The organism is Acidovorax sp. Root402 (genome assembly GCF_001425125.1).
GTDB classification, from domain to species: Bacteria; Pseudomonadota; Gammaproteobacteria; order Burkholderiales; family Burkholderiaceae_C; genus Acidovorax; species Acidovorax delafieldii.
Window position 1 is genome coordinate 110,233 of the sequence record NZ_LMDQ01000015.1, and the last position, 53,688, is coordinate 163,920.

The 53,688-nt window shown below is 66.7% G+C and carries 58 protein-coding genes, 1 tRNA gene and 1 riboswitch (2 of these 60 cut by a window edge); of the genes, 35 read left to right on the forward strand and 24 right to left on the reverse strand.

Annotation, left to right across the window (positions count from 1 at the left end; all coding sequences use genetic code 11):
* From rpoA to ASC83_RS17470, 3 genes are all read left to right on the forward strand, one after another.
* Positions 1–549, forward strand: the 3' portion of a protein-coding gene (gene rpoA / locus ASC83_RS17460) for a DNA-directed RNA polymerase subunit alpha (protein WP_005793666.1). The gene continues 444 nt to the left of window position 1, outside the view; only the last 549 of its 993 coding nucleotides appear in the window; its start codon lies beyond the left edge, outside the window; the stop codon is at positions 547–549.
* Between the two features lie 154 nt (positions 550–703).
* Positions 704–1,096: a 50S ribosomal protein L17 gene (gene rplQ / locus ASC83_RS17465; protein ID WP_008906513.1), complete on the forward strand. Its 393-nt coding sequence runs from the start codon at positions 704–706 to the stop codon at positions 1,094–1,096.
* A 22-nt stretch (positions 1,097–1,118) separates the two neighbouring features.
* Positions 1,119–1,195 (forward strand) — tRNA-Met (locus ASC83_RS17470).
* A gap of 158 nt (positions 1,196–1,353) precedes the next feature.
* On the opposite strand, the gene nhaR is transcribed toward ASC83_RS17470, so the two are convergent.
* A complete protein-coding gene (nhaR, locus tag ASC83_RS17475) occupies positions 1,354–2,250 on the reverse strand; it encodes a transcriptional activator NhaR (RefSeq protein WP_056065394.1) in 897 nt (298 codons plus the stop codon).
* Between the two features lie 150 nt (positions 2,251–2,400).
* Between nhaR and ASC83_RS17480 the strand changes: the two genes are divergently transcribed.
* Positions 2,401–2,949 (forward strand): Rrf2 family transcriptional regulator, encoded by a 549-nt coding sequence (locus tag ASC83_RS17480; protein WP_056065396.1) that lies wholly within the window; start codon positions 2,401–2,403, stop codon positions 2,947–2,949.
* Positions 2,950–3,032: 83 nt separating this feature from the next.
* Here ASC83_RS17480 and ASC83_RS17485 read toward each other — a convergent pair whose 3' ends face one another.
* The 5 genes from ASC83_RS17485 to ASC83_RS17505 all read right to left on the reverse strand — a co-directional run bounded on the left by ASC83_RS17485 (position 3,033) and on the right by ASC83_RS17505 (position 5,669).
* Positions 3,033–3,626, reverse strand: coding sequence for a MarC family protein (locus tag ASC83_RS17485; RefSeq protein ID WP_015016008.1), 594 nt, complete (start codon positions 3,624–3,626; stop codon positions 3,033–3,035).
* Complete coding sequence (locus ASC83_RS17490) at positions 3,623–4,036, reverse strand: VOC family protein (RefSeq protein ID WP_056065399.1); 414 nt, start codon at positions 4,034–4,036, stop codon at positions 3,623–3,625. The genes ASC83_RS17485 and ASC83_RS17490 overlap by 4 nt, the downstream gene beginning before the upstream one ends.
* A gap of 51 nt (positions 4,037–4,087) precedes the next feature.
* On the reverse strand, positions 4,088–4,462 hold the full coding sequence (locus ASC83_RS17495; RefSeq protein ID WP_056065403.1) for a hypothetical protein: 375 nt from the start codon (positions 4,460–4,462) through the stop codon (positions 4,088–4,090).
* Between the two features lie 64 nt (positions 4,463–4,526).
* Positions 4,527–4,898: a TraR/DksA family transcriptional regulator gene (locus ASC83_RS17500; RefSeq protein ID WP_056065406.1), complete on the reverse strand. Its 372-nt coding sequence runs from the start codon at positions 4,896–4,898 to the stop codon at positions 4,527–4,529.
* Positions 4,899–5,021: 123 nt separating this feature from the next.
* Complete coding sequence (locus ASC83_RS17505; protein WP_056065408.1) at positions 5,022–5,669, reverse strand: glutathione S-transferase; 648 nt, start codon at positions 5,667–5,669, stop codon at positions 5,022–5,024.
* A gap of 122 nt (positions 5,670–5,791) precedes the next feature.
* Here ASC83_RS17505 and ASC83_RS17510 point away from each other — a divergent pair, with 122 nt between their 5' ends.
* From ASC83_RS17510 to ASC83_RS17535, 6 genes are all read left to right on the forward strand, one after another.
* The gene (locus ASC83_RS17510; protein ID WP_200938971.1) at positions 5,792–6,163 is read left to right on the forward strand and encodes a DUF2946 family protein; all 372 of its coding nucleotides are present in this window, start codon (positions 5,792–5,794) and stop codon (positions 6,161–6,163) included.
* An 80-nt stretch (positions 6,164–6,243) separates the two neighbouring features.
* Positions 6,244–8,574, forward strand: coding sequence for a TonB-dependent receptor (locus ASC83_RS17515; RefSeq protein ID WP_056065411.1), 2,331 nt, complete (start codon positions 6,244–6,246; stop codon positions 8,572–8,574).
* Positions 8,575–8,588: 14 nt separating this feature from the next.
* Positions 8,589–9,149, forward strand: a complete 561-nt coding sequence (locus ASC83_RS17520) for a YcnI family protein (protein WP_056065414.1) — start codon at positions 8,589–8,591, stop codon at positions 9,147–9,149.
* 63 nt (positions 9,150–9,212) lie between these two features.
* Positions 9,213–9,698 (forward strand): copper chaperone PCu(A)C, encoded by a 486-nt coding sequence (locus ASC83_RS17525; protein WP_056065416.1) that lies wholly within the window; start codon positions 9,213–9,215, stop codon positions 9,696–9,698.
* A 105-nt stretch (positions 9,699–9,803) separates the two neighbouring features.
* On the forward strand, positions 9,804–10,673 hold the full coding sequence (locus ASC83_RS17530) for a PhaM family polyhydroxyalkanoate granule multifunctional regulatory protein (protein ID WP_056065419.1): 870 nt from the start codon (positions 9,804–9,806) through the stop codon (positions 10,671–10,673).
* Between the two features lie 78 nt (positions 10,674–10,751).
* Complete coding sequence (locus ASC83_RS17535) at positions 10,752–12,086, forward strand: FIST N-terminal domain-containing protein (RefSeq protein ID WP_056065809.1); 1,335 nt, start codon at positions 10,752–10,754, stop codon at positions 12,084–12,086.
* A gap of 57 nt (positions 12,087–12,143) precedes the next feature.
* Here ASC83_RS17535 and ASC83_RS17540 read toward each other — a convergent pair whose 3' ends face one another.
* Together ASC83_RS17540 and ASC83_RS17545 are read right to left on the reverse strand one after the other, a co-directional pair.
* The gene (locus ASC83_RS17540; RefSeq protein ID WP_056065422.1) at positions 12,144–13,469 is read right to left on the reverse strand and encodes a hemolysin family protein; all 1,326 of its coding nucleotides are present in this window, start codon (positions 13,467–13,469) and stop codon (positions 12,144–12,146) included.
* Between the two features lie 80 nt (positions 13,470–13,549).
* Positions 13,550–14,725: a rhodanese-like domain-containing protein gene (locus ASC83_RS17545; protein WP_056065425.1), complete on the reverse strand. Its 1,176-nt coding sequence runs from the start codon at positions 14,723–14,725 to the stop codon at positions 13,550–13,552.
* Between the two features lie 221 nt (positions 14,726–14,946).
* On the opposite strand from ASC83_RS17545, the gene ASC83_RS17550 reads away from it, so the two are divergent.
* A complete protein-coding gene (locus tag ASC83_RS17550) occupies positions 14,947–16,161 on the forward strand; it encodes a sulfite oxidase (protein WP_056065427.1) in 1,215 nt (404 codons plus the stop codon).
* Between the two features lies 1 nt (position 16,162).
* A complete protein-coding gene (locus ASC83_RS17555) occupies positions 16,163–16,501 on the forward strand; it encodes a cytochrome c (RefSeq protein WP_056065430.1) in 339 nt (112 codons plus the stop codon).
* Positions 16,502–16,554: 53 nt separating this feature from the next.
* On the opposite strand, the gene ASC83_RS17560 is transcribed toward ASC83_RS17555, so the two are convergent.
* Positions 16,555–17,874 (reverse strand): D-amino acid dehydrogenase, encoded by a 1,320-nt coding sequence (locus ASC83_RS17560; RefSeq protein ID WP_056065433.1) that lies wholly within the window; start codon positions 17,872–17,874, stop codon positions 16,555–16,557.
* A 95-nt stretch (positions 17,875–17,969) separates the two neighbouring features.
* A riboswitch (glycine riboswitch) is annotated at positions 17,970–18,081 on the reverse strand.
* A 228-nt stretch (positions 18,082–18,309) separates the two neighbouring features.
* On the opposite strand from ASC83_RS17560, the gene ASC83_RS17565 reads away from it, so the two are divergent.
* Positions 18,310–19,092, forward strand: a complete 783-nt coding sequence (locus tag ASC83_RS17565; RefSeq protein WP_056065435.1) for a 2-keto-4-pentenoate hydratase — start codon at positions 18,310–18,312, stop codon at positions 19,090–19,092.
* A gap of 66 nt (positions 19,093–19,158) precedes the next feature.
* Here ASC83_RS17565 and ASC83_RS17570 read toward each other — a convergent pair whose 3' ends face one another.
* From ASC83_RS17570 to ASC83_RS17600, 7 genes are all read right to left on the reverse strand, one after another.
* On the reverse strand, positions 19,159–19,614 hold the full coding sequence (locus ASC83_RS17570) for a YXWGXW repeat-containing protein (protein ID WP_056065438.1): 456 nt from the start codon (positions 19,612–19,614) through the stop codon (positions 19,159–19,161).
* 156 nt (positions 19,615–19,770) lie between these two features.
* Positions 19,771–20,223, reverse strand: a complete 453-nt coding sequence (locus ASC83_RS17575; protein WP_056065441.1) for a YXWGXW repeat-containing protein — start codon at positions 20,221–20,223, stop codon at positions 19,771–19,773.
* Between the two features lie 203 nt (positions 20,224–20,426).
* The gene (locus ASC83_RS17580; RefSeq protein WP_056065444.1) at positions 20,427–20,828 is read right to left on the reverse strand and encodes a hypothetical protein; all 402 of its coding nucleotides are present in this window, start codon (positions 20,826–20,828) and stop codon (positions 20,427–20,429) included.
* Positions 20,825–22,156 carry an AarF/ABC1/UbiB kinase family protein gene (locus ASC83_RS17585; protein ID WP_056065447.1) on the reverse strand — a complete coding sequence of 444 codons (1,332 nt, stop codon included), beginning with the start codon at positions 22,154–22,156 and terminating at the stop codon, positions 20,825–20,827. Before ASC83_RS17585 ends, ASC83_RS17580 begins: the two co-directional genes overlap by 4 nt.
* Complete coding sequence (locus ASC83_RS17590; RefSeq protein WP_056065450.1) at positions 22,143–22,718, reverse strand: DUF2867 domain-containing protein; 576 nt, start codon at positions 22,716–22,718, stop codon at positions 22,143–22,145. The genes ASC83_RS17585 and ASC83_RS17590 overlap by 14 nt, the downstream gene beginning before the upstream one ends.
* Entirely contained in the window at positions 22,715–23,569 is an 855-nt protein-coding gene (locus ASC83_RS17595; protein WP_056065453.1) for a TetR/AcrR family transcriptional regulator, read from the reverse strand. Before ASC83_RS17595 ends, ASC83_RS17590 begins: the two co-directional genes overlap by 4 nt.
* 288 nt (positions 23,570–23,857) lie before the next feature.
* Positions 23,858–24,589: a helix-turn-helix transcriptional regulator gene (locus tag ASC83_RS17600; RefSeq protein ID WP_056065456.1), complete on the reverse strand. Its 732-nt coding sequence runs from the start codon at positions 24,587–24,589 to the stop codon at positions 23,858–23,860.
* Between the two features lie 133 nt (positions 24,590–24,722).
* On the opposite strand from ASC83_RS17600, the gene ASC83_RS17605 reads away from it, so the two are divergent.
* Together ASC83_RS17605 and ASC83_RS17610 are read left to right on the forward strand one after the other, a co-directional pair.
* Positions 24,723–25,610, forward strand: coding sequence for a hypothetical protein (locus tag ASC83_RS17605; protein ID WP_235509407.1), 888 nt, complete (start codon positions 24,723–24,725; stop codon positions 25,608–25,610).
* Positions 25,611–25,665: 55 nt separating this feature from the next.
* Positions 25,666–27,606: an MFS transporter gene (locus ASC83_RS17610; protein WP_056065459.1), complete on the forward strand. Its 1,941-nt coding sequence runs from the start codon at positions 25,666–25,668 to the stop codon at positions 27,604–27,606.
* Between the two features lie 36 nt (positions 27,607–27,642).
* Here ASC83_RS17610 and ASC83_RS17615 read toward each other — a convergent pair whose 3' ends face one another.
* Positions 27,643–28,641, reverse strand: coding sequence for a tripartite tricarboxylate transporter substrate binding protein (locus ASC83_RS17615; protein WP_156379550.1), 999 nt, complete (start codon positions 28,639–28,641; stop codon positions 27,643–27,645).
* A 124-nt stretch (positions 28,642–28,765) separates the two neighbouring features.
* Complete coding sequence (locus tag ASC83_RS17620) at positions 28,766–29,782, reverse strand: 1-aminocyclopropane-1-carboxylate deaminase (RefSeq protein WP_056065818.1); 1,017 nt, start codon at positions 29,780–29,782, stop codon at positions 28,766–28,768.
* Positions 29,783–29,943: 161 nt separating this feature from the next.
* Between ASC83_RS17620 and ASC83_RS17625 the strand changes: the two genes are divergently transcribed.
* The gene (locus ASC83_RS17625; RefSeq protein WP_056065461.1) at positions 29,944–30,459 is read left to right on the forward strand and encodes an Lrp/AsnC family transcriptional regulator; all 516 of its coding nucleotides are present in this window, start codon (positions 29,944–29,946) and stop codon (positions 30,457–30,459) included.
* A gap of 18 nt (positions 30,460–30,477) precedes the next feature.
* Here ASC83_RS17625 and ASC83_RS17630 read toward each other — a convergent pair whose 3' ends face one another.
* The gene (locus ASC83_RS17630; RefSeq protein ID WP_056065464.1) at positions 30,478–31,392 is read right to left on the reverse strand and encodes an EamA family transporter; all 915 of its coding nucleotides are present in this window, start codon (positions 31,390–31,392) and stop codon (positions 30,478–30,480) included.
* Positions 31,393–31,541: 149 nt separating this feature from the next.
* Positions 31,542–32,453, reverse strand: a complete 912-nt coding sequence (locus tag ASC83_RS17635; RefSeq protein WP_056065468.1) for a LysR family transcriptional regulator — start codon at positions 32,451–32,453, stop codon at positions 31,542–31,544.
* 266 nt (positions 32,454–32,719) lie between these two features.
* Here ASC83_RS17635 and ASC83_RS17640 point away from each other — a divergent pair, with 266 nt between their 5' ends.
* Genes ASC83_RS17640 through ASC83_RS17710 form a run of 15 tightly spaced genes read left to right on the forward strand, consistent with a single transcriptional unit; the run spans position 32,720 to position 46,096 of the window.
* Positions 32,720–33,631: a transporter gene (locus tag ASC83_RS17640; RefSeq protein ID WP_082522512.1), complete on the forward strand. Its 912-nt coding sequence runs from the start codon at positions 32,720–32,722 to the stop codon at positions 33,629–33,631.
* Between the two features lie 25 nt (positions 33,632–33,656).
* The gene (locus ASC83_RS17645) at positions 33,657–34,145 is read left to right on the forward strand and encodes a hypothetical protein (RefSeq protein ID WP_056065470.1); all 489 of its coding nucleotides are present in this window, start codon (positions 33,657–33,659) and stop codon (positions 34,143–34,145) included.
* Between the two features lie 11 nt (positions 34,146–34,156).
* Positions 34,157–35,329, forward strand: coding sequence for a S9 family peptidase (locus ASC83_RS17650; RefSeq protein ID WP_056065473.1), 1,173 nt, complete (start codon positions 34,157–34,159; stop codon positions 35,327–35,329).
* A 38-nt stretch (positions 35,330–35,367) separates the two neighbouring features.
* Positions 35,368–36,309 (forward strand): VOC family protein, encoded by a 942-nt coding sequence (locus ASC83_RS17655; protein ID WP_056065477.1) that lies wholly within the window; start codon positions 35,368–35,370, stop codon positions 36,307–36,309.
* A gap of 9 nt (positions 36,310–36,318) precedes the next feature.
* Positions 36,319–36,654, forward strand: coding sequence for a Rieske (2Fe-2S) protein (locus ASC83_RS17660; protein ID WP_056065480.1), 336 nt, complete (start codon positions 36,319–36,321; stop codon positions 36,652–36,654).
* Positions 36,655–36,670: 16 nt separating this feature from the next.
* Positions 36,671–37,804, forward strand: a complete 1,134-nt coding sequence (locus ASC83_RS17665; protein WP_056065483.1) for an FAD-dependent oxidoreductase — start codon at positions 36,671–36,673, stop codon at positions 37,802–37,804.
* Positions 37,805–37,816: 12 nt separating this feature from the next.
* On the forward strand, positions 37,817–38,977 hold the full coding sequence (locus ASC83_RS17670) for an MFS transporter (RefSeq protein WP_156379551.1): 1,161 nt from the start codon (positions 37,817–37,819) through the stop codon (positions 38,975–38,977).
* Entirely contained in the window at positions 38,974–39,993 is a 1,020-nt protein-coding gene (locus ASC83_RS17675; RefSeq protein WP_082522513.1) for a tripartite tricarboxylate transporter substrate binding protein, read from the forward strand. The genes ASC83_RS17670 and ASC83_RS17675 overlap by 4 nt, the downstream gene beginning before the upstream one ends.
* Positions 39,994–40,009: 16 nt before the next feature.
* Positions 40,010–40,807: a cyclase family protein gene (locus ASC83_RS17680; protein WP_056065486.1), complete on the forward strand. Its 798-nt coding sequence runs from the start codon at positions 40,010–40,012 to the stop codon at positions 40,805–40,807.
* Positions 40,808–40,822: 15 nt separating this feature from the next.
* Positions 40,823–41,404, forward strand: coding sequence for a cupin domain-containing protein (locus tag ASC83_RS17685; RefSeq protein WP_056065490.1), 582 nt, complete (start codon positions 40,823–40,825; stop codon positions 41,402–41,404).
* A complete protein-coding gene (locus tag ASC83_RS17690; protein WP_056065493.1) occupies positions 41,401–42,372 on the forward strand; it encodes a tripartite tricarboxylate transporter substrate binding protein in 972 nt (323 codons plus the stop codon). Before ASC83_RS17685 ends, ASC83_RS17690 begins: the two co-directional genes overlap by 4 nt.
* Entirely contained in the window at positions 42,369–43,115 is a 747-nt protein-coding gene (locus tag ASC83_RS17695; RefSeq protein WP_056065496.1) for an SDR family NAD(P)-dependent oxidoreductase, read from the forward strand. Before ASC83_RS17690 ends, ASC83_RS17695 begins: the two co-directional genes overlap by 4 nt.
* Positions 43,116–43,128: 13 nt before the next feature.
* Positions 43,129–44,109, forward strand: coding sequence for a tripartite tricarboxylate transporter substrate binding protein (locus tag ASC83_RS17700; protein ID WP_235509408.1), 981 nt, complete (start codon positions 43,129–43,131; stop codon positions 44,107–44,109).
* A gap of 11 nt (positions 44,110–44,120) precedes the next feature.
* The gene (locus ASC83_RS17705) at positions 44,121–45,116 is read left to right on the forward strand and encodes a fumarylacetoacetate hydrolase family protein (protein ID WP_056065502.1); all 996 of its coding nucleotides are present in this window, start codon (positions 44,121–44,123) and stop codon (positions 45,114–45,116) included.
* Positions 45,116–46,096 carry an NAD-dependent epimerase/dehydratase family protein gene (locus ASC83_RS17710; protein ID WP_056065505.1) on the forward strand — a complete coding sequence of 327 codons (981 nt, stop codon included), beginning with the start codon at positions 45,116–45,118 and terminating at the stop codon, positions 46,094–46,096. The genes ASC83_RS17705 and ASC83_RS17710 overlap by 1 nt, the downstream gene beginning before the upstream one ends.
* 134 nt (positions 46,097–46,230) lie before the next feature.
* Here ASC83_RS17710 and ASC83_RS17715 read toward each other — a convergent pair whose 3' ends face one another.
* Positions 46,231–47,412, reverse strand: a complete 1,182-nt coding sequence (locus tag ASC83_RS17715) for a trans-acting enoyl reductase family protein (RefSeq protein WP_056065508.1) — start codon at positions 47,410–47,412, stop codon at positions 46,231–46,233.
* Between the two features lie 294 nt (positions 47,413–47,706).
* On the opposite strand from ASC83_RS17715, the gene ASC83_RS17720 reads away from it, so the two are divergent.
* From ASC83_RS17720 to ASC83_RS17735, 4 genes are all read left to right on the forward strand, one after another.
* Complete coding sequence (locus ASC83_RS17720) at positions 47,707–48,195, forward strand: YiaA/YiaB family inner membrane protein (RefSeq protein ID WP_056065512.1); 489 nt, start codon at positions 47,707–47,709, stop codon at positions 48,193–48,195.
* 140 nt (positions 48,196–48,335) lie between these two features.
* On the forward strand, positions 48,336–48,821 hold the full coding sequence (locus tag ASC83_RS17725; RefSeq protein ID WP_200938973.1) for a hypothetical protein: 486 nt from the start codon (positions 48,336–48,338) through the stop codon (positions 48,819–48,821).
* 71 nt (positions 48,822–48,892) lie between these two features.
* Positions 48,893–49,687 (forward strand): DUF2145 domain-containing protein, encoded by a 795-nt coding sequence (locus ASC83_RS17730; protein WP_156379558.1) that lies wholly within the window; start codon positions 48,893–48,895, stop codon positions 49,685–49,687.
* 118 nt (positions 49,688–49,805) lie between these two features.
* Positions 49,806–50,858, forward strand: coding sequence for a zinc ribbon domain-containing protein (locus ASC83_RS17735; RefSeq protein WP_056065517.1), 1,053 nt, complete (start codon positions 49,806–49,808; stop codon positions 50,856–50,858).
* 200 nt (positions 50,859–51,058) lie between these two features.
* On the opposite strand, the gene ASC83_RS17740 is transcribed toward ASC83_RS17735, so the two are convergent.
* The 3 genes in view from ASC83_RS17740 to ASC83_RS17750 are tightly spaced (at most 40 nt apart) and all read right to left on the reverse strand, a layout consistent with a single transcriptional unit that may run on beyond the window.
* On the reverse strand, positions 51,059–52,468 hold the full coding sequence (locus ASC83_RS17740) for a diguanylate cyclase (RefSeq protein WP_056065520.1): 1,410 nt from the start codon (positions 52,466–52,468) through the stop codon (positions 51,059–51,061).
* 40 nt (positions 52,469–52,508) lie between these two features.
* Positions 52,509–53,078, reverse strand: a complete 570-nt coding sequence (locus tag ASC83_RS17745; RefSeq protein WP_056065521.1) for a PAS and helix-turn-helix domain-containing protein — start codon at positions 53,076–53,078, stop codon at positions 52,509–52,511.
* Positions 53,079–53,105: 27 nt separating this feature from the next.
* A protein-coding gene (locus ASC83_RS17750) for a diguanylate cyclase (RefSeq protein ID WP_056065525.1) crosses the window boundary here: on the reverse strand, positions 53,106–53,688 show its 3' portion. Its footprint extends 455 nt past the window's final position; the window shows 583 of its 1,038 coding nt (coding positions 456–1,038); its start codon lies beyond the right edge, outside the window; it ends in the stop codon at positions 53,106–53,108.

Sequence of the window (53,688 nt, forward strand, 5' to 3'; positions counted from 1 at the left end):
GTGCCCGGCAATCTGCGCCGCTATGCCGACGAATCGACCAAGTCGATTGGCCGCATCGTGCTGGACGCGTCGTTCTCCCCCGTGAAGCGTGTGAGCTACACCGTGGAAAGCGCCCGTGTGGAGCAGCGTACCGACTTGGACAAGCTGGTGGTCGAGATCGAGACCAACGGCGCGATCACTGCCGAAGATGCCGTGCGGGCATCTGCCAAGATCCTGGTGGAACAGCTGGCTGTATTCGCGCAGCTGGAAGGCGGCGAGCTGGCTGCGTTCGACGCACCCGCAGGCCCACGTGGCAATGCGACGTTCGATCCGATCCTGCTGCGTCCTGTGGACGAGCTGGAACTGACCGTGCGTTCAGCCAACTGCCTGAAGGCGGAGAACATCTACTACATCGGTGATCTGATTCAGCGCACCGAGAACGAGCTGCTCAAGACGCCTAACCTCGGCCGCAAGTCGCTCAACGAAATCAAGGAAGTGCTGGCATCGCGTGGCCTTACCTTGGGCATGAAGCTTGAGAACTGGCCGCCAGCAGGTCTGGACAAGCGTTAAGCCAAAGCTATAATCGAAGGCTGCCCAAATTTTGGGCGCCCGGTTTGATGTCCCCCGCAAGGGGGACTTTTCGTTCCCTCCGGGGAACAGTGCCTCGGACAGTACCTGATACGGCTGCCTGATTTAATTACATAGACAGTAGGAAGAAAGCACCATGCGCCACGGACACGGCCTTCGCAAACTCAACCGCACCAGCTCGCACCGCCTCGCGATGCTGCAGAACATGATGAACTCGCTCATCGAGCACGAAGTCATCAAGACCACCGTCCCCAAGGCCAAGGAACTGCGCCGCGTGATCGAGCCCATGATCACCTTGGCCAAGGAAGATTCTGTCGCCAACCGCCGCCTGGCATTCAACCGTCTGCGTGACCGTGACAGCGTGACCAAGCTGTTCAACGACCTCGGCCCGCGTTTCAAGGTGCGTCCTGGCGGTTACACCCGCATTCTGAAGATGGGCTTCCGCGTGGGCGACAATGCGCCTATGGCCCTGGTCGAATTGGTCGATCGTGCTGCAGAAACCGAAAATAATTCGGCAGCAGCTGAATAATAGGGTATAATTTATTTCTTACCGCGCGATGGAGCAGTCTGGTAGCTCGTTGGGCTCATAACCCAAAGGTCGGAGGTTCAAATCCTTCTCGCGCAACCAAAACATAGCAAACATTGCTAAAACAAAACGCCCACTCCACAGTGGGCGTTTTTGTTTGTGCTCTCACTCGTTGCTTGTGCTCCTCCATGAGGGCGCGAGTTGGCGTGTTGACGGCAACTTGTTCCTCCTGCGCAGAGCGCCATCGCGCTCCTACCGGCTCAGTGAGCGAACAGATCTGCCTTGGCTGCCTTGGTGATGGCCACCACACAGGGGTGCGTAATGCGCCTTTCAATGGAGATCGCAAAGAATTCCTCCACCAAGTCTGAGGAGCGGCCGATAACCTCCACGCCAAACTGAGCAGTGGTCTCCTCTTCCAGCACGGAGGGGGATGTGAAGATGCCTCGGCCTTCCCGCCCAAACGCATTCATCAACGCGCTGTCGTCAAACTCGCCGACGAGACGGGGTTGCAGGTGGTGCTTATTCAGCCAGTGGTCGAGTTGCTGGCGAACGGACGACATGGGACCTTGGATGAGCATGGGCGCACCATGCAGGCACTGGGGGAACGGCCCCTCCAACTGCGCCCGCAGGGCGGGGGCGCACAGAAAACTCATGCTGCTGGTGCCCAGTGGGTGGTTGAAGGCTTTGACGCCGATCTTGTTGGAAACAGGCTCGTCTGCCAACACCAGGTCCAGCCGGTGCAGGCTCAACTGCGCAATCAATTCGGGGAACTTGCCCTCATGGCAGGTCATGTGCACGCGCTGCGGCATGCCCAGTGCGGGCTCCAGCAGGTGGTAGGCCACCGACTTGGCTACCGAGTCGGCCACCCCCACGCGGAATTCCAGCGGCTTCTCTTGTCCACGCGCCAGCCGGATGGATTTTTCCAGCTCGTCGCCCAGCGCGAAGATCTGTTCGGCATACCCCAGGGCCACACGCCCCTCGCTGGTCAGCTCCAGGCCACGCCCCCTTTTCCGGAACAGGTCGTGGCCCAGCCACTCTTCCAGTTGCTTGATCTGGCCGGACAGTGTTTGCGGAGTGGTGTTGAGCTGCTCTCCGGCCCGCATCACACCGCCAGCCTTGGCAACCGTCCAGAAGTAGCGGAGGTGCTTGAAGTTCATACTGCCCAAATACTTCGCATAAATCGAAGAATAAAACTCAATAAAACGAATATACGCGAAGTATGAAATTCTCTACATTGACGTTTGGCAGCTTCCGTGGCGATCTGCGCTGCGGCCTGGAGCTGCCTGTGTTCACAAGGAGTAGCAACGATGCGTATCACGACCCGAGGACAGCTGGCGGTGTCCGCCATGACCGACCTGGCCCTGCGCCAGAAGATGCGGCCCGTGCCCTTGTCCACCATCAGCGCACGGCAGGGGATTTCTCTGTCTTACCTTGAACAGCTGTTCAGCGCACTGCGCCGCGCCGGCTTGGTAGACAGTACCCGAGGGCCCGGTGGCGGCTATACCCTGGCGCGGCAAGCGGAGCAGGTATCGGTGGCTGAAATCATCCTGGCGGTAGAAAACCTCAAGACCGACGAGCTGCAGAACCTGGGGCCCAGTCAGGCCGCCCAGGTCAAATCCATGACGGGAGAACTGTGGACCAGCTTCAACTCCCGGGTGATGGAGTACCTGCAGTCGGTGACGCTTCAGGACCTTGTCACCCAGGCGCTGGAGCAGGGCACAGTCGTGGAAGAGAAGGCCCCAGCTGCGCGGGCCAAGCTGCCGCTGGCACCCAAGCCCCGCCCTTTGATGGCGCGGGTCAACGTGCCCAACTCGGTGTTTGCCCTGGGGACCATGCCGATCCTGCAGCGTCGCTGAAGCGGCCGCCATGTGGTGCTGCGGGGCGCTGTGAACGGCGCCACGCACACACGAGGGCCGTGGCCTGCGGCTCCTGGCGCGGGCTACAGCTGGTGCGCCAGCTGCTTGATTCCCCGGATCAGCATCTCCACCGAGATCGCGACCAGGATCAGGCCCATCAGGCGTTCAAACGCCATCACCACGCGTTCGCCCACTAGGCGCTGGATGCGCTCGGCCAGCAGCAACACCACGGCACACACGGCCATGGTGACGCACAGTGCGCCCACCCATTCCCATCGCCGCTCCGGGGCCTGGGCCACCAGCAGCATCACCGTGGCCAGCGCCGAAGGGCCTGCCAGCGCGGGGATGGCCAGCGGCACGATCAGCGGCTCGCCCGGTAGCTCCGCCTGTGGTCCGTCCGCCGACGGAAAGATCATGCGCAGTGCGATCAGAAACAACACCACGGCACCGGCAATCTGCAGCGACAAGTCGCTCAAATTCATGACCCGCAGGAACTCCGCTCCGAAGAACAGGAACACCAGCAGCAGTGCAAACGCAATCAGCACTTCCCGCAGGATCACCCGCGCCCGGCGCTCGGGCGCCACGCCCCGCAGGGCATTGGCAAAGATGGGGATGTTGCCCAGCGGATCGGTGATCAGCAGGAGCAGGATGGTGGCCGACGCGAAGGTGTAGCTCACGTTGCGTACACCGCGTCCAGCGAGCGAAAGCCCTTGATCTCGATCGGGTTGCCGCTGGGGTCGTGGAAGAACATCGTCCACTGTTCGCCCGGCTGGCCTTCAAAACGCACCTGCGGCTCCAGGACGAAGGCGGTGTCGGCGGCCTTCAGCCGTGCGGCCAGCGCATGCCAGTCGGGCAACTCAAGGATGGCGCCGAAGTGCGGCATGGGCACCAGATGGTCTCCCACGTGCCCGGTGCGGGCGCTGGCAAACGGCGTGCCCAGATGCAACGAGATCTGGTGGCCGAAGAAGTCGAAGTCCACCCAGGTGTCGGTGCTTCGACCCTCCAAGCAGCCCAGCACGCCGCCGTAAAAGCGCCGGGCGGCATCCAGGTCGGTGACGTGAAAGGCGAGGTGAAAGAGGCTGCGCATCCCACAGAGGATAGCAGCCAGTGCCACGCCTTGGCGTGGCCTGCAGGCCGGTCAGGCGACCGACGGATCGGCGGCCATGTTGTCAAACTTCTTGAAGTACTGGCGCGCCATGGCCACCAGCTGGGCGTCTGTCGGGTGGTCTGCGGCCACCGAGTCCACCACCACGCCGGCCACGGCCGCATGGTGTTTGGCGGCCCAGTCGCGGAACTGGTTGCGCACCAGGCCCGGGCCGGCCAACAGCACCTCGCGGGTGTCGGTCAGTGTCTGTGCGATATCGGCAAAAAACGGCGCGAGGTCGTCGGCCTTGCCCTGGTGCTTGTGGTGGCTGCGGGACTTGATGCGCTGGGCTTCCGCGTGTTCGCGATCGAACATCACCACATGGGCTTCGGATTGGTCCATCCAGACAACGGCGTGAAAAGTGCTCATGAATCGGCTTTCTTAAAGGAGTGACAAAAAACGGGAAAGGAGCAGCCTGAGTGCGTGCATTCGCTCATGCCGCCCGCCGGTGTTGCTCTGCCTTTTCCTGGCAATGCACACAGCGTGCGGCCTCGGGCGTGGCGTGCAGGCGGGCGGCGGTGATGTGGGTGCCGCAACCCGTGCACTCGCCGTAGGTGCCGGCTTCGATGCGGGCCAGGGCGGCCTCGACCGCCGCCAGGTGTGCGGTCTCGCGTTCGTCCAGGGCAAATTCCAGCTCGCGTTCGGTGGCAACCTGGGCACGCGGGTCTTCCGGTTGTCCGAAGTGGTCGGCGGCGGCTTCGGCGCGGCCGATGACACCACCGCGCTGCGCGGCCAGCTGGGCCAGCAACTCGGATTGCTGGGCCAGTAACTGCTGGCGGAAAGGTGCGGCTTGGGTCTTGTCCATGCGGGGTCTCCTCGGGGTGATCGGATACCTGCATGGTGCGCCTGTGCGCGGCGCGCTGGGTTGACCAAGGTCAAGGGATGGCGCGCGGTGTCCCCACCCTGGTGACACCGCTGCGTGGCGGGCTCAGCGCTTGGGCGGGCGCGCCAGCATCTCGGCGGTGTTGGTCTTGCGGTCCGCGTTCACGCGCTGCACATGGGGGCGTTCGGCCATGCGGGCGAGGTAGTCGCGCACAGGCAGGTCGGCCAGGTAGTCCTTGCCGTAGATGATCTTGGTGGCGGAGCTGACCAGCGGCAGGTGAACCACGGCCGCGCAGTCGGCCATCGTGAAGGTGTCGCCGCCCACGTAGGGGCTGAACTTTGCCAACTGGCCGAAGGCGGCAATGTTCTTCTGCAGCTGTACTCCCACCTTTTCCTTGGCGGTGTCGCTCACGGTGCCGCCAAAGAACGCCTGCGGATACAGGTTGCGTGCCACCAGCTCCAAGTGCAACTCCAGAAAGGTGATCAGCTCGCGCACCTTGGCGGCCTGGAAGGGGTCGGCCGGGATCAGCGGGTGATCGGGGTGCGCGGCTTCGATGTAGTCGGCGATCACCGCCGATTCACACAGCGCTCCCTGCGGCGTGCGCAGGTAGGGCACCTTGCCCAGCGGGCTGGCGCTGCGATCGGTCTCGCCCACCCAGGCCAGTTCTTCAGTGAACGGCAGGCCCTTTTCGAGCAGCGCAAGCTTGACCTTGTTGTAGTAGTTGCTGGCCGAAAAGCCGCAGAGTGTGAGCATGGTGTGTCTCCGATGTGTTGTAGGGGCAAGCGCACATCCTAGGCCCGCACCTGGTGCGGGGCGGTCACGCAGATGACCCGTGCACTGGCTGGCGCGGACTGCGCACCTACAATGGCGCTTCCATGTCGTTGCCGTTCCTCCAAACCATCCGCAGCCTTCGCTGGCTCGCCCGCTGTGTGCTGGCGTGGTTTGTGTTGTCGATCGGCGTGGCCGTGGCGTCGCCGCTGGTGCACCCGCAGGCCATGGAGCTGATCTGCTCCGGCTCGGGAGCGATCAAGGTGCTGGTCAAGACCGACGACGGCGCCAAGGAGCTGCCCAGCCACACGCTGGACTGCCCGCTGTGCGCGCATGTGGGCGCTCCCCCTCCCGCATCGCAGGCCCAGCTGCCTGTGGTTCACCCGTTGGCGCATGCCCTGCGCCCCATCCCTGCCGCGCACATTGCAGCGCGCACCGCCGCGCCCCTGCCGCCGCGCGGGCCCCCATCGCTCTCCTGAAATCGCTATTGATTCGATAGCTGCTGGCGCATGATTCACTTGCGCTTGCGGCCTATTTGGTTTGATTTTCAGGAGTTTCCATGCGCAACAGCCGCATGGCGCTGGCCGTGGCCAGTGCCTTTCCCGTCGTCCTTGGCATCGCGTCCGCCGGGGCTTCATCCGCATTCGCCCAGACCGCTGACAGCACCAGCACCACCAGCCATGCCCCGGTCAAGGAACTGGGCGTGGTCACCATCACCGGCGGCCAGCCCACCTCGCTGCCCACGCAGATCCCCACCACCATCGAGGGCGTGACGCGCGAGCAGATCGAGCATGCGATCAACGCCACCGACAGCGAAGACGCCCTCAAGTACCTGCCCAGTCTGCTGGTGCGCAAGCGCTATATCGGCGACTACAACCACGCCGTGCTGTCCACCCGCGCCTCGGGCACGGGCAACCCGGCGCGGTCCATGGTGTTTGCCGATGGCATTTTGCTGAGCAACTACCTGGGCAACGGCCCCACCAACGCGCCACGCTGGATGCTGGTCACGCCAGAAGAAATTGAGCGCGTGGACGTGCTCTACGGCCCGTTTTCGGCCGCCTACGCAGGCAACTCGGTGGGCGCGGTGGTGGACTACGTCACGCGCATGCCGACAAAGTTCGAGGCGCACGGGCAGGTCAGCTATCAGCACCAGCCTTTTGACCTGTATAGCACCAGCGGCACCTACGGGGGCAAGCAGGTGAGCGCCTCGGTGGGCAACAAAAATGGCGACTGGTCGTGGTTCCTGAACTTCAACAAGACCGACAGCGAAGGCCAGCCGCTCACCTTCCCCACGCGCCTCGTGTCTGCGGGGACCGTGGGCAATGCGGGCACGCCGGTGACGGGCGCAGTGCTGGGCAACAACCGCAGCAACCAGCCCTGGTACTTGCTGGGCACGGCCACCCAGTACCACACGCAGCAAGACCACATCAAGGCCAAGATCGCCTATGACTTTTCGCCCACCGTGCGCGCCGCCTACACCTTCGGCTGGTGGCACAACGCATCCGAGGGGCGCCCCACCAGCTACCTGCGCGACGCCAACGGCAATGCGGTCTACAGCGGCACGGTCAACATCAATGGCCGCTCGTTTGCGTTCGCGCCTACGGACTTCAATGTGTCCAACGAAGACCTCACACATTTCATGCACGGCCTGTCGGTCAAGAGCCGCACGCAGGGCGTGTTTGACTGGGAGGTGGCCGCCAGCCTCTACGACTACCAGACCGACACCCTGCGCGCGGCCACCGTGGCGCTGCCTGCCGCGCTGAACGGCGGGGCTGGGCGCATCGTCAACAGCAAGGGCACGGGCTGGAACACGCTGGCCGCCAAGGGCACCTGGCGGCCCGATGGGCTGCAGGGCACGCACATCGTGGACTTTGGCTTGCAGCGCGACAGCTACCAACTGCGCACCATAGAGAACGCCACCAGCAACTGGATCAGCGGTGATGCAGGCGCCCGCAACCAGGCCTTCAACGGCGACACGCAGCTCATTGGCCTGTGGGCGCAAGACACCTGGAAGATCGCGCCACGGTGGAAGGCCGTGCTGGGCGCCCGCGCCGAGCGCTGGAGCGCCAGCAACGGCCAGACGGGCAACGCCACCACCACGCTGAGCCACCCCGAGCGCAACGAAACCTATTTTTCGCCCAAGGCTGCGGTGGCCTACCAGGCCAATGAGCTGTGGGTGCTCAAGGCCTCCACCGGCCGTGCCGTGCGCATGCCCACCGTGGCCGAGCTGTACCAGGGCGGCATCAGCGGCAGCGGCACGCTCATCAACAACGACCCCAATCTGAAACCCGAGAAGAGCTGGACCACCGAGCTGACCGCCGAGCGGGACATGGGCAATGGCCTGCTGCGCCTGACAGCCTTTTTTGAGCGCACGAAGGACGCGCTGTACTCGCAAACCAATGTGCTCGTCACACCCAACGTGACCAACGTGCAGAACGTGGATGCCATCCGTACCAAGGGCATTGAGCTGTCGTACCAGGCCGCCAACGTCTTTGTGCGCGGGCTGGAGCTGGGCAGCAGCCTGACCTGGACGGATTCCAAGATCACGCGCAACGACAAGTTCCCGGCCAGCGTCGGCCAATGGCAGCCCCGCATCCCCGAGTGGCGCGCCACTGCCGTGGCCACCTACCGGCCCGATGACAAGTGGTCGTACACCCTGGGCGCGCGCTACAGCGGCAAGCAGTACAGCACGCTTGACAACAGTGACCCCAACGGCTTTGCCTACCAGGGCGCGAGCCGCTACTTCACCACCGATGTGCGCGTGCGCTACCAGATCACCAAAGCGGTCAGCGCCGCCGTGGGCATCGACAACCTCAACAACTACCAGTTCTGGAACTTCCACCCCTACCCGCAGCGCAGCTACATGGCCGAGCTGAAGGTAAGCCTCTGAAAGGACAATATCCCATGTCTCTGAATACTATGAAAAAGATAGCTGCTGCCGCATGTTTGACTAGCGCTACAGCCCTGTTTGGCACTGCATCTGCCCATGTGGTGCTCGAATACCAGGTGGCCCCGGCCGGCGCCAGCTACAAGGCCGCGTTCAAGGTCGGCCACGGCTGCGGCGCGTCGCCCACGCGGCAGGTCGTGGTGGACATCCCCGCAGGCATGCGCGGTGCACGCCCCATGCCCAAGCCGGGCTGGACGCTGGAGGTGCAGCGCGACAAGCTGGCCCAGCCCTACACCAGCCACGGCCGCAGCATCACAGAAGACGTGGTGCGCATCACCTGGACGGCCAAGACGCCGGACGACATGTTGCAGAGCGCGCACTACGACGAGTTTGTGCTGGTGGCCCAGGCGCCGGAGCAGGCGGGCACCGTGTACTGGCCGGTGCGCCAGGTCTGCACTGAGGGCCGCAACGATTGGACCGAGGTGCCCAAGGCGGGCCAGCAGCTGTCGGATCTGAAGTCCCCTGCCGCTGCGCTGGAGATTCTGCCCACCGGTGGCGCCGCTGCCCACAATCATTGACAGTCGGGTCCAGAGCCTGTTGCTGCTTCCCTTTCTTCTCTCGCACACTGAAAGACATTCACCATGAAAAAACTGCTTCACACCGCTGCCGTCTTTGCCGCACTGCTGAGTGCCCCTGCATGGGCCCAGACCGCCGCCGTCAAGGTCGAAGGCGCCTGGGCGCGTGCCAGCGTGCAGGGCCAGAAGGCCACGGGCGCATTCATGCGCCTGACCGCCAAGGACGGTGCTCGCCTGGTGCGTGCCGAGTCGCCCGCTGCCGGCCTTGCCGAGGTGCACGAGATGAAGATGGAAGGCGACATCATGAAGATGCGTGCGGTGCCTACGCTGGACCTGCCCGCAGGCAAGACGGTGGAACTCAAGCCCGGGGGCTACCACATCATGCTGCTGGACCTGAAGGCACCCCTGGCCAAGGACAGCGCGGTGCCCATCACCCTGGTGTTCCAGGACGCCAAGGGCGTGGAAAGCAAGCTCAACCTCACGCTGCCGGTGGGCACCGCTGCACCCGGTGGCGCCACGGCGGGCAGCATGATGGATGGGCATAAACACTGAGGTGACAGCCGCCGCAGCGCCTTCGCGGGCGCAACGCATTGGAGTAAGCTGTGACTCCTCAGAACCTTCAGCAGGTTCTCACGACCCACCTCTTGCGGAGCGGCCATGAGCGACACATCCAACTTCGGTTTCGGCAAATTCGTCCCCGGTTTTGACTTTTTGCAAAGCCTTGCCAAGGGGGCGTCCAGCAGCATTCCGCAGTTGCCCAACCTCAGCAATTGGGTGGCGCCCACCATCAGCGTCGAAGAGCTGGAAAAGCGCATCGACGAGCTCAAGGCCGTGCAGTTCTGGCTGGAGCAGAACTCGCGCGCGCTGGCCGCCACCATCCAGGCGCTGGAGGTGCAGAAGATGACCCTGGCCACGCTCAAGGGCATGAACTTCAGCATGGGCGATGTGGCCAACGCCTTCAAGCTCAAGACCGCCGACACGGTGATGAGCGGCGTGCAAAAAGCCGCTGACACGGTGACCGGAGCCGCCGAGGCCGTGGCGGGTGCTGCCGCCCGCGTGACGGGTCGCGCCAGCGCTGCCGACGAGCCCGAGGAGGAGCCCGCTGACACCGAGCCCGCCCCTCAACCCGCCAAAGGCAAAGCCAAGGGCAAGACAGCGGCGGCCGCCGAGCCTGCCGTGGTGGACCCGATGCAGTGGTGGGGCGCGCTCACGAGCCAGTTCCAGCAGATTGCCACCAACGCCATGAAGGACGCGGCCAAGCAGACCGCCATCGACACCACCAAGAACATGGCCACCGGCCTGGCCAAGGAAGCCCTCAAGACGGCCACCGGCATGGCCAGCCAGTTTGCCGCCAAGGGCATGCAGACCATGCAGGGCGGCGCCAAGCGCGCCGCCGCGTCATCAGCGGGCACTGCCAAAAAGGCCGCTGCGGCCAAGAAGCCCGCAGCCCGCAAAACCACCACGAAACCCGCCGCCACAAAGGCCGGCAGCACCCGCAGCCCTGCGGCACGCAAGCGAGCGGGCTGACGCCAAAGCGGGCCGGTGTGGCAGCCCGCAGATGGCGCAGCACTGCCCCACCCCCGCCCAGGCCTGGAGACCATCACCATGAAACTCTTCCCCACCGGCCATGCCACCCACCCGCAGTGGCGCATGGCCGCTGCGCTGGTACTGGCGCAGTTGCGCGCCCAGATGGCATTGCCTGACTACGCGTCGGCGCCCACCCTGGGCCTTCTGTACATCACCGACCACTATGCCAACGAGGCCCAGGCGCTGCTCGACTACCTGAGCAGCGAACTGCCCGAGGTGACCGACTGGAGCGGTACCGTGGGCGTGGGCGTATCGGCCAACAATGCCGAATACTTTGACGAGCCCGCGCTGTCGGTCATGCTGCTCGATGTGCCGGCCGACCAGTACCGCGTGTTTTCTGGCGTGGCGCCGCTGCCCGCCCACGCGCCGCATGCCGGCGCAGGCTTTGTGGCCCACACTGCGCTGGTGCATGCCGACGGCCACACGCCGGAATTGGCCGAACTGCTGACCGAGATGGCCGCGCGCACTGACACCGGCTACCTGTTTGGCGGCCTCAGCGCCAGCCGCACGGCCAGCGTGCAGTTTGCCGTGGGCGGCGACGGCAACATGGCTGGGCAGGGCGGTGCCAGCGGCGTGTTTGACGGGGGCCTCTCGGGCGTGGCGTTTGGCGCGGGCGTGTCGCTGGTGTCGCGCGTCACGCAGGGCTGCCAGCCCGTGGGCGCGCTGCACACCATCACGGCCGCGCAGGAGAACGTGGTGCTTGCGCTGGATGGCGAGCCGGCGCTGGATGTGCTGCTCGATACGCTGCAGGTGTCGCTCGACGGTGGCGACCCGCAGCCTGCCCTGCGCAAGGTGCGCGCCACGCTGGCCGGGCTGGTCAGTGCGGGTGAGCAGCCACAGGGCCAGCGCCGCACGGGCCACTTTGGCACCGACACGCGCGTGCGCCATATCCTGGGGTTGGACGGCTCCCGCCGTGGTGTGGCCCTGGCCGACCATGTGGAGCCCGGCATGCACCTGGCGTTCTGCCAGCGCAACGTGGCGGCCGCACGGGCGGACCTCATGCGCATCTGCGCCGAGATCCGCGAGGAACTATCGCCAGAGGAGCTGGAATCCGCGCCCATGGTGGCGTCCGGCGCGCCAGGGGAACTGGCCGCTGCGCCGGGCGCTGCCGGACATGCTGGAGCGCAACCCCAGACGGGGCGGCGCATTTGCGGCGCGATCTATGTGAGCTGCTCGGGCCGGGGCGGGCCGCATTTTGGCGGGCCCAGCGCCGAGCTGCAGATAGTGCGCCATGCGCTGGGCGATGTGCCACTGGCCGGCTTTTTTGCGGGCGGCGAGATCGCCCACCACCATCTGTACGGCTACACCGGTGTGTTGACCGTGTTTGTGGACGGCGAGCCCTTGCCGTCCTGAGGTAGACGAGGGGAGGGGGCTGGCTGGCGCAGCAGCCCCCGCCATCGTCAACGCCGGTCAGCCCGCGCCGTTCTCGTCGGACTCGGCTTTTTCCTCGGGCGTCAGCCGCGTGGCCAGGATCTTGTCGATGGTCTTGCCATCCATGTCCACCACTTCCAGCTTCCAGTCCTCCCACTGCACCGTGTCGGTCACCTTGGGCAGGCGGCCGGTCAGCAGCATGATCATGCCGCTGAGTGTGTGGTAGCGGCCGCGCTCTTCCTCGGGCACGGCGTCCAGGTTCAGGCGGTCCTTCAGCTCGGGCACGGGGATGTGGCCGTCCAGCAGCCAGCTGCCGTCCTCGCGCTGCAGCGCCCACGAGGTCTCGGGGTCGCGCGGCTGGAACTCGCCGGTGATGGCCTCGATGAGGTCCTGCAGCGTCACGATGCCCTGCACCTCGCCGTATTCGTCGATGACAAACGCCATGTGCACGTCCGACAGGCGGAAGTTGTCCAGCAGCTCCATGCCCGTGATGGTCTCGGGCACATACAGCGCCGTTTGCAGCGGCTGGTCTGCCAGGCCACCACGCGCCTTGTCGCGCAGGGTGCGGGACAGCCACTGGCGCGCGTTGATCACCCCCAGGATGTTGTCCATGCCGCCGCGCACCACCGGGAAGCGCGCATGGTCGGACTCTTCAATGCACTGGAGGTTGTCTTCAAACGGCGCATCGATATCCAGACACACCACATCCCCGCGCGGCACCATCAGCGAGCCGATCTGGCGGTCGTCCAGGCGGAACACGTTGCGCACCATGGTGTGCTCGTGCGACTCGATCACGCCGGCGGTGGTGCCTTCGACCAGCATGGCGTGGATCTCTTCTTCGGTCACCGGGCTGCCACTGGTTTCCTTCACACCCAACAGGCGCAGCAGCGTGCGTGTGGACGTGGACAGCAGCAGCACAAACGGCTTGGTGGCCAGCGCCAGAAAGTTGATGGGCCGTGCCACCAGGCGGGCAAAGGTCTCGGGGTACGACTGGCCGATGCGCTTGGGCACCAGTTCGCCCACCACGATGGAGAAGTACGTGATCAGCACCACTACCAGACCGGTGGCCGCGTAGCCGCCGTAGGGCAGTGGCACCCCCAGGCGCTCCAGCCACGAGGCCAGCGGCGCGGCCAGCGCGGCTTCGCCCACGATACCGTTGAGCACGCCGATCGACGTGATGCCGATCTGGATGGTGGAGAGGAAGCGCGTGGGGTCTTCGCCCAGCTTCACGGCCGCGGCGGCACCGCTATCGCCCTCATCAATCAGCTTTTGTAACCGGACTTTGCGGGCCGTGACCAGAGCGATCTCTGACATGGCAAACAGGCCGTTGAGACAGATGAGGGCGAACAGTATTGCTATTTCCATACAAAGGGCGCCTTGCGCGCCCTTGGGAGTTGAGAAGCGACCAATTGTAAGGACAGGGGCCAGAGGCCTTGCGCAGACTCCTAGCCACCTTCGGTTGGCAGGCCAGTTTCGTCCCATTCGGGCAACCCGCCGCGCAGCCAGTACACCGACTGGAAGCCCTTGGCGGAGGCTACCTTGGCGGCCTTGTAGGACTTCCAGCATTCGGCGCCGTTGCACGCAAAAATCACCGGCTTGGCTCTGTCCAGGCCCTGAAGCTTGTCCAGCGCCTGGAAGTCATCCTGCGCGGCATTGAAGGCCACGTCCTTGAGGCTCTTTTCCACATACGCAGCGAATACGGCCCCGCGGATGCGCTTGGTCTTGAATTCCTTTTCGGTGCGGGTGTCCACCAGCGTGGCGCCCTGCGCCAGCAGGGTCTGGGCCTCGCGCGCGGTGACACGGTTGACCCCCGGCAGGCTGGTGGGAGTGAACAGCCCCAGCTCGGCCACGCGACGGTATTCCACCGCCTCCGGGCGCACGGAGACTGGCGGCAGGCCGCTGGCGGAGGACGACGCGTTGAACCACTGGGTCAGCTTGTTGCGCGCATCCGCCGGCAGGTCTTTTTTCACCACGATGGAGAACCCACCCGGAACGGGCTGCGACGTGGCCAGCACCCGCGCGATGCCGGGGTGCGCCGCAGACCATTCGGCCCAGTCGTCCTCGCGCACCACGGTGGCGTCTGCCGTGCCCAAGGTCAGGGCGGTGAGGCCCGCCTGGGGAAATTTTTCGTATTGCACGGCGCGCAGGTCCTGGAACGACAGCCCTGCCTCGTTCAGCATGCCGCGCGCCATGTAGGTATAGACCGAGTCCTGCTGGGGCAGGTAGAGCCTGCGGCCCTTCATCGCAGGCACTGCCGCCAACTGCTGCAGCCCGACCAGCAGGTATCTGTCTGATTTTTGCGTAGCGCCCACCAGTTCGTAGCCACGTTGCAATGCAGACGCCGCCACCTGGGCAGGGCCAATGAAGATGTCATAGCCCGCGCTGCGGGTGGCGCGCATCACGTCGGCCATATCGTCGCTGGTCGTCAGTGCCACCGACTGGCCCGCGGCTTTCGACAAGCCCGATTCTGCAGCGGTGCGCAGGATGGAATGCGCCGCCTTGCGGGCGGTGGGCTCCACGGCCACGATGGCCGTCAGCTGGGCCTGTGCTGCGCTGCATCCCAGCCATAGGACAAGTAGCAGTCCCAGCGGGCCTCGGGTCGGTTTTCTGGTGGTGTTCATTGCGCTGCTCCTCTCCCCAAAACAAAGCGCGAATATGCCCACGCCCCCCGCACCTGCGTACGAATGTTTCCGATCTTTTGTTCTTGTTACTTCTGCTAACGACGCCGTGCGTGCGGCAGGAGGAGCTGCCGCACAGAATGCGGGCTGACCCGATCCCCCGTCCCCGCCCAATGGGGAGGGGCCACAAGGTTTTGTCCACCCCACTATTTGGAGACGTTTCCATGAAAGATTCGATGACCCTGCCGCGCCGCCACATGTTGGCCGGAAGTGCTGCTGCCCTGAGCGCGCTGGGCTTGGCCGGATGGACGGGCAGTGCGCGGGCCCAGCAGGCCGCAGCCCCTGCGGCCAAGCCGCTGCCCGCCTATGCGGGGTGGAAGTCGCCGGATGCGTTGATCGTGCACAGCAGCAGCACGCTGGAGACGCGCCGCTCCGCGTTCGGCACCAGCGTCATCACGCCGTCTAACCTGCTGTACGTGCGCAACAACCTGCCTGCGCCTGACGCGGCCATCCTGGACAACCGCGACGCGTGGACGGTGTCCGTCGAAGGGGTCAAGAGCCCGCGCAGCCTCACCTTGGCTGAGCTCAAGACGCTGGGCGTGGAGACCGTGGCCACCGTGCTGCAATGCTCGGGCAATGGCCGGGGCTTTTTCCCCAGCAAACCCAGCGGCACCCCCTGGTCGGTGGGCGCTGCCGGTTGTGTGGTCTGGAGCGGTGTGCCGCTGCGCAACGTGGTGGCCGCCCTGGGCGGGCTGGCCGATGGTGCCGCCTACCTGACCGGCACGGGGGGCGAGAAGCTGCCCGAAGGTGTGGACCCGCTGTCGGTACTGGTGGAGCGCTCGGTCCCCGTGAAGGCGATGGACGACGCCGTGCTGGCCTGGGAGATGAACGGCGAGCCGCTGTCGCTGGCGCACGGCGGCCCGCTGCGGCTGGTGGTGCCCGGCTACCAGGGCGTGAACAACATCAAGTACGTCAAGCGTGTGGCGTTTACCAGCGCACAGTCGCAGGCGCGCATCATGTCGCACGGCTACCGCATGTCGCCGCCCGGCAGCAAGGCCAGCCCCGACCAGCCTTCGGTGTGGGAGATGGGCGTGAAGTCGTGGATCAACGGCCCCTTGCCCGACAAGGGGGCACTCAAGCCCGGACAGGTGCAGGTGCATGGCGTGGCCTTTGGCGGCACGCGCGGCATCAAGGGCGTGGAGGTGTCGGCCGATGGCGGCAAGACCTGGTTGGCGGCCAAGCTCATCGGCCCCGACCTGGGCCCCTTTGCCTGGCGGCAGTTTGCGCTGCCCGTGCGCCTGGAGGCGGGCACCCATGTGCTGGCCAGCCGCGCCACCGACACCGCGGGCAATGTGCAGGCCGAGCAGCGCGAGGAAAACCTGGGCGGCTACAACAATGCCAGCTGGCGCGACCACGCCGTCACCGTGACCGTGGCCTGACATGGGTGGATTGAACCGAGCGCGCCGCCTCGCCGTGGCTGTGTGGTCGGCTGGCGCCTGTGCGTCGGCCTGGGCCGCCGACCCTGCCGAACTGGCGCGGGGCAAGGAGCTGTTCACCAAGATCCAGCCCGCCTGCGCCGTGTGCCACACACTGCAGGCCGCCGGTGCCGAGGGCCAGGTGGGCCCGGTACTGGATGAGCTGAAACCCGACGCCGGCCGTGTACTGCGTGCGCTCAAGGCAGGCATCGGCGTGATGCCGTCCTACGCCGAGCGCATGAGCGAGAAGGACATGCTGGCCGTGGCGCAGTTTGTGGCGCACGCCACGGGCGCGGCCAAGTAGGCGCGGGCTTTCGTGGCGGTTGCAGCGCTGCCTCGCTGCAACCGCGCGCTGCTTCAGGCCGCCGTGCGCGACGGCACCAGCGCCGCTCCTCCTGCGCGCCCCTGCAACCCCTGGAACGCAAAGTCCACCTCGGGCACGCGGCCGCTCACGATGTCGGCCAACGCCTTGCCCGAGCCACAGGCATGCGTCCAGCCCAGCGTGCCGTGGCCGGTGTTGAGGAACAGGTTGCCCACCTTCGTCTTGCCGATCAGCGGCACGTTGCTGGGCGTGGCGGGGCGCAGACCGCTCCAGAACTGGGCCTGGCTCGCGTCGCCCGCGCCAGGGAAGAGTTGCTCCACGCGCCGCACGATGGCCTCACAGCGCACCTGGTTCAGGTGGCGGTCGTAGCCGTTCAGCTCGGCCGTGCCGGCAATGCGCAGGCGGTCACCGCCGCGTTCGCTGGTGTAGCGCGAAAACACGAGCTTGAACTCGTCGTCCGTCAGGCTCACCTGGTGTGCCTTGCTGGCGTCCTTGACCGGCATGGTCACCGAGTAGCCCTTGGCCGGGTAGATGGGCAGCTGGATGCCCAGCGGCTGCGCCAGCAGCGGGCTGAACGAGCCCATGGCCAGCACAAACGCATCGCCGCGCACTCGCTCGAAGTGGCCTTCGGCATTGGTCACTTCCACATGGTCGATGCGGCCGCCTGCCTCGCGCAGCGCGGTGATGTGGTGGCCCATGCGGAACTGCACGCCCGATGCTTCACACAGCTTGGCCAGCTCGCGTGTGAACTGGTTGGCGTCGCCGGATTCGTCCTCGGCCGTGTAGGTGGCGCCGGCGAGCTGCGGGCGGATGTGGGCCAGGGCGGGTTCGATACGCACGGCCTCGTCGGCGCTGATGACCTGGCGCTCGCAGCCTAGCGTGCGCATCTGCTCGGCCGGAGCCAGCGCGCCATCGAATTCTTTTTGGTTGGTATAGAAGTGCAGGATGCCCTGCGTGCGCTGGTCGTATTGGATGCCGGTGGCCGCGCGCAGCTGCTGCAGTGTGTCGCGGCTATAGGTGCCCAGGCGCACGATCTGCTCGATGTTGTGGCGCGTGCGCGCGGGCGTGCAGTTGCGCAGGAAGGACAGGCCCCACAGCCATTGCCGCATGTCGGCGCGCAGGCGGAACAGCAGGGGTGCATCCTCTTTGCCCAGCCACTGCAGCACCTTGAGCGGCGCACTGGGGTTGGCCCAGGGTTCGGCGTGGCTCACCGAGATCTGGCCACCGTTGGCAAAGCTGGTCTCGGCACCGGGCGCACCCTGGCGGTCGATGACGGTCACCTCGTGGCCGAGTTGCGAAAGGAAATAAGCCGAAGTCACGCCGAGCAAGCCGGCACCCAAAACGATCACGCGCATGATTTTCAAAGCCTTTCTGGGCTCTGGCGCTGGAACAACATGCGCTGGCAGCTATGAATTCAATAGCGAACAGCTGGCGCACGAATGCCCTAGCTGCCGCTCCCCCTGTCCTTGGTACCTGAGAGATTCACCGCCACCCACCCGGGCTGCGGCTTGCTCCTTCGGTGCGCTTCGCGTTGCGCGAAGCGGCTCTCCAGACGGCTTTGATGAATGGTGCAGTACGGGACCTGAGCGTGTATGGGAGTTTGCGCCTTCGGTGCAGCGGCGGCCTGTGGCTGCCGTGCTCTCCTGCGAGACCGATTCTAGGGGCCAAGCCTGCGCGCGAGATCGACTCCGGCTGCTAATGGGGCGCAATCGTTGCTGATGCAGCGGCGCGGGGCCGCTGGTGAAGGTGCCGATAATCCGCCGACCCCTTGTCCCACAGAGAGTTTTGCCATGCACCCCACCGCTTTGGACCCTGTCGCCAGCGCCGCCGTCATCACCCAGGCCCGGGAGGGGCGCACCCCCCGCCCGCTGGACTTTCCCGCAGGGCTTCGCCCATGCGATGCCGCCGAGGCCTACGCGGTGCAGGACGCCGTGGTGCGTGCGCGCGGGGAGATCGCAGGCTGGAAGGTCGGCGCCGCGTCGCCCCAGGCGCAACCCGCGCGGGCCGCTCTCACGCGCGATTCGGTGTGGGTGGCCGCAGCGAATGAGGTGGTTGCTCTGTCTGCCGCGGGTTTTGCCGTGATGGGCGTGGAGGCGGAGCTGGTGTACGAACTGGGGGCCGACCTGCCCGCCCGCGCCACCCCCTACAGCGCCGCCGAGGTGCTGGCGGCGGTGGTGTCGGTGCGCGCCGCCATTGAGGTGTGCGACACGCGCTTTGCTGCCTGGGCGCAACAGGGCGAGTGGAGCCGCCTGGCCGACCAGGCCTGCCACGGGGCGCTGATTGTGGGGACTGGCACCAACGATATCGCTGCCGTGCAGCCCCTGGCGCAAGCGGTGACCTTGTCGGTGAATGGGGCCGTGGCCGTGCAGCATGCCACCTGGGGCAATCCGGCGGGCGACCCGCTGCGGCTGCTGGTGTGGCTGGCCAACGAAGGCGCGCGCAGCCTGGGCGGGCTGCGCGCGGGGCAGTGGGTCACCACAGGGTCGTGCACCGGCACCGCGCTGGTGGCGCCAGGTACCGAAGTGGTGGCGGACTTTCCAGGGCTCGGTCGGGCTGTGTTGTTGCTGCGGTAGCAGTGTTCGCTGCTACCGCGGGGACGGGGCCTGCTCAGCGCCCTGGTCGCGGCGGGAGTTGCTCCCTCAATTGCGGCGCGGGTTGTCCGGCTGGCTGTCACGGCGGTTGGGCACGCCGTCGCCATCGCGGTCCCGGTCGTTGCGGTTGGAGATGCCGTCACCGTCGCGGTCCCAGCCACCGCGTTGCATCTCCCACCGGCCTTCGCGTTCGATCCACTGGGGCTGGCGATATTGGTAACCGTTGCGCGCCTGCACCCAGTGGCCGCGCACCCAGTGGTGGCGGTTGCCACGCCATTCCCAGTGGCCTTCTTCCCATACCTGGCCTCGGCGAGGGCGGGGCATCGCTTCGTTGCGCGGAGGTGGGGGCGCAGGAATCACCTGGTAGGTGGGCGCAGTCTGGTAGCCGCGCTCGGGTTGGCCGGACTGAATGATGACGGTGCCCTGGGTGGCGGCCTGCGCAGGAGCGAAGGCCAAAAACGCCATAAGCGCGAGGGATGCTGCGGTGAGCGGGTGGCGGGCCATGAGTGTCTCCTGTGGGTGGTTCGATGTGGAACCGGGTGTATCGATGGTGCACGGGTACCCAGCGCCGCGCTGTAGGCGCGATGCCGCCCCTGGCGTAGGCGCAGGGGGGCGCTCTCGGGCTGGCCTGCGCGCTACCGCAGGCGGCCGCCCCTCGGCTTAACGGCGGTATGGGTTGTCCGGGCGATGGTCGTAGCGGTTGGGCACGCCATCACCATCGCGATCCCGGTCATGGCGGTTCGGTACACCGTCGCCATCGCGGTCCCAGCCCCCGGGCTGCATGTTCCAGCGCCCGCCGTGTTCGACCCAGCGGGGCTCGCGGTAGTGGTAGCCCGGGCGTGCCTTCACCCAGTAGCCCTGCATCCACACATGGCGGTGGCCGCGCCACTCCCAGTGGCCGGGCACCCACACCATGCCGCGGCGCGGGTGCGGTGCCACCTCGTAGCGGGGTGGGGGCGGTGCCTGGTACTGCACAAGTACCGGGGCGGGTTGCCGGTAGACGGGTGTACCAGCCTGGATGACAACGGTGGCGCTGGTCTGCGCCTGCGCCGCGCTCGCGGCGCCCAGCGACAGCAGGGCGATGGACACAGCGGCAAGTGCTTTGCGGGCCATAAGGTTCTCCTCAGATGTGATTCCTTGCGGAACCGGAGACTTCATGGTGCGCACGCTGCGTCAAGCCGGTGTAGTCCCATTGCGAAGCTTTGTGAAGTTGTGTTGCCGACTTCGGAGGCAAACGGTTGCAGCGTGATGTTTGTCACGCCTGCCCAGGCATCCGGCGTCGGCGTCCCCCATTCACCCGCCCGCGATGGCTTGCTTCAGCGCCACCACACCAGAGCCGCAATCACCAGCAACGCACACCATGCCGGGTGTCTGCCATGCGTGGCAAAGAACACCAGCACGCCACTGGCCAGGGTGGCAAGGCCCACCACATCGGCGGCCCAGGCGCCCAGGGCAGCGTCCCAAGGCGCGGTGCCCAGGCGCCAGAGCAGGGCGCTCAACGCCCAGCACAGCACAGAGGCCACATGCCAAGTGCCCCACAGGATGCGCAGGTGCGGGGTGTGCAGCACCTGCCGCGCAGTGCCGGGCTCCAGGCGCCTCGCCGTTTGGTGCCCCTGCGTGCGCAGGCTGCGAAACAGCAGAAGCTCTCCCAGCACCGAATGGGCCACACCCACCAGGGCCAGCCCGGCTGCCGCCAGGGTCAGCGCCGTGTTGGTCATGGGTGAATGGCCAGCGCCTCGGGTGCCCGGGTGTGCACGCGGGCGCCCAGCTGCGTCAGCAGGTGCATCAGCCCCATCCACATGCGCTCGAATGCGGGCATCTCGCCAGGGACCTGGGCCAGGTGCTGGCCCAGCACGCGCTGGTGCTGGCCGGGGGTGATGGGCGGCGGTGTCTTGGTGCCAAAGTCAAACACCGGCTGGGTGAAGGGCTCCATCTGCCAGGCCTGCATCTCGGCCAGTGCGGGGGCGAGTTCGCTGGTGTAGGCCTGCACGGTCAGGTCCTTGCGCAAGAGCCCCAGCGCCTGGTAGGCCTGCAGCACCTGCGCGTTGCGCGCGGGGTCGGCGGGAGCGCTCAGCAGGGCCGACCACGCCTGCACCACCTGCGCACGGAATGCACTGGGCAGGGCACGCGTGCAGCCAAAGTCGAGCACGCCCACCGTGCCATCGGGCGCGAACAGAAAGTTGCCCGGGTGCGGGTCGGCATGCACCCGCCCCAGCACAAAAATGCAGTGCATGAACCAGTCCCACAGGTGCTGCCCAGCCTGGTCACGCAGCGCCTGCGATGGCTGTGTGGCCAGCCAGGCCTGCAGCGGCTGGCCGGGCAGAAATTGCTGCGTGAGCACCTGGGCCCGCGTGTGCGAGAGCAGGGGCTGCGCCATCACCACGCCCGGCCGGGCCGCATGCTGGGCGAACCACTGCATTTGTTCGGCCTCCTGCAGGTAGTCCACCTCGCGCAGCAGCGTGGCCTCGATCTCGGTCATCACGCTGTCCAGCACGGCATCCGCAGGCAAAGGCATGTCGGTGAGGGCCAGCGCGCGCAGCGCGGCGCGCATCAGTTGCATGTCGCTCGCAATGGTGGCGGCAATACCGGGGTACTGCACCTTGACAGCCACCGTGCCGTGGCCTGCCAGCTGTGCGCGGTGCACCTGGCCCAGGCTGGCGGCGGCAAATGCAGCGGGTTCAAAGTGGTCGAACAGCGCCTCTGGCTCCTGCCCGAAGGCCTGGCGGAACACGCGGCCCACCAGGGCTCGGTTGAGCGGCAGGGCTTGGTGGTGGGCGCGAGCCAGTTCGCTGCGCACGCCGTCGGGCAGCAGGCCCGGGTGCATGCTGAGCAGCTGTGACACCTTGAGCGCCGAGCCGCGCAGCTGCCCCAGCGCGCCAAACAGGATGCGGCCCAGCGCTGCCTCGTGCTCGGTCTGCGCCTGGGCCGAGCGCTTGCGCGTGCGGTGCGAGAGCTCGGCCATACCGATGCGCGCTGCCGCCAGCCCCGTGATGGCACTGCGGGCCAGCTTGCCGGTGCGGGGTGCTTCCGAGTCAGTTTTGGCCATGGTCTGCCAGGCGCTGCGCCGTGCCGCGCGCTATGACGCGGTGGATGGGCGTGATCACCGCCATGTAGGCATGGCCGAGTGTGTTGTGGATGTGCACCACCGTGCTCAGCACCACGCGGGGCGTGGCGCCAGCGGCGGCGGGCTGTTTGCAGATGGAGACCTGTACGTCCAGGTGTTTGTCGTCCTGGCCCATCACCACCTCGGTGTCGCTCAGATGCCGGATGCGGAAGATGCCGACGCGGTCGCCCACGCGGTAACTGCGCGCGTCGCGCAGAGGCTGGCCACTGGCGGGCGGATGGCCATCGTCCAACTGGCCCAGGTCCTTCAGGCCCACCAGGCGCACGGCCTTGTTGCGCGCGAACATGAGGGCGCGGGTCCATGCCGGGGTGCGGGCCGCCACGTCCAGCCACGACTGCAGGGCAGAGCGTGTGGGGTGCCGGTCGGCCACCTCGTAGGCATCAAAAAAATCTGCGCCCGGCAGTGTGGCGTGGATGGCGGTGCCGGGCGGCACTTGTGTGGCGCGCGCGGTGGTGGGCGCGGCGAGGGCAGGGGTCGCATTCATGGAGCGCTCTTTTTCTTGCGGGGCGTGGCAGCGCGGGGCTTGCGCGGTGCTCGGGGGGGCTGCGAAGGCGTGGTGGCCGGGCTTGCGGCGGCGGCTGCCATGGGAGCAGGTGCCCTGGCTGTGGGGGCGCTGGCCATGGCCTGCTGGGCCATGTGCAGCATGCCCATCAGGCCGCTGCCGTGTTGCACCATGCGGGCCATCTGGCTGCGCAGCACAAAGCCGCCCAGTTGCAGCACGCGGTTGACCAGCCCGCCGCGCAGCGCCTGCACCAGCACGCCCAGCGACAGGTCCACCAGCTGCGTGGTGTCGGCAAATTCGTCGGAGGTGTCGGCCAGCCAGTAACTCACCACACCCGCCAGGTAGTCGGTGTAGAGGCTGCCCGCCAGGCCCTTGAAGTCGCAGGGCTCGATCTCGCCGCTGGCCTCGGCGGCTTCCAGAAAGCCCGCCACCGCATCGCGCAGGTTTTGGCGCGCTGCCAGCGGCTCGGCCAGCATCGACAGCGGCGAGCGCCGGGCCAGGCCGCGCACCTGGGCCACGAACTCGCGGTCGGCCAGCAGGCGCTCCAGCACGGCATCGGTCAGGCGCTGCAGCTTTTCTTGCAGGCCGTAGCCCGCAAAGCCCGGCGTCTGCAGCGTGTCGGCCAGCGCCTGGTGGGCCACGTCGTCCAGGTAGCCCAGCACGATGCGGTCCTTGGTGGGGAAGTATTTGTAGATCGTGGCGTCGCCGATACCGGCGGCCCGCGCGATGTCTTTCATCGTCGTGCCGTCAAAGCCCTGGCGGGTCATGAGATCCACCGCGCTGGCCACGATCTGGCGGCGCGTGGCGTCTTGCTGCTGGCGGGTGGTTTTCATTTGACTATTCTTAAATTGATTGAATTAGCAATTTAAAGAATAGTTATTTCTGTTTGTGGCGTCAAGCCACCTCTTGTCGGGAGCAAGGAGGGTTTTTGAGGAGTTTTAGCCCCAAGCGCAGGTATTTCATGCGCTGATAGCTATCAAAAATATAGTGATTGGAGGCTGATTCATGACCCTGCGGCCAGTCCCCACACCTGTGAGGTGGCCGCTGCGCTCAACCAAGGGCAGAAGTGGGCTGGCAGCGACGGCTGCCGCTTGCAGGGGCCCGCGAAATCGACGGCAGGCTTACCGCCGCATGCTGGCAAACGCCTCGAACTCCCAGCTGCGCATGGCCAGCAGCAGGGTGTAGCCCTCGCGCTCGCGGTCGGGCAGCTTCTGGTCGGCCAGGTGCTGCTGGGCAAAGTCCTGCGCCACGCGCTGCATGCGCTCCATGAAGGCGGGCGCAAGACTGCGGCTGATGTTGCCGTGCACCAGCAGCACGCCTTCGCCCAGTCCGTCAAAGCCGCCCGCAAAGTAGTCCAGCAGCGCATGGTCGCGGAAGTAGTTCATCACCGGGCCATGTGGGCGCCAGCGGAAGGTCTTGGCCAGCTTGAGGCGGTAGCGGTTGAGCGGCCGCAGCTCGATGATGCCGATGCGGTCCAGCTGCGCCAGGTACTTGATGCCTTCGGCGTCCGTCAGGCGGTAGTAGCCGGTCACCTGCTCCAGCGTCCACTGGCTCAGTACACAAATTGCCATCAGCAGCAGCTTCTTGTCGGCCACCACGGCTTTTTCCTGCTCGTGGGTCAGCTCTTTCAGCAAGGGCTGCTCGTCGGCCACGCGCCGCGCCAGGTCGGCAAAGTCCAGCGCCAGCGCGCGGCAGATGGCGTCGATGCGCGACAGCGGCATGTCGCCCTTGGCCAGCATGCGCTTGACGCTGGACTCGGCCATGCCCAGCGCCTGCGCCAGGTCGGCGTAGGTCATCTGCGCGGTCTTGAGTTCTTTTTTCAGGGCGGTGACGAGGTCGGCGGTCGTGCTCATGGTGAGGGGGCTCCTGGGTATCGATTATCAATACCCACAGGTGCGTGGGTAGCCCCTTGCGCGACTTTTTGAGGCGGCCGATGCGGCCGCTGCCCACACTGCGCGGCATCGTTCACTTTCTACGGTGTGTGTGATGCGTATTGCTTCTGTGACTCCCCTTCGTTTGCGCGGCCTGCCAACGCTGCCGCGCCTGTCCTGTGCCGAAACCGGCCTGCTGCTGGGCGTGGCCACGCTGCTCGCGCTGGCGCTGTTTGGCCCGGGGCTGCCCGCCAGTCAGCACCAGCATGACTTTGCCGACCAGCGCACGCTGTGGGGCATTCCCTGTGCGCTGGATGTGTTGAGCAACCTGGCCTTTGCCTTGGCAGGTGCACGGGGTTGGTGGGAGCTGCGCCGTGTGCCGCCGGGCGCGCTGGACGCCACCTCCCGTGCGCTGGCAGCGCTGTTCTTTGGTGGGCTGCTATGCACTGCCGCAGGCTCGGCGCTGTACCACTGGCAACCGCAGGACGCAGGCTTGCTGTGGGACCGTCTGGGCATGGTGCTGCCCTTTGCGGGGCTGCTGGGTCTGGCGGCGGCCAGCCGGGTGAGCGCGCGGGCGGGCGTGGCCGCTGCAGGCGCCGTGCTGCTGGCGGGGCCACTGGCCGTGTGGGCGTGGGCGCACACCGGCAACCTGCTGCCGTGGGCCGTGGTGCAACTGGGTGGCCTGCTGGCGGTGCTGGTGCTGGCATGCCTTCCACGCCGGGTCGATGGCCTGGCGCTGCACCTGGGCGTGGTGGTGGTGCTGTACGCCCTGGCCAAGCTGCTGGAGGCGGCAGACCACTCGGTGTTCGAGGCCACGGGCGGATGGGTGTCAGGCCACAGCCTCAAGCATGTGCTGGCGGCGGGCGCGGCCTGGCCGGTGCTGACGGCACTGGGGTCGCTGGTGGCTTTGCGCCACAGTGACGCGGCGGTGATGCCGCTGGTCATGCCGTCCGGGCAGAATGGCGCCCACGCCGTGGGTGTCGCCCGCAGATCCGGCGCATGAAGCGCAGGTCCGGAAAATTCCAACAAGCCAACCCATCGGAAACGAGGAGAAACGCATGAGCCCCGACACCGCCTCCACCAGCGTGGCCCCAGCGCCCACGCACGAGGACCCGAACCAGTTTGCCTTGCTGCGCCAGCGGCGGTTTGCGCCATTCTTCTGGACCCAGTTCTCTGGGGCGGCCAACGACAACCTCTTCAAGTTCGCCTTCACGGTGATGGTGACCTACCAGCTCAGCGTGGACTGGCTGCCGCCGGCCATGGCGGGGCTGGTGATCGGCGCCCTGTTCATCCTGCCGTTCTTGCTGTTCTCGGCCACTTCGGGCCAGCTGACCGACAAGTACGACAAGACAAAGATGATCCGCTTCGTGAAGAACCTGGAGATCGCCATCATGCTGGTGGCGGCCGTGGGTTTCATTGCGGGCAATATTCCCATCCTGCTGCTGTGCACCTTCTTGATGGGCGTGCACTCCACGCTGTTTGGCCCGGTCAAGTTTGCCTACATGCCCCAGGTGCTCAACGAGCGTGAGCTGACGGGCGGCAACGGCATGGTCGAGATGGGCACGTTTGTGGCCATCCTGCTGGGCAATGTGGCGGGTGGATTGCTGGTGGCCATCCCGGGCATCGGCCACACCACGGTGGCCGTGGCCTGTGTGGTGGCTGCACTGGTCGGGCGTGCGGTGGCGCAGTTCATCCCCTCGGTGCCGGCCACCGATCCGGGCCTGACCATCAACTGGAACCCCTTCACCGAAACCTGGCGCAACCTCAAGCTGGCGCACGAGAACATCGTGGTGTTCCGCTCGCTGCTGGGCATCAGCTGGATGTGGTTCTTCGGCGCGGTGTTCCTGAGCCAGTTCCCCAGCCTGGCCAAGAACGTGCTGCATGGCAACGAGCAGGTGGCGTCGCTGCTGCTGGTGGTGTTCTCCATAGGCATTGGTGTGGGCTCGCTGCTGTGCGAGGTGCTCTCGCGCCGACACGTCGAGATCGGCCTGGTGCCGCTGGGCGCCATCGGCATGAGCGTGTTCTCCATCGACCTGTATTTCGCGTCGCGCAGCCTGCCGGCATCTGAGATCATGGGCTTGGCCGCCTTCATGGCCCAGGGCGCGCACTGGCGCGTGATGCTCGACCTGGCGCTGCTCAGCCTGTTTGCGGGCCTGTACAGCGTGCCCATGTATGCACTGATCCAGATGCGCAGCCAGCCCACGCACCGTGCGCGCATCATCGCGGCCAACAACATCCTGAACGCACTGTTCATGATCGGCAGCTCGCTCATCGCCGGCGCCTTGCTGGGCGCGGGCTTCACGGTGCCGCAGATCTTCCTGTTCACCGGCCTGGCCAACGCCGTGGTGGCGTTCTATATCTTCATGCTGGTGCCCGAGTACCTGCTGCGCTTCGTCGCCTGGGTGTCTTCGCGGTTCGTGTACCGCTTCAAGGTGCAAGGCGACGAGAACCTGCCGTCCACCGGCGCGGCCATCCTGGCGTGCAACCACGTGAGCTTTGTGGATGCGGTGCTGCTCATGGCGGCCAGCCCGCGCCCCATCTACTTCGTGATGGACCACCGCATCTTCCGCGTTCCTGTGCTGGGCTGGCTGTTCCGCCTGGCCAAGGCCATCCCGATTGCGCCGTACAAGGAAGACCCGAAGACCTACGAAGCAGCCTTTGACCGCGCGGCCCAGGTGTTGCGCGAAGGCGATCTGCTGGCCATCTTCCCCGAGGGGGGCATCACCAAGGACGGGCAGCTGCAGGAGTTCAAGGGCGGCATCATGAAGATCATCGAGCGTGCGCGTGCAGAGGGCGTGGAGGCTCCGGTGATCCCCATGGCGCTGACCAACCTCTGGGGCTCGTACTTCAGCCGCATTGAAAAGGGCGGCGCCATGGTGCGGCCGTTTCGCCGGGGGTTCTACAGCCGGGTGGGGCTGAATGTGGGCTCTGCCGTGGCATCGACCGAGGTGCAGCCCACACTGCTGCGCGAGCGGGTGCAGAAGCTGCTGGCGGCCTGACGGCTAAGAGTGCAAGCCGCCCGTGGCTGGGCGGGCTCAGTCCGCCCGAATTTGCGCGCGCTGGGCAACGGCGCGCATGCGTGGCAACTCGTCCTCGATCTGCGCCAGCACGGCATCGCCCGTGGCGTAAGACGGCTCCAGCCCTGCGGCGATGAGCTTGCTGCGGATTTCGGCGTCCGCCAGGGTCTCGGCCAGGGCCTTGTGCAATTTGGCTTTGGCCTCGGCGGGCAGGCCGCGCGGCGCGACTACGGCCAGCCAGGAATCGGCCGAGAACCCCGGGAAGCCACTTTCTGCCACGGTAGGCACGTCGGGCAGCTGCGTGGCCCGCGTGGCGCCCGTGACGGCAATGGCCTTGATCTTGCCTGCCTTGAGCTGTGGCAGCGCTGCCGCCACGGTGTCGATGGTGAAGGGGATCTGCCCGCCCATCAGGTCGGCCATGGCGGGGGCGCTGCCCCGGTAAGGCACGTGCATCAGCTTGATGCCCGCGGCCGACCAGGTCAGCTCGGCTGCGAAATGCCCCGTGGTGCCGTTGCCAAACGAGCCGTAGGAGAACTTGTCGGGCGTGCGCTGAACGGCAGCGATCAGCTGCCGGAGGTTGTTGACCGGCACATCGCGGTGGGCCAGCAGAATCAGGGGCACACGGGCGACGAGGCCGAGGGGCTCGTAGCTTTTGACGGGATCGTAGGGCAGCTTGGCGTTCAGCGCGGGGTTTACGGTGAAGGTGGAGCCAGAACTGATCAGCAGCGTGTAGCCATCGGCAGGCGCATTGGCCACATACGCCGCGCCGACCACGGTGCCCGCGCCCGCCTTGTTCTCGACCACGATGGGCTGGCCCAGGCGGTCGCCCAGCTTCTTGCTGATGGTGCGGCCCACGATGTCCACGGCGCCCCCCGGCGGAAAGGGCACGACCAACTGCACCGGCTTGGCGGGATAACCGTCGGCATGGGCGAGCCGCCACGTGCCGAGTCCCAGCCCCGCGGCGGCTGCCGCCACGAGGATCACGCTACGCCGACTGACAAGCTGCAAGCACTTCATGGGGGCTCCTTGGATCGGGGGTACGGGCGGCGCCCTTGCCTGGCGGTCAAGGGCCCTTTGAACAGGTGCTCAGATCAACGACAGCCCGGCCAGCTGTGCCAGCCGTCGCTGCTCGCTGGACGCATCAGCCGTTGCGAAAAAGAAAGCTGTAGGCGTTCAACGCCGGCACCCCTCCCAGGTGCGCATAGAGCACGCGGGAGCCTTCGGGGAATTCGCCCTTGCGCACCATATCGATCATTCCGTGCATGGACTTGCCTTCGTACACCGGGTCGGTCAGCATGCCCTCCTGGCGGGCGCACAGGCGGATGGCTTCGAGCGTGCCCTCGTTGGGCAGGCCGTACTCGGGGCCGCCGTAGCGGGTGTCCAGGATCACGTCCTCGGCCGTGATCTCCTGGTCCAGTTCCACCAGCTTGGCCGTGTTCTGTGCGATGCGCAGCACCTGGGCATGGGTTTTTTCGGGCTTGGCGGAGGCGTCGATGCCGATCACCTTGCGCGCCCGGCCGTCGGCCGCAAAGCCCACCACCATGCCCGCCTGCGTGCTGCCCGTGACCGAGCACACGACGATGTAGTCGAACTGGAAGCCCAGCTCTTTTTCTTGCTGGCGCACTTCTTCGGCAAAGCCCACGAAGCCCAGGCCGCCGTACGGGTGCTCGGAGCAGCCTGCGGGGATGGGGAAGGGCTTGCCACCGGCCTTCTTCACGTCCTCCATGGCCTGCTCCCAGCTGGGGCGGATGCCGATGTCAAAGCCCGCTGCGTCCAGGCGTACGTCGGCGCCCATGATGCGGCTCATCTCGATGTTGCCCACGCGGTCGTACACCGCGTCGGAGTAGTTGACCCAGTTCTCTTGCACCAGCACGCACTTCATGCCCAGGTGTGCAGCCACGGCGGCCACCTGGCGCGTCTGGTTGGACTGGATGCCGCCGATGGAGACCAGTGTGTCGTAGCCGCCTGCGATGGCCTCGGGGATCAGGTATTCGAGCTTGCGCGTCTTGTTGCCGCCGAAGGCGAGGCCCGAGTTGCAGTCCTCGCGTTTGGCATACAGGTGCACCTTGCCGCCGAGGTGGGCCGACAGGCGCGGCAGCGCCGTGATGGGAGAGGGGCCGAAGGTGAGCGGGTGGCGGGCAAATTTCTGCAGGTTCATGGCGGTGTTCCGGTCGATGAAGAGGAGGCGCAAGCGGGGGGCTTGCAGTGCCTTCATCGTAGAAAAACACGCGCGTCAAGTGGTTGCAAAATTTTCCAAAATTTCAGTGTTTCAGGTTGATATATCAGAATATCAGGGATAAATATTTTTCCGGATGACATATGAGCGCAACAAAAGTTCGTCCCAAGAATGCGCCGCAGGCTGATGTCTCGGCCGAGCTGGACCGCACCGACAAAGCCATCCTGCGCCAGCTGCAGCGTGATGCGTCGTTGTCCAACGTGGCGCTGGCCGAGAAGGTGCATCTGAGCCCACCCGCCTGCTTGCGCCGCGTGGAGCGCCTGCGGCGCCTGGGGCTCATCGACAAGGTCGTGGCGCTGCTCAACCCCCAGGCTGTGGGGGCGGGCATGCTGGTGATGATTGGGGTGGTGCTGGACCGCTCCACGCCCGAGTCGTTTGCCGAGTTTGAAAAGGCGGCGGCCAAGGTATCCGGCTGCATGGAATGCCATGTGGTCACCGGCGAGTTCGACTACTTCATGCTGGTGCGCACGCGCGACAACGACAGCTTCAACCGCTTGCATGCCGAGCAGTTGCTCTACCTCCCCGGGGTGCGGCAGGTGCGTTCTTTCATGGTGCTGCGCAACGTGCTCTCGACCACCGAGCTGCCGCTGGCGGTGTAGCGGTCTGCCTCTATACGGTTACTGGGCGCCGCGCAGCCGCCCCATCATGGCCGCCCAGGCCGGGCCGCCAAACACATTGACCACCAGCCCCGCCATCAAGAGCCCGGCGCCTGCAAAGTGCACGGGCAGCAACTGCTCGCCAAACGCCACCCAGCCCGTGGTCAGGCCCACCACGGGCACCAGCAGCGTGAAGGGCGCCACGCGGTTCACGGGGTAGCGCGACATGAGGTAGGTCCACAGCCCGAAGCCCAGCAGCGTCGAAATCCACGCGATATAGGCCACGGCGGCCATCGATTGGAAGGACAGGTGCTGCACGGCCGCCCACACCGTGGCGGGCCCATCCAGCCACAGCGACAGCGCCACAAACGGCAGCGGCGCCACCACGCTGGACCAGACGATGAAGGCAAACTGGTTCATGGGCCCATACCGCCCCACGGCACGCGTGACGATATTGCCGCAGCCCCACATCGCCGCCGCCGCCACGGTCAGCGCAAAGCCTGCCAGGGGCATGGAGGCCCCATGCGCACTCCCGATCAGCACCAGCCCGCAGCCTGCCAGCGCCAGGCCCGCCACCTGGTTGCCATGCCATTTTTCGCGCAGCCACCACGCCGCCAGCAGCAGGGTGAAGAACGATTGCGACTGCAGCACCAGCGACGCCAGGCCCGAGGGCATGCCGATGTGGATGGCGGTGAACAGCAGCGCAAACTGCCCCACCGCCATGGTCATGCCGTACAGCAGGTACAGCCGCAGGGGCACCTTGGGAGGCTTGACGAATAGCAGTGCGGGGAAGGCTGCGAGCAGGTAGCGCAGCGCGCCCAGCAGCAGGGGCGGCACACCGGCAACGCCCACCTTGATGACGGCGAAATTGAGGCCCCAGACCACGATGACGAGCAGGGCCAGGGCGAGGTCGCGGGGGCGCAGGGAAGAGGGCATGGTGTTGCGGAAGTGGCCGTGAAAGGGTCCGATTGTGGCTTGCGCACCTCGGCTATAGCGGCGGTGTTCGGCCAGGTTTCCGATCAAAACGGGACATCTTGCGCACCCCACCCCACCGCACTGCAGCGCAGCGCAGCGGCATGGGTGGGCTAGATGCGGGCGGCCACGGCCATGGCCCGCTCGCGCAGCCACTCCAGCCCAGGGTCCTTGTCGCGGTGCCGGTGCCACTGCAGCTTCTGGCGCATGGGCGGAATCTCAAGGGGCGGCTCCCAGATGCGCACGGGCAGGCCGAGCTGAACGGCACGCAGGGCGATGCGTTTGTGCACCGTGGCCACACGGTGGGTGCCAATCACCAAGCTCGGCAGGGCGGCCATGGTGGGGGCCGAGATCTCGATGCGGCGCTTCACGCCAAAGCGTTCGAGAAACCAGCCGTCGAACGCCGGGATGTGCCGCGCGCCCGAATAGTCGGCCACCACATGGCCGGCGGCCAGGTAGTCGTCAAAGCTCAGCGCTTCGGAGATGTGGGGGTTCCCCTCCCAGGTGATGCACAGGTAGGTTTCCTCGAACAGCGTGACGCTCGGGTGCCTGGGCGAGGCGTATTGCTCGGGAATGATGAGGACGTCGGCCCCGTATTCCTCCAACTGCTCGACAGGCCGATTGTTCTGCGCACGCAGGTGCAGTTGCACCCCGGGCGCTTCCTGAAACAGCTGCTCGATCAGCGGTTGCATGAGCACCGTGGTCGTGAAATCGGACACCAGCAGGGTGAAGCTGCGGGTGGATGTGGCGGGGTCGAACCGGGGCTTTTCTGCGATGGTGCTGTCGATGCGCATCAGGACCTCGCGCACGGGGTCCAGCAGCCCCTCGGCACGCGGCGTCAGCACCATGGTGCGGCCTTGCTGCACCAGCAGCTCATCGTCGAAATAGGTGCGCAGGCGCGCCAGTGCGTTGCTGGTGGCGGGCTGGCTCAGGTGCAGGCGCTCCCCGGCGCGGCTGATGCTGCGTTCGGTGAGCAGGGCGTCCAGTGCCACGAGCAGGTTCAGGTCCAGTTTGTTAAAGCGCATGGTCGGCAGGCATCGATGAAGGCGTCTGGTTTCTTGTTCGGCCCCTGCCAGGCGCAACAGGGGGCCGCAGAGTCCCTGAACTATTCATGAAATCAATACTGTGAATGGAATCAATCCATTTGATCTAAGTTAAGGCCGATCTTAATCTCGCTCCCGTCCTGCCACCTGGCAGACCCGATGAGGGGCCCACCCGTGCTACCGAGGCCCTGTCGAGCAAAGCGAAAACACGCCCAGCCTGGCTGGATGCGTAGAAAAAGGAGACAACGATGAAGACGGTACTTTCCCGCGCCGGGCAGGCGGCGGGCTGCATGTTGCTGAGCCTGCTGGGCGCACCCCAGGCCCAGGCTTTCGAAGGGGGCGTGTCGCCCTTCCCGGTCGGATCGACCGGCGAATACGTGGCCGGCCTGCCGCCCATTCCCGGGTTGTTTGTGCTGGAGCAGGTGCACCACACCACCTCCAGCGGTCTGTATGACAACCACGGCGACAAGCGACCCATCCCGTTCAAGCTGAGCGCAACCTCGGCCACCACGCGGCTGCTGGCGTCCTACGACATGACGGTGCTGGGCGCACGGCTGTATTCGCAGCTGGTGATTCCTGCCGTCTCCTTGCGCACCGACGTCGCCGGCCACAGCGAGCGGCACAGCGGGGTGGCCAACATCACCGTCTCGCCCGCCGTGCTGCGCTGGAGCCTGACAGACAAGACCTATGCCGTGGCGGGCCTGGACATCGCGCTGCCCAATGGCTCCTACGACCCGCACCGGCCCAGCGTGTCCACCGGCTACACCTCGGTCCAGCCGGTGCTCGGGATTCGCCACACCGATCCGAGCGGCCTGGATATTGGCCTCATCAACCGCCTGATGGTGAACCGTGAAAACAGTACCACCCATTACCGCTCGGGCAGCGGCTATGTGGGCGAATTCACCGCTGGCTGGAACGTCGGCCCCTGGAAGATGGGCATGGTGGGTTCGTACCTTCACCAGTTCACGGACGACAAGCAAGGCGGCGCCACCATCCAGGACAACCGCGCACGCAGCTTTGCGCTGGGGCCCTCGCTCAACTACAACGCCGGCCCCTTCAGCGTGAGCCTGAGCTACCAGCGGGGCCTCTACGCCGCCAATACCACCAAGAACAACGTGCTGGGCATCGGGATCGCCATTCCTCTGTGGATCAAGCACTGACCTCGCACATTCCGCACTGCACACCATGACCAAGAAATCTCTGATGGCGTTGCCCCTGCTGGCCGCCTGCGCGCTCGTCCATGCCGCCACGCCCGCCGAGCTGCAGGCGGTTTTCGACCGCTATGTGCAGGCCGTGCACGCGGCAGACATGGGGGCGGTGCGTGCGCTGATCGCCCCGGATGTCGAGCGATCGGACTACCCGGCTTGCACTGCGCCGATGGACAACCCGACCTGCCTGGCGCTCTACATCGACCAGACCGTGGTGCAGCCGCGCGCACGGCTCACCGTGCTTTCGGTGGAGGTGCGCGCCAGTGAGTTGACCGCCCGGCTGGAGGTGCGCAGCCCGCTGTACGAGAAGGCGGGCGTGGAGCGCATCGTCGGCAGCGATGTGCTGCGCATCGAAGGCGGCCAAATCCGGGCCTTCCGCTTTGTGCCGGACTTCGCAGACCCCGCCACGGCCCGCTTCTTCGCCAGCATTGGCATCACGCCGCGCCCCCGCAGTTCCCAACCCTGAGTCTGAAATAGATGTTCAAGTATTTCCCCACCAACTACGTCTGGAACCTGTCCGTCGATCTCGCCATTGAAATGGGCGCGCGCATCGGCGAGATCGAGGAGATGTGCGCTCCCCTGCAAGAGGCCGCCAAGGCCCCGGACGCTGCGGGCACGCAGGCCTTTCGCGAGACCTGGGTGCGCATGGCCGACAAGCTCTGCGGAATGGCTGAAGAAGACGAAGCCCGGGGTCGCATGCTTTCGGCCGGTGAGAAGTACCGGCGCGCTGCGAGCTACCTGATCACCGCCGAGCGGCTGCAGGCGCACAACGCACCGGGCCGCCTGGCCATCTACCGCCGCGAACTGGAGCTGTTCCTCAAAGGCTCGGCCCTGCTGGGCGATCCGGTGGAGCGCGTCGAAATTCCGTACGAGGGAACCCACCTCTCTGCCCTCTACTACCCGGCCAAGGGGCTCCGGCCGGGCCAGCGGGCGCCGATTCTGGTGCAGCTCAACGGCCTGGACTCGACCAAGGAAATGAAGCACCTGGTCGGACTGCCTGCGTGGCTGGCCCACCGTGGCGTGTCCTCCCTGGTGGTGGATCAGCCAGGGACCGGCGAAGCCCTGCGCCTTCACGGACTGACCGCGCGGTACGACACCGAGCACTGGGCCAGCCGCGTGGTGGACTGGCTGGAGCAACACCCCGCCGTGGACCCGAAGCGCATCGGCTGCGAAGGTGTGTCCCTGGGGGGCTACTACTGCCCGCGCAGTGTGGCGATGGAGCCGCGCTTCGCCTGCGGCGTGGCCTGGGGCGCGAACCACGACTGGCGGGACGTGCAAGAACGCCGCTTGCAGAAAGAAGGCGACTTCCCGGTGCCGCACTACTGGGCCCACGTGTGCTGGGTATGGGGTGCCAAGGACATCGACGACTTCATGCGGATCGCGCAGAACGTGCACCTGGACGGCGTGGTCGAGAAGATCCGCGTGCCTTTCCTGGTCACGCACGGCGAGCGTGATTCGCAAATCCCGCTGAAGTGGGCGCACCGCACCTACGAGCAGCTGGTCAACAGCCCCCGGCGAGAACTCAAGGTGTTCACCGACCGCGAAGGCGGCTCGCAGCACGCGAGCTTTGACAACAGCATCAATGCGGGCCACTACATCGCGGATTGGGTGGCAGAAGTCCTGGGCGGACACACCGCCTGCAGGGCTTGAAGCCCCACCGCACCACTAACACCACAAAGGATCAAGAGATGAACATCATTGGACCCGACGCGCTGGTTTTTGGCGTGGACGATATCGCCGCCTGCGCGCAATACCTGACGGACTACGGGCTGACCCCGGTCGGGGTGACAGCACAGGGCGGGCGCTTCGAGGCACTGGACGGGACAGCCGTGGAGATACGCGCTCAGGACGACCCGGCGTTGCCGCCTTCGCTGGGCACAGCCAGCCTGCTGCGCGAAACCATCTACGGCGTAGCCGACGCGGCCACGCTCGATGCCATCGAGGCCGAACTGACCCGCGACCGCGTGGTGGTGCGCCAGGGCGACGTGCTGCGCACCACGGACGACCTGGGCTTTGCCCTCGCGTTCCAGGTCACCGTGCGCAAGCCGCTTTCGCTGCCTGCCGAATCCGTCAACGCCCCCGGGGCCGCGCCGCAGCGGGCTCCCAACGCGCTGGGTCTGCCGCCAGACCTGGTGGCGCGACCCCGCTCGCTGTCGCATGTCGTGTACTTCGTTCCGGACGCGGCCAAGGCCGAGGCGTTTTATGCCCGCCTGGGTTTTGTCTGCACAGACCGGTTCACAGGCGTCGGCCCCTTCCTGCGCCCTGCGGGCACGCAAGACCACCACACGCTGTTCATGATCCAGACGCCCCCGTTCATGAAAGGCTGCGAGCATTTCACCTTCCACATGGGCGGCCCCACTGAGTTGCTGCTGGCTGGTACCCGCTTTGTGGAGAAGGGCTACCAGAGCTTCTGGGGCCCCGGGCGCCACCGGTTCGGCAGCAACTGGTTCTGGTACTTCAACTCGCCCCTGGGCTGCCATGTCGAATACGACGCAGACATGGACCAGCACGACAACACCTGGGCGCCGCGGGAGGTGCCGATGAGCGCCGATGCCTCGCAGCTGTTCCTGTTCCAGCACCGCGAGAAGTGGGCGCCCTCGGGCCCGCCGCCAGCGCAGGCGCACCATTGAGCCGGCACCATGAAGCTGTGCCACTGGAGCGACCTGCCCGACGGCGCATCGCGGGGCTTTGACCCCGCAGGCCACGGCCAGGACACGGTCATCGTCGTGCGGCAGGGCCTGCGTTTGCATGCCTATGCCAACGTCTGCCCCCACGATGGCGTCCCGATGGCATGGCGCAAAGACCGGTATCTGAATGCGGCTGGTGACCGCATCGTCTGCGCGGCCCACGGCGCACTGTTTGACATCGCCACCGGGGTGTGCACTCTGGGGCCGTGCCTGGGCGATGCGCTCACCCCCGTACCCCTGGTCCTGCAAGCCAATGGCGACGTCCATCTGGCGAATCCAAAAAAATGAACAAGGAGACAAACCCATGAGCCTATCTTCCCAACGCATCCTGGTTATTGGCGGCGGATTTTCCGGCATGGCAGCGGCCATTGAGCTGCGCAAGCAGGGCGCCAAGGTGGATCTGGTCGAGATCGACCCGGGCTGGCGCAGCTATGGCGCCGGCATCAGCCTGGGTGGCGCGACGCTGCGGGCGCTGCGGCGTCTGGGTGTTCTGGAGGCCTTTCTGGCCCAGGGCAACGCCTCGGACGGCGTGAACCTGCACCTCCCCCATGGCCCCCTGGTGGCCACGCTGCCCACGCCCCGCATTGCGGGCGACGATGTGCCGGGGGGCGGCGCCATCCTGCGCCCGGTGCTGGCCCGCATCCTGGCCGAGGCCACCCGCGCAGCGGGCGCCAATGTCCGTCTGGGCTGCACCTTCGCTGCCATCGACCAGCAGGCTGACGGGGTGCTGGTGACTTTCACCGACGGCCAGCGCCAGCGCTATGACCTGGTGATCGGCGCAGACGGGCTCTACTCCAAGGTGCGCGAAGCCGTGTTTGAAAACGCCCCACGGCCGCGCTACAGCGGCCAGGCGGTGTGGCGCGCCGTGCTGCCCCGGCCGCCAGAGATCGAGACGGCCACCATGTGGATGGGGCCCCAGATCAAACCCGGCGTGAACCCGGTCTCCAAGACCGAGATGTACCTCTTCGTCACCGAGCCGCGCCCCACCAACGACCATGTCGATCCCGCGACGTTTGTGGACACCCTGCGCGCGCTGCTGGAGGGCTTTACTGCCCCCACGCTGCAAGCTATCCGCAGCCAGATCGGCCCGGACTCGCAGATCGTGTACCGCCCGCTGGAGGGGCTGCTCATGCCCCGACCCTGGTCACGCGGACGCGTGGTGTTGATCGGCGACACGGTGCACGCTACCACGCCCCACCTTGCATCGGGCGCCTGCATCGGCATCGAGGACGCGCTGGTGCTGGCCGATGAACTGGCGCAGTCAGCGGGCGACATGCCGGCTGCATTGGCGGCCTTTGAAAGCCGCCGCTGGGAGCGCTGCCGCATGGTGGTGGAGAACTCGGCACGCCTGGGCGAGATCGAGATCGACGGCGGCGACAAGGAAGAGCACTCGCGCATCATGCGGGAGTCCCTCATGGCGTTGGCTGAGCCCATCTGAAGCGAGGTCGCCATGATCACAACCAATTCGCTGCGGGGCCGCGTGGCCCTGATGGTGGGCCATTGCGCGGGCATGGTCGATCTGGTCGCGTTGCCGGTGTGGGTGGGCACGCTGATCTCGGTGTACCGCTTTGACCCGCAGCAGGCGGGCCTGCTGGCTACCTTGTTTCTGGCCGGGGCGGTCGCGGCCAGCCTGCTGCTGGCGCCGTTCTTCCAGCTGCTGCGTGGGCGCAGCGTGGCTACCACAGGGTTTGCTGGCGCTGCCGTGGCATTTGTCGCAGCCTCCACCACGCAACAGTTTGCCTTGCTGGCCCTGTTGCACGGCGTTGCCGGGGTGGCTGCGGGCGCGGCCCTGAGCGTTACGCATGGCACCATCGCCCGCAGCCAGAACCCCCACCGCCTGTTCGCGCTGGTGGGCATGGCGCTGGGGGTGTTTGCCATCGTGTTCCTTGGCGGCACGCCGGTGCTGGTGGCGCAGCAGGGCGGGCCGGTGCTGTTCCAGGTGTTTGCCGGTGTCATGGCGGTGGGGGCGATGACTGCGGCAGTGGCGTTTCCCGCGCCTGACATAGCGGGTGGTGCGGAGCGTTCACGGACGCCTGCCACGCCTTTGCCTGCCGCCGTCTGGTGGGGCGTGACAGGCATCGCGGCCCTGGGATTGGTGCAGTCCATGACCTTCAGCTTTCTGGAGCGCGTGGGCAGCGACCGTGGTTATGGCATGCAGGCGGTCACCGGGGTGCTCATTGCCCTGGGGGTGGTCAACCTCTTCCCTGCGGCCCTGGCTGCGGTGCTGGAAAAGCGCTGGGCAGCCCGCAACGTGCTGCTGGCGGGACCTGCGCTGCAGGCTTTTCTGGTGGTGGTGATCATGAACTCGCCCGTGTTTGCACCCTATGCGGCGGCCGCCGCCGTGTTTGCGGCCGTGATGATCTTCACGCACACCTTTGCCTTTGGCGTGCTGGCGCGGCTGGACCCCAGTGGCCGTGCGCTGGCCGCGACTCCTGCCATGCTGATGTTTGGTGCGGCCATTGGGCCCATCCTCGGTGGCACGCTGGTCAAGGCCTGGGGCTATGGCAGCTTGGGGGTGGCCGCCTTGGCGATTGACGCAGTGGCGGTCTATGCATTTGCACGCATCCACCGTGCCCCGGGTACTGCAGGCGCAGTGAAAGGCATGGCATGAGCAGCAGCCCCGTTGCCTTTGCGCGGACGCAGCCCCGGCTCAGCCGCCGCGCCTGCCTAGTGGCGGCTGCAGCAGGCATGGCTGTGCCGTGGGTCCAAGCGGAGTCCGGCCGCCACATCACCTTCATCGTGCCCCAACCTGCGGGCAACCCCAGCGATGTGTTCGCCCGCAAGCTGCAGACGGTGATGCAGCGGGAGCTGGGCCAGACCATCGTCATCGAGAACCTGCCAGGCGCCGGTGGCTCCATCGGCGTGCAGCGCATGCTGAACGCGCCTGCCGACGGTGCAACGGTAGTCGTTGCGTCGCAGACCGAGCCCATTCTCACCCCCTTGTCACTGGCCAGCGCGCGGTACCAGCCCGAGCAGATGCGCGCCATCGGCACACTGGGGCGGACCAGCTACGTGCTGGCAGGCCGGGCCGACATGCCCGCCACCACCCATGCACAGTTGCTGGATATGGCGCGGCAAGCGGCGGCCGCAGGCAAGCCGCTGACCTTTGGGCACATCGGTCAAGGTTCGATGATCCACCTGATGGGGACGCAGTGGGCGCGCCTGTGTGGCGTGCCGCTGGTGCATGTGCCGTACCGGGGTGTGCCACCGGTCGTGCAAGACCTCATGGGCAATCAGATCGATCTGTCCTTTGTGCCGCTGGGCGGCGCAGCGCTGAACATGCTGGAGACGGGCAAGCTGCGCGCCTTCGGCAGCACCGCCGCCAAAGCGCCTGCGCTGCTGCCGCACGTCGCGCCCTTGAACCAGCAGTCTGCGGCGCTCAAGGGCTTTGAATACACCGCCTGGGGCGCGCTGCTGGTGGCGCGCAATACCCCCGACGCGGCGGTGCGTCGCCTGCACCAGGCCTTTGGTGTGGCCCTGCGCGACACCGAGGTCCAGAGCTTTCTGCGCGCCAATGGCACCGAGCCCCAGGAGCCTCTGTCACTGGCCGCCCTGGACCACTTCTACCAATCCGAAATCCAGATCCACCAGGCCCTCGCCCGCACCGTGGGTGTGGTGCCTGAGTGAGCTTTGTACCCCTGCCATGACCAAACCCCAACGCCGCTTTGTGGACCTTTCCATCTACCTGGAAAACGATGTCCTCTCCGACCCGCCCCCCCTGGCGCCCAAGATCACGTACCAGAAGCACGCCGACACGCTGCCCGAGTTCATGGCCATGATCCCGGGCACCCGGCCTGAGGACTACCCGGATGGCGAAGCAGCTGCCGCCGAATGGGTGACGCTGACCACGCACAACGGCACGCACCTCGATGCGCCGTGGCACTTCCACTCCACGCAGGACGCGAAGAACGGCGGAGCCCGCCCCTCCATCACGATTGACGAAGTGCCGCTGGAATGGTGCTTTCAGCCGGGTGTGAAGCTGGACTTCCGCCACCTGCCCGATGGCTATGTGGCCACCGCTGCCGATGTGCAGGCCGAGCTGGCCCGCATTGGCCACACACTGCAGCCGCTCGACATCGTGGTGGTCAACACCCGCGCGGGCTCGCGCTACGGGCACAAGGACTACCTGGGCGCTGGTTGCGGCATGGGCTACGAGGCCACCATGTACCTGCTGGAACGCGGTGTGCGCCTCACGGGCACCGACGCCTGGAGCTGGGACGCACCGTTTTCATACACCGCCCAGCGCGTGGCGGAAACCGGCAACAAGGCCCTGATCTGGGAGGGCCACAAGGCGGGCCGCGACATCGGCTACTGCCACCTGGAAAAGCTGCACAACCTGGAGGCGCTGCCACCGACGGGTTTCACCATCAGCTGCTTCCCCCACAAGATCCGCGGCGCCTCAGCAGGCTGGACGCGCGCGGTCGCCATTTTTGAAGATTGAGTCAGGAGTTCGTTCATGGGTTTTCCATCCATCCACCGCGTGGTTACCGGTCACAACGCGCAAGGTCGGGCCATCATTGCCAGCGATGGGCCGTTGCCCACGGTGGTCGAGATCGCCGCCATCCCAGGCACCGTGTTCCACGAAGTGTGGAGCACCTCCGAATCGCCCGCGGTCGTGGACAACGGCCCGGACCCGACGCTCGGCCCGCTGGTGCTGCCGCCCCCGCAGGGTGGAACGCGCTTCCGGTTTGTGGACATCCCGCCGGACACGCCGGAGTTTCTGGCCTACGGTGCCGAACGCATGCACGACGCCTTCCGCCAGGTGGGCGACGCTGCGGCGTCTACGGTGAAGGCCGACTCCCCCCACCCGCTGATGCACCGCACCGAATCGGTGGACTACGGTGTGGTGATCGAAGGCGAACTGACGCTGATCCTGGATGAGGGCGAAGTGCAGCTGCGCCCTGGCAGTGTCGTGGTGCAGCGGGGCACCAACCACGCCTGGGCCAACCGCTCGGGTGCGCCGTGCCGCATGCTGTTTGTGCTTGTCGATGGGCGCTTTGATGCGTCGGTGGCCGCACCTGCCAAGGAGCAGCCATGAGCACGCGCCGTCAATGGCTGGGCGCTGCAGCGTCCGCAGCGCTGACGCCCTGGGCGTTGGCACAAACCCCGTATCCCGCGCGCCCGTTGAGCTGGGTGGTGCCCTACCCGGCCGGGGGCTTCGGCGACGCGATGTCGCGCCTGCTGGTGCAGAAGCTGGGAGAGCGCATGCAGCAAGCCGTGGTGGTGGAAAACAAGCCCGGAGGTGCCGCGCAACTGGCGGCTCAGTACGTCAAGCAGCAGCCCGCCGATGGCCACACCTTGCTGTACGCAGACATCGGCCCGCTGGCCATGTACCCAGCGCTGTACGCCAAGCTGAGCTTCAGCCCTCTCAAGGACTTTGCTCCCCTGACGCGCTTGTTCAAGTCGCCGCTGGTCGTGGTCGTGCCTGCGGGCAGTCCGTTCCAGACTCTGGCCGACCTGCTGCGCGCGGCGGCTGCGGGTGATGGGCTCAACTATGGCTCGTACGGGCAGGGCAGCCAGCCCCATGTGTGGACCGAGCAGCTGCGCATCAAGACGCGTTCGCGCATGACCCATGTGCCCTATCAGGGCGCAGCGCCCGCGCTGCAGGACCTGATGGCCGGGCGCCTGGATTTCATGTGCGATGTGGTGGCATCCAGCTTGCCGCTGGTGCGCGAAGGCAAGCTGCGCGCGCTGGTCAGCGTGGGCAGCGAGCTGCGCCTGCAGGTGCTGCCCCAGGTGCCCACGCTGACCGAAGCCGGGCATGCGGACCTCGACACTCCGGGCTGGAACGGTGTGATGGTGCGCGCGGGCACGCCTGCGCCGGTGGTCGAAGTGCTGCACAAGGCGGTGGTGGCGGCGCTGGAGTCGCCTGAGGTGCTGGGCCGCTACCGGCCGCTGGGCCTGGAGCCTGCACCGCTGGCGCCCTCTGCATTTGGCGAGTTCATCCAGAGCGAATCGCAGCGATGGGGCTTGGCCATTCGCCAAGCCGGGATCAAGGTCGAATGAGTCTCTTTGATCTGCAGGGTCGCACCGCCCTGGTTACGGGGGCCACCCAGGGCCTGGGTCTGGCGATTGCGCGCACCCTGGCCGAGCAGGGCGCCCGGGTGGTGGTCTCTGACCGCGATGCGCTGGCCTGTGAGCAGGTCGCTGCGTCGTTGCCCAACGCCATCGGTATCGCTGCCGACATGGCGGTGCCTGCGGCCATCGCTGCGCTGGTGGAGCGCGCCGGGCCGCTGGACATCCTTGTCTGCAATGCCGGTATCCAGGGGCCTGCGGGGCCTTTGGCCAATGCCAGCGATGCAGACTGGCAGCAGGTGTTTGACATCAACCTGTGCGCCGCAGCGCGGCTGTGTGCCTTGGTGCTGCCTGGCATGGCAGCGCGGGGCGGCGGCAGCGCGGTGCTCATCTCCAGCATCGCGGGCCTGCGCGGCAACCGGTCGATGGGCCTGTACGGGCTGACCAAGGCGGCGCTGGCCCAGTTGGCGCGCAACCTGGCTGTGGAATGGGGACCCATGGGCGTACGGGTCAACGCCGTATCGCCCGGCCTCATCTGCACGCCGTTGGCTGAGCGGCTCATGGCCGACGACGCCTTCATGGCGCGGCGCATCCAGGCCACGCCGCTGCGGCGCGCCGGAGAACCCGAGGAAGTGGCTGGCGTGGTCGCCATGCTGGCCAGCCCCGCCGGGGCCTTTGTGACCGGACACAACCTGGTGGTCGACGGCGGCACCACCATCAGCGATGGGAGTTGAAACCATGCACGGCATGCTGAACCGAAGAACCCTGCTGGCCAGTGCCTTGGCGCTGCCCATGAGCACCTGGGCAGCCACCTGGCCCACACGGCCGTTGCGCATCGTCCTGCCGTTCGCGGCCGGAGGCAGTTCGGACCTGGTGGCCCGCCTGCTGGCCGACAAGCTGGGCCTGGCCCTGGGCAGCCCGGTGGTGGTGGAGTCGCGCGCGGGTGCCAACGGCATCATTGCCTCGGAGTCCGTAGCCCGCAGCACCGACGGGCATTCGCTGCTGTGGGTCAGCGCCGCTCACGCCATCAACGGCAGCCTTTACCCCCGGCTGCCGTATGACACGCAGCGCGACTTTGCCCCCGTAGCCCTGGTGGCCAGCCCCGGGCCCATGGTGATTGCCGTGCCTGCAGCCCTGCCGGTGCGCAGTCTGTCCGACCTGATGGACCTTGCCCGGCGAAAGCCTGGGCAGGTCAGCTACGCATCGGCCGGGGTCGGCAATGTGCTGCACCTGGCGGGCGAGATGCTGGCGCAGCAGGCCGGAGTGCAGTTGCTGCACGTGCCCTACAAAGGCGCTGCGCCCGCCCTCAATGATCTGGCGGCCGGGCAGGTGAACCTCATGTTCAACAGCGCCCTGGCCGTGGCCCCCATGGTCAAGGACGGGCGCATTCGCCTGCTGGCGCAGACCGGCGCGCAGCGCTCGCCTGCCTTGCCCTCCGATCTGCCCACCGTGGCCGAAACGCCGGGACTGGCAGGCTTTCAGGTCACGGGCTGGTTTGGCTTGTTGGCGCCTGCAGCCCTTCCCACCGAGGCCATCGCGCGGCTCAATGCCGAATGCGTTCGCATCCTGGCCCAGCCCGAGCTGCGCGAAAAGCTGGCCCTGCTGGGCAGTGCCGATGCCCCCACCCAGAGTGCGCGTGAGTTTGGCGCATTTCTGACTGCAGAGACCGACCGCTATGCCCGCGTGATCCGGGCGGCGGGGCTGCGACTGGAAACACCTTCTTCCTGATAGGACTGGCGATGCGATTTGCAACTCTGAAAGACGGCAGCCTGGACGGCCGCCTGGTACTGGTTTCTTCCACCGGCTTGCAGGCCGTCGAAACCGCCCCGATAGCGACCAGCTTGCTGGCAGCCTTGCAGAACTGGGATGCTGTAGAGCCCGCCCTGCGCGAGCGCGCTGCTGCGCTGGAGGCGGGCACGGCAACCGGCAGCTTTACGTTCGATCCCGCCGCATGCAGCGCCCCCTTGCCGCGCAGCCCGCAGTGGCTGGATGCGTCGGCGTTCCTCAACCATGGACGCTTGATGGAGCGCGCCTTCAACACGCCGCCCATTCCGCATTTCGACACGATCCCTGTCATGTACCAGGGCGCGAGTGACGACTTTCTGGGCCCGCACGACGACGTACCGATGGCCAGCGAAGCCGATGGCATCGATTTCGAAGGCGAGTTCGGCGTCGTCTGTGGCCCGGTGCCCATGGGCGTGACGCCTGAAGCAGCATTGAATTGCGTCCGCCTGGTGGTGCAGATCAACGACTGGAGCCTGCGCGCGCTGGGCCCGCACGAAATGAAGACGGGCTTTGGATTCTTGCAGGCCAAGCCTTCCACCAGCTTTGCCCCGCTGGCCGTGACGCCGGATGAACTGGGCGATGCCTGGCAGAACGGGCGGGTGCATCTGCGGCTGCATGTGGACTCCAACGGCCAATGGTTTGGCCACCCGCATGGCGGCGAAATGAACTTCAGCTTCTGCCAGCTCATTGCCCACGCGGCCCGCACACGGCGGCTCACGGCAGGCACCATCATCGGTTCGGGAACCGTGTCCAACCAGGCCCGCGATGCAGGCTCAGCCTGCCTGGCCGAGCGGCGTGTGATCGAGATCCTGGACGAGGGCGCCGCCAAGACGCCGTTCATGCGCTACGGCGATACCGTGCGCATGCAGGCGCGCTGGCCCGATGGTCGTGAGGGGCCTTTTGGTGTGGTGCACCAGCGCGTGGTGGCTGCAGGCACGGGGGCACGCTGATGCATGTGGTTGTTACCGGTGCTGGCGGGTTCATTGGTGCCGCCCTGGCCGAGCGGTTGCAGTCCGCCCCACTCGTGCCCGGTACGCCCTTGCGATTGACGCTGGTGGACCGCGTCGGGCCTGCTGCGCCTTGCGCGCCGGGCGTGCAATGGCACGTCGGTAGCTTTGCCGATCGCGCTTTGTTCGAAACCCTGGAAGACGATCCGCCCGACTGCGTATTCCACCTGGCCAGTGTCCCGGGATCGCTGGCCGAGCGTGAGCCTGCGCTGGGTGTGCAGGCCAATTTGCTGGATACCGTGGCCTTGTGCGAAGGGCTTGCGCGCCCAGTGCGCGCAGGGCGGGCACCCGTCCCGCGGCTGGTGTTTGCCAGCTCGGTGGCGGTGTATGGCGCGCTGGGCGCCCAGGCGGTCGATGAGCGCCAGTGGCCGCAGCCCACGCTCAGCTACGGGGTGCACAAGTGGATGGCGGAATTGCTGGTGGCGGACTACAGCCGGCGTGGCGATATCGATGGCCGCAGCCTGCGGCTGCCCGGCATCGTGGCGCGGCCCCCGGCAGAAACGGGCCATGGCTCCGCATTCATGAGCCAGATATTCCATGCCCTGCAGGCGCGGCAGGCTTACATGTGCCCCGTGTCGCCGCAGGCCACGGCGTGGTGGATGTCGCTGGAGTGTTGTCTGGACAACCTGGTGCATGCCGCGCGCCTGCCCGCGCAGGGCCTGCCGGCCGAACGGTGCTGGCAACCTCCGGTGCTGCGCTCTTCGGTGGAAGAGGTCGTGCAGGCCATTGCCCGCGCGGTGGATGCCGATCCGGCCGAGTGGATTCGGTATGTGCCTGAGGCCCATATCGAAACGCTGTTCGGCCGCCTGCCCGCCTTGCACACGCCCCGCGCGGAGGCGGCCGGTTTTCGGAACGACGGCTCGCTGCAGTCCCTGGTCACAAGCGTGCTGGGCGGGCTGCAGGGCGGTGGTGGAGTGAAGTAGGGGGCGACAAAAAAAGGGCGCGCCACGGGACGCGCTGCGGGGCAGGCGCCGGACTGGTGGGCGGCGCCGTGTGCCGCAGCGCTCCCGTGACGCGCCGGGCCCTCAGCCGATGCGGGCGCTGGTCTGCGGCGCGTTCAGGGCGTCTCGACCGCGAAGTCCAAGCCCGCATTCGCCTGCAGCCGCGCGATGAGCCGGTCGCCCATCGCTGGGGCCGTGGTCCAGATGCCGCCAGGCGTTTCCGTGGCTTCCTGCAGCAGGCACACCGCCGCTTCGGTGATCATCTTGGAGGTGGAACCATAGCCCGGGTCGCGGTCGCCCTTCACGCCCACGCGCAGGGTGTGGCCTGCGTCGTCGGTGCCCAAAAACAGCACATCGTAGAAGCCGTTTTCGCGTTCCTCGCGCGAAGGGCCTTCGCCGGGCTTGGGGCCCTTGTCCGAGCCCAGCGACTTGTCGCCCGCCACTGCGTTGGCGATGGCCTCGCCCTTTTCGCCGGGGCCGGTGATGAGCATTTCGTCGTAGACAAGGTCGGTGCCGTAGGCGTGCTGCAGCAGGAAGTTGGAGCGGTGCACATTGCGCGTGTTGATGGCGGCCATCACGAACGGGGCCACCCAGACGCCATCGCCCAAAGCCTCGTCCACCATGGGCTTGTTGCCCGAAGGCTGGCGCGGACCTTCAAACCCGGGGGTGAGCGAGAAGGGGTTTTTCAGCAGGTCCAGCACACCGGGCTGGGTGGCAGCGGCCGCCATGGTGGCCTTGAGGCTGGCGGCGGTGCCACCTGAGAAAGTGCCCTTCATCTTGCGCACCCGGCCGCGCACGCGGGGTGCGGGGTGGCCGAAGCGGTGGCGGAATTCCTTTTGCAGCAGGAACACGCCCAGGTCGAACGGGATCGAGTCGAACCCGCACGAGAACACGATGCGCGCGCCGCTGGCCTTGGCGGCGGCTTCATGCGCGTCGATCATCTGGCGCATCCAGGCGGGCTCGCCGCACAGGTCCACATAGTCCACCCCGGCCTTGGCGCAGGCGGCCACCAGTTCGTTGCCATACAGCTGGTAGGGGCCTACGGTGGTCAGCACCAGGCGCGTGGCGTCCATCAGCGCCTGCAGGCTGGCGGGGTCGCTGGTGTCGGTCACGATCAGTGGGGTGTCGGCGGGGGCGCCCACTTCGTCGCGCACGGCGGCGAGTTTGTCGGCATTGCGGCCCCCCATGGCCCAGCGCAGGCCGCTGCCGGCGGGGTAGCGTTGCAGCAGATATTCGACCACCAGGCGGCCGGTGAAGCCGGTGGCGCCGTGGACGACGAGGTCAAAAGGTTTGGTCATGGTGGGGGCTCCGTCCGTCAGAAGTACAAGGTCCGGGGGCGGGCAGAAGTTGCCTTGCCCGGAGAGGCTGCCATTCTCTGTGGCCGTGCCTGCTGCCTCTGTCGCGCAGGTGCGTGGCGAGGGCCGCGTAGGGCCTGAACAACGGCTTGCACCGAATTTTCTGAGAAAAAGTACCGTAAAACGATACCGGATAGCCTGCGGGTGGCCACTGTTACGGTTCAATGCAGACACGCAAGTTACGTCTGGGCACCATTCGTTCCGTGTTCAACCAACGCCCTTCAGGGCACCACAGCAATGTCTTCTTCTCCCATCGTTGTTCAGCGTGACACCAAGGCCTGGCAGCTGCAGGTGTGGGTCTCGTTCGGCATCGCGGTTTTTCTGTGCGCCGTGGGTCTGGCGTGGCTGCCAGGCGAGCAGCTGGAGCAGGCGTTCATGGTGATGGGCTACGTGTTCTGCCTCTCGGCCGCGTTTGTGCTGGCCAAGTTTGTGCGGGACAACGAAAGCGCCTCGCGCCGTGGCGGTGGTGACACCCCCATGTGGAAGCTGGTGGTGTGGGGGGGCTTTGCGGTGGCCATGGGCCTCACGGGCTGGGGCCTGCTGAGCATGGACATCAACGTGACCTACAAGGCGTTCCTGGGCGTGAGCTGGCTGTACCTGATCACCACCGCCTTCACGCTGGCCAAGATGCTGCGCGACCGCCATGAGGCCGACCTGCTCGACGCCCGCCTGCAAGGCCGCCGCGAAGCCGCCCAGGCCGCTGCCCAGAACAGCAGCGTGAACTGAGCGCACCCGGTGTGCACAGGCGGCAAGCAGCCGCCCTTCTGGACGAATTTCTTTCTGGTTCTTTCTTGTTCTTTCTGGTCTTTCGACCCGGTCTGCTCCGCATCTTGGGTGTGGGCGGGCCGTACCCTGAGGAGTGAATGATGATGAATGCCATGTTTTCTTCGTGGGGCTCTGCCGCTCGCCTGCCCCGCGCTCTGCTGGCCGCTGGTGTGGTGTGTGCGGCCCTGGTGGCTGCTGCGCCGGCCCGTGCCCAGAGCGAGGCTTCTGCCGCGCTGTCGCTTTTGCCCGTGGCCTCGGTGGTGGGCACGGCGTCGGTGGCCTCGGCGGCCGCCGGTGCGGTGGTGACGGTGCCGGCGGCGTTGTCGGTGGGCGGCGCGGTGCTGACGGTGCGGGCGGTGGAGGCCTCGGCCGTGGGCACGGTGTACCTGCTGGAGCGTGCCTCGGATGGTGCGCAGGTGAGTGTGGAGGTGGTCGGCCGTGGTGCGGCGGGATCGGCCTATGCCGTGGGCACCCTGGTCACCTGCAGCGTGATCGGCACGGGCGTGATCCTGTCGGCGGCAGGCGAGGCCATTGCCTTCGTGCCCAATGCCATCGGCCGCGCCTTGCTGCACAACGAACGTCTTTGAGGAGCGGCACGATGGTGAGAAACCTGACCCTTGACCGCAGTCCCGCGCAGCGCATCCCTGCCGTGGTGGGCATGGTGTTCCTCGCTGGGGTCGCGCTGCTGGCCGCCACGCCGGCCCACGCTGGCCGCTCGTGCGAGTCGCGCAAGCCCGTGCCGCCGCAGGTGATCGAGCGCGGCATGAAGCTGGCCGAGCAGACCTCGGTAGCGCTGGATGCCGAACATGCCAAGTCGGGCGCACAGGTGGTGGCGCTGGCCCGTGCGGGGCAGGACCTCTCCAAATACGGCCTGCGCTATTCGCACTTTGGCTGGGCCTACAAGACGGCCGAAGGCCCGTGGCGCGTGGCGCACAAGCTCAACGAATGTGGCACGGCGGTGGGCCACCTGTACCGCCAGGGCCTGGGCGAATTCTTTCTGGACGATCTGTGGCGCTACGAGGCCGTGTACGCCGTGCCCACGCCCGAGGTGCAGCAGCGCCTCCTGGCCGTGTTGCAGGACAAGGGCCGCACCAAGACGCTGCAGCACCCGCCCTACAGCATGGTCAGCTACGCGTGGAGCCGCAAATACCAGCAGTCCAACCAGTGGGCGCTGGAGACCCTGGCGATGGCCATGGAGCCCGCCACCTTGCGCTCGCGCGACCAGGCGCAGGCCTGGCTGCAGTTCAAGGGGTATGAGCCCACCACGCTCAGGCTGGGGCCGCTCACGCGCATGGGCGGGCGGGTCGGGTCGGCCAACATTGCGTTTGACGACCATCCGAACGAAAAGCGGTTCTCGGACCGCATTGAGACCGTGACCGTCGACTCAGTCCTGGCATGGATGCAGCGCACCCAGCTGGCAGCCACACCGGTGGTGCTGGCGATTAAAAATTGAATCAAAATGCCAGCAGGCGCAATCAATACATGCGCTGAAAGCTATAAAAAGAAGAGCATTTGCCGGTGCGCTACCGCGCGCACCCAACCCGGCGCACAGCGCCACCGAGGAGAAGAACATGAGCAAGTCGCTGAGACTGTCCGAAAAATGGTTCCGCCGTGGCCTGTGGCTGGTGGCGCTGGTGTTTGCCAGCTTCCTCATCGGGCTGGGCGGCACCATCGTGGGCGACCTACCCAAGGTCGAAACCCCGCTGCGCGTGGACGACTTTCTGGACAAAGCCGCAGCCGACAAGCTGCGTGCCGAGGTCAAAACGGCGCGCCAGGCCGAACAGGACGCGCAGACCGCGCTGGAGCAGGCCCAGCTGCAGCGCAGCAAGGTGCGCAGTGAGGTGCAGGCCGAGCGAGAGAGCTTCAACAACTGGCTGTCCACGCGCAGCGCCACGCAGCGGGCCGACCAGGACCCCGAGGTGATCGCACGCACCCAGGCGCTCGACGCCCTCAAGCTGGTGGAGCGCAAGGCCCAGCAGGCGGTGGAGACGCAGCAGCAGGCTGCCCTTGATGCCCGCCAGGCGGCGGCCGCCCGGCAGGAGCAGCTCAACCAGATGGAGTCTGACGGCTATGTGAAGCTCGCCGCCGAGCGCCGCAAGGTCGAGCTGCGCGTGTTCCTGTACCGCCTGGCCCTCACGCTGCCGCTGCTGGCCGCCGCCGGCTGGCTGTTCGTCAAGAAGCGCAAGAGCACCTACTGGCCGTTTGTGTGGGGCTTCATCTTCTTTGCGCTGTTTGCCTTCTTTGTGGAGCTGGTGCCCTATCTGCCCAGCTACGGCGGCTATGTGCGCTACGTGGTGGGCATTGCCGTGACGGCCGTGGTGGGGCGCTACGCCATCCAGGCGCTCAACCGCTACCTGGAGCGCCAGAAGCTGGCCGAGGCCTTGCCCGACCAGGAGCGCCGCAAGGAACTGAGCTACGACGTGGCTCTGGCCCGTCTGGCCAAGAGCGTGTGCCCCGGCTGCGAGCGGCCCGTGGACCTGAAGAACGAGAAGATCGACTTTTGCCCGCACTGCGGCATTGGCCTGTTCGACCACTGCGGCCACTGCAACACCCGCAAGAGCGCGTTTGCACGTTTCTGCCATGCCTGCGGCACCGGGGCGGGTGTGAAGCTGGCGCAGGAGTGAGGCAGGCTGCGCTGGGGCCATTGCGCGGCGTGACCTAGGGATGTCCTGCATAACCCTCGCGGGTCGGTGGTAGTGCGGATCGGGACAGGCCGCAAGGCGTCTTTTTGCAGCCCATAGCGGGGCTATGGGCCAAAAAAGCAACGCAGCGGATGGCCCGAGACCGCGCTATCACAGACTGCAGGGAGTTATGCAGGACATCCCTAGCCCACCATCACCCGGTTGCGCCCCTCGGCCTTCGCGCGGTACAGGGCCGTGTCGGCGGCCAGCAGCAGGGTGTCCATGTCGGCATCCGCACCCAGTGTGGCGCTGTGCACCAGGCCGATGCTGACGGTGGCCCGCTGGGGGCCACCCCGTGTCGCATCCAGTGCCTGCCGTTCCACGGCGCTGCGCACCCGTTCGGCAATGGCCTGGGCCTCGGTGGGGGACACGCCGGGCAACACGGCGGCAAACTCTTCGCCCCCCATGCGGCCCAGCACGTCGTCGGCGCGCAGTGCGCGCGCCATGGTCTGCGCAATGCTGACCAGCAGCCGGTCGCCTGCACCGTGTCCGTGCTGGTCGTTCACCTGCTTGAAGTGGTCCACGTCCACCATCATCACCGCCAGCCCGGTGGATTCACGCTGGTAACGCTCCAGCAGACGATCGCCCTGCTTGAGCAGCGCACGGCGTGCCAGCACGCCCGTCAGGTCGTCGTGGCGCACGGCATGGTGCAGGCGCCGCAGGGCCTCGGCGCGCGCCGCGCTGGCGCAGGCCACGGCCAGGGGCCCCAGGGCCAGCAGCGTGACGCCCACGCGCAGCGAGAACACATCGCCCGCATGGGCCGGCGTGAAGTTGAGCACGCCGGTGGCCACGCCCGCCATGGTCCACAGGCACACCACCAGCGACAGCAGGCTGGAGGTGAAGGCGCTGTAGCTCAGCGCACACCACAGCAGCCCGGGCACCACAAAAGCCAGCATGCCGGGCCCGCCGATGAGCGTGCGGATGCCCTCGGCCAGCACCAGCGAACTGACGGGCGCAACGCGCCAGAACAGGGGCGTGTCCTGGGTGTGCGAGGGAGGATCTGTCGCGCGCGGCGCAGCCAGCACCACGGGCACGATGAGCATGTAGTTCATCAGCTCAGTGCTGAACCACAGCGACAACAGGTCCGTCCACGGGGAGTCGAAATACACCGGTGCCGCGCCGCAGCCTGCCAGCGCACCCACTGCGCTGGCAACCAGCGCTGCCAGCAGCAGGTACAGCGCCGCCACCGTGCGCTGCAGCCGCAGGATGGGCTCGTCCAGCCCCCGCAGCACCAGCCAGCCGGCGGTGGCGCCCAGCAGGTTGGCGGCGTTGAGCCACAAGGCCATGCCCCAGGCACTGCCGGTAGCCAGGTCGGCCGCTACATAGCCCACTGCGGCCGCCACCCAGGCGGGTGGCCGTGCCAGGTGGGGGTAGCGCACCAGCAGCCCCAGCAGCAGTGCATTGGCAGGCCAGAACGCCGACAAAAAGCCGATGGGACGCGCAAAGATGCCCACCAGGCAGGCGGTGAATATCAACAGCGCCAGGGCGGCCCAGGCCACGGGCGGGGGAACGGTCCGGGCGGGAGCAAAGAGGCGGGGCAGGGTGGGCGGCATGTCGGCAGCGAAGGCGTGCGGGCCCCGATTGTCCCCGGTGTCAGGGCATGCCCAACAGCAGGGCCACCAATTCGCCCGTGCTGGTGGCCCCCAGCTTGCGCATGATCCGCCCCCGGTGGGCCTCCACCGTGCGGTGGCTGATGTGGAGGTGGCGGGCAATCTGCTTGCTGGTGGCACCGGTGACGATGTGCTGCGCCACCTCGCGCTCGCGCACCGTGAGCGGGGTGCTGACCACCCGGCGGTGCGAGATGTCTTCAAACATCCACACCGCGCGCGCAAACGGTTGGGCGCGGTCCAGCGCGCGGCCCACCACATGGCACCAGAACAGCGTGCCGTCCCGGCGGCGCATCACTCGCTCGTCGCTGTAGCTGCCGGTGTCCATCATGGCGGGCAGGCCCAGGTTGCCGGTGTGGGTGAATTCGTCCAGCGACGGATACAGCGGCGCCAGCGGCTGGCCCAGCAGCTCGGCCTGTTCGTAGCCAAACATGCGGGCAAAGGCGTCGTTGCAGATCTCGATGCAGCGCTCGCGCGTCACGCACATGCCGACGGGGGCCAGGTTGAAGGCCAGTTCCAGCGCTTCATTCAAGGGGGCTTGGAGGGCGGTAGGCATGGGGCGGGATTGTGCGGCAGGCCGGGATCAGGCCCGGCGCCCTGCGGCCACCACCACGCGGTTGCGGCCTGCGTGTTTGGCGTCGTACAGCGCCTGGTCGGCCGCGGCCAGCCATTCGGCCCAGCTCCCGCCGCCCGAGGTCACGCAGACCATGCCGATGCTCATGGTCACAGAGATGTCCTCCCCGGCTTCGGTGAGGCGGATGCTTTGCACCGCGCGGCACAGGCGCTGGGCCACGGCCGCCGCGCGCAGCACGCGGTCGCCCGCTGCATGGCCAAAGCGGTCGTTGATGTGCTTGAAATGGTCCAGGTCCAGCTGCGCGATGGCGCTGCCCACCGGCAGTTGCGCCGGCAGCATGGACATGAGCCAGCGGCGGTTGCCGATGCCGGTGAGCGTGTCGGTCTGGGCTACCTTTTGCAGCCGCACCTCGGCCCGCTCATTGGACAGGGACGACACCATGAGTGCAACGCCGAAGTGGCAGAACATCTGTGCGTAGAACGCCCGGGCAAAACCGACCGGGCTGGTGGCGTGCGTGGCGATGAGAAACAGCTGCAGTGCAAACAGACCGGCGCTGGTCAGCAGCAGCCCGGCCAGTAACCCGCGCGAGGGC

Bases quoted from the DNA above. Each gene is read 5' to 3' on its own strand.
- rplQ (WP_008906513.1), top strand. From the start codon at position 704: ATGCGCCACGGACACGGCCTTCGCAAACTCAACCGCACCAGCTCGCAC.
- nhaR (WP_056065394.1), bottom strand. From the start codon at position 2,250: ATGAACTTCAAGCACCTCCGCTACTTCTGGACGGTTGCCAAGGCTGGC.
- ASC83_RS17480 (WP_056065396.1), top strand. From the start codon at position 2,401: ATGCGTATCACGACCCGAGGACAGCTGGCGGTGTCCGCCATGACCGAC.
- ASC83_RS17490 (WP_056065399.1), bottom strand. From the start codon at position 4,036: ATGCGCAGCCTCTTTCACCTCGCCTTTCACGTCACCGACCTGGATGCC.
- ASC83_RS17495 (WP_056065403.1), bottom strand. From the start codon at position 4,462: ATGAGCACTTTTCACGCCGTTGTCTGGATGGACCAATCCGAAGCCCAT.
- ASC83_RS17500 (WP_056065406.1), bottom strand. From the start codon at position 4,898: ATGGACAAGACCCAAGCCGCACCTTTCCGCCAGCAGTTACTGGCCCAG.
- ASC83_RS17505 (WP_056065408.1), bottom strand. From the start codon at position 5,669: ATGCTCACACTCTGCGGCTTTTCGGCCAGCAACTACTACAACAAGGTC.
- ASC83_RS17510 (WP_200938971.1), top strand. From the start codon at position 5,792: ATGTCGTTGCCGTTCCTCCAAACCATCCGCAGCCTTCGCTGGCTCGCC.
- ASC83_RS17515 (WP_056065411.1), top strand. From the start codon at position 6,244: ATGCGCAACAGCCGCATGGCGCTGGCCGTGGCCAGTGCCTTTCCCGTC.
- ASC83_RS17520 (WP_056065414.1), top strand. From the start codon at position 8,589: ATGTCTCTGAATACTATGAAAAAGATAGCTGCTGCCGCATGTTTGACT.
- ASC83_RS17525 (WP_056065416.1), top strand. From the start codon at position 9,213: ATGAAAAAACTGCTTCACACCGCTGCCGTCTTTGCCGCACTGCTGAGT.
- ASC83_RS17530 (WP_056065419.1), top strand. From the start codon at position 9,804: ATGAGCGACACATCCAACTTCGGTTTCGGCAAATTCGTCCCCGGTTTT.
- ASC83_RS17535 (WP_056065809.1), top strand. From the start codon at position 10,752: ATGAAACTCTTCCCCACCGGCCATGCCACCCACCCGCAGTGGCGCATG.
- ASC83_RS17540 (WP_056065422.1), bottom strand. From the start codon at position 13,469: ATGGAAATAGCAATACTGTTCGCCCTCATCTGTCTCAACGGCCTGTTT.
- ASC83_RS17545 (WP_056065425.1), bottom strand. From the start codon at position 14,725: ATGAACACCACCAGAAAACCGACCCGAGGCCCGCTGGGACTGCTACTT.
- ASC83_RS17550 (WP_056065427.1), top strand. From the start codon at position 14,947: ATGAAAGATTCGATGACCCTGCCGCGCCGCCACATGTTGGCCGGAAGT.
- ASC83_RS17555 (WP_056065430.1), top strand. From the start codon at position 16,163: ATGGGTGGATTGAACCGAGCGCGCCGCCTCGCCGTGGCTGTGTGGTCG.
- ASC83_RS17560 (WP_056065433.1), bottom strand. From the start codon at position 17,874: ATGCGCGTGATCGTTTTGGGTGCCGGCTTGCTCGGCGTGACTTCGGCT.
- ASC83_RS17565 (WP_056065435.1), top strand. From the start codon at position 18,310: ATGCACCCCACCGCTTTGGACCCTGTCGCCAGCGCCGCCGTCATCACC.
- ASC83_RS17570 (WP_056065438.1), bottom strand. From the start codon at position 19,614: ATGGCCCGCCACCCGCTCACCGCAGCATCCCTCGCGCTTATGGCGTTT.
- ASC83_RS17575 (WP_056065441.1), bottom strand. From the start codon at position 20,223: ATGGCCCGCAAAGCACTTGCCGCTGTGTCCATCGCCCTGCTGTCGCTG.
- ASC83_RS17580 (WP_056065444.1), bottom strand. From the start codon at position 20,828: ATGACCAACACGGCGCTGACCCTGGCGGCAGCCGGGCTGGCCCTGGTG.
- ASC83_RS17585 (WP_056065447.1), bottom strand. From the start codon at position 22,156: ATGGCCAAAACTGACTCGGAAGCACCCCGCACCGGCAAGCTGGCCCGC.
- ASC83_RS17590 (WP_056065450.1), bottom strand. From the start codon at position 22,718: ATGAATGCGACCCCTGCCCTCGCCGCGCCCACCACCGCGCGCGCCACA.
- ASC83_RS17595 (WP_056065453.1), bottom strand. From the start codon at position 23,569: ATGAAAACCACCCGCCAGCAGCAAGACGCCACGCGCCGCCAGATCGTG.
- ASC83_RS17600 (WP_056065456.1), bottom strand. From the start codon at position 24,589: ATGAGCACGACCGCCGACCTCGTCACCGCCCTGAAAAAAGAACTCAAG.
- ASC83_RS17605 (WP_235509407.1), top strand. From the start codon at position 24,723: ATGCGTATTGCTTCTGTGACTCCCCTTCGTTTGCGCGGCCTGCCAACG.
- ASC83_RS17610 (WP_056065459.1), top strand. From the start codon at position 25,666: ATGAGCCCCGACACCGCCTCCACCAGCGTGGCCCCAGCGCCCACGCAC.
- ASC83_RS17615 (WP_156379550.1), bottom strand. From the start codon at position 28,641: ATGAAGTGCTTGCAGCTTGTCAGTCGGCGTAGCGTGATCCTCGTGGCG.
- ASC83_RS17620 (WP_056065818.1), bottom strand. From the start codon at position 29,782: ATGAACCTGCAGAAATTTGCCCGCCACCCGCTCACCTTCGGCCCCTCT.
- ASC83_RS17625 (WP_056065461.1), top strand. From the start codon at position 29,944: ATGAGCGCAACAAAAGTTCGTCCCAAGAATGCGCCGCAGGCTGATGTC.
- ASC83_RS17630 (WP_056065464.1), bottom strand. From the start codon at position 31,392: ATGCCCTCTTCCCTGCGCCCCCGCGACCTCGCCCTGGCCCTGCTCGTC.
- ASC83_RS17635 (WP_056065468.1), bottom strand. From the start codon at position 32,453: ATGCGCTTTAACAAACTGGACCTGAACCTGCTCGTGGCACTGGACGCC.
- ASC83_RS17640 (WP_082522512.1), top strand. From the start codon at position 32,720: ATGAAGACGGTACTTTCCCGCGCCGGGCAGGCGGCGGGCTGCATGTTG.
- ASC83_RS17645 (WP_056065470.1), top strand. From the start codon at position 33,657: ATGACCAAGAAATCTCTGATGGCGTTGCCCCTGCTGGCCGCCTGCGCG.
- ASC83_RS17650 (WP_056065473.1), top strand. From the start codon at position 34,157: ATGTTCAAGTATTTCCCCACCAACTACGTCTGGAACCTGTCCGTCGAT.
- ASC83_RS17655 (WP_056065477.1), top strand. From the start codon at position 35,368: ATGAACATCATTGGACCCGACGCGCTGGTTTTTGGCGTGGACGATATC.
- ASC83_RS17660 (WP_056065480.1), top strand. From the start codon at position 36,319: ATGAAGCTGTGCCACTGGAGCGACCTGCCCGACGGCGCATCGCGGGGC.
- ASC83_RS17665 (WP_056065483.1), top strand. From the start codon at position 36,671: ATGAGCCTATCTTCCCAACGCATCCTGGTTATTGGCGGCGGATTTTCC.
- ASC83_RS17670 (WP_156379551.1), top strand. From the start codon at position 37,817: ATGATCACAACCAATTCGCTGCGGGGCCGCGTGGCCCTGATGGTGGGC.
- ASC83_RS17675 (WP_082522513.1), top strand. From the start codon at position 38,974: ATGAGCAGCAGCCCCGTTGCCTTTGCGCGGACGCAGCCCCGGCTCAGC.
- ASC83_RS17680 (WP_056065486.1), top strand. From the start codon at position 40,010: ATGACCAAACCCCAACGCCGCTTTGTGGACCTTTCCATCTACCTGGAA.
- ASC83_RS17685 (WP_056065490.1), top strand. From the start codon at position 40,823: ATGGGTTTTCCATCCATCCACCGCGTGGTTACCGGTCACAACGCGCAA.
- ASC83_RS17690 (WP_056065493.1), top strand. From the start codon at position 41,401: ATGAGCACGCGCCGTCAATGGCTGGGCGCTGCAGCGTCCGCAGCGCTG.
- ASC83_RS17695 (WP_056065496.1), top strand. From the start codon at position 42,369: ATGAGTCTCTTTGATCTGCAGGGTCGCACCGCCCTGGTTACGGGGGCC.
- ASC83_RS17700 (WP_235509408.1), top strand. From the start codon at position 43,129: ATGCTGAACCGAAGAACCCTGCTGGCCAGTGCCTTGGCGCTGCCCATG.
- ASC83_RS17705 (WP_056065502.1), top strand. From the start codon at position 44,121: ATGCGATTTGCAACTCTGAAAGACGGCAGCCTGGACGGCCGCCTGGTA.
- ASC83_RS17710 (WP_056065505.1), top strand. From the start codon at position 45,116: ATGCATGTGGTTGTTACCGGTGCTGGCGGGTTCATTGGTGCCGCCCTG.
- ASC83_RS17715 (WP_056065508.1), bottom strand. From the start codon at position 47,412: ATGACCAAACCTTTTGACCTCGTCGTCCACGGCGCCACCGGCTTCACC.
- ASC83_RS17720 (WP_056065512.1), top strand. From the start codon at position 47,707: ATGTCTTCTTCTCCCATCGTTGTTCAGCGTGACACCAAGGCCTGGCAG.
- ASC83_RS17725 (WP_200938973.1), top strand. From the start codon at position 48,336: ATGATGAATGCCATGTTTTCTTCGTGGGGCTCTGCCGCTCGCCTGCCC.
- ASC83_RS17730 (WP_156379558.1), top strand. From the start codon at position 48,893: ATGGTGTTCCTCGCTGGGGTCGCGCTGCTGGCCGCCACGCCGGCCCAC.
- ASC83_RS17735 (WP_056065517.1), top strand. From the start codon at position 49,806: ATGAGCAAGTCGCTGAGACTGTCCGAAAAATGGTTCCGCCGTGGCCTG.
- ASC83_RS17740 (WP_056065520.1), bottom strand. From the start codon at position 52,468: ATGCCGCCCACCCTGCCCCGCCTCTTTGCTCCCGCCCGGACCGTTCCC.
- ASC83_RS17745 (WP_056065521.1), bottom strand. From the start codon at position 53,078: ATGCCTACCGCCCTCCAAGCCCCCTTGAATGAAGCGCTGGAACTGGCC.